Here is a 57,671-nt window from a genome sequence, read left to right as displayed (position 1 = left end):
CGGGCGGCAGGTCGCCGGCGCGCGCATGCAGCGCTTCCTGCATCCGCTGCGCGGCCTTGCCGGTCGGTGCGGCCAGTGCGATGCGCAACCCCGGGTGTGCGTCGAGCAGACAAGCCAGCACGCCGACGACGGTCGTCGTCTTGCCCGTGCCGGGGCCGCCGCTGACGATCGTCACGCGGCCCGTGAGCGCGACGATCGCCGCCACGCGCTGCCAGTCGACTTCGCCGGTGGCCGGCCCGAAGTACCGCGAGAGGCTGTCGCGCAACCGGTCGGGCGACAACCCTTCGTCGGGCGCGGCGACGCCGGCCTGCGCGACGAGCGCATCGGCGAGCCGCCGTTCGTAATCGAAATAGCGCGACAGGTACAGGTGATCGTGCCGATCGACGATCAGCGGCCGCTCGTCGCCGCGCGCGAGCGTGCCGAATGCAACCACGCCGCTTGCGGCGAGCGCCGCGCGCACCTCGTCGAGGGGCGCTTCGTAGCGCTGCGCGAGCGCGGCGAGCGCGACGCATACGTGGCCGCCCGCGGTCGCGCGGCTCGTCGCGAACGCGGCACGCGCCGCCCAGCGTGCCGACGCGGACGGCGCGCCGGCACGCCGCGCGAGGTCGCCGATGCGACGCGCGAAGCCTTCCGCGAGCGCGATGCCGAAATCGGCGGGCTCGGGCAGCCGCGCGACGAGGCCGCCGGTGAATTCGAGCGTGTCGTCGGACGCGTTCATGCTCGGCCCCCTTCCATCATCCGGTCAAGTGCGTCGACGAGCGCGCGCGCGGGCCGCCGCGCATGCACGCCGGCCGGCTCGCCGCCACTGCGCCAGTCGGGCCGCACGCCGCGCACGAACAGGTACAGGTAGCCCGCGATGTGCGTATCGTAGTCGTAGCCGGGCAACCGCCCGCGCAGGTAGCGATGCAGTGCGACCGTATAAAGCAGCGCCTGCAGGTGATACGCGTGATCGGCCATCGCGACGTCGAGCGCGCGCGGGCCATACGCATCCGGCGTCGTGCCGAGATGGTTCGACTTCCAGTCGACGATCCAGAAGCGGCCGTCGTGTTCGACGATCATGTCGATGAAACCCTTGATGAAACCGGCGAGCATGCCCGCCTCCAGTGCCACGTCCGGATAGCCGTTCGCGACCAGCAGCCGGCGCAGCGCCATCAGGTCGAGCGACGGCGCCGGGAACAGGAAACCCATTTCGTCGAGCCGCTTCGCCGGATCGAGATCGACGAGCCGCATGCCCGGCACCAGCTCGGTATGCACGACATCGTCGACCAGCTGCGCCATCATCGTCGGCAGCCGGGTAGCGAGCTCGGGCACGGCCTCGACGGGCCGGTCGTGCAACGCGCCGAGCGCGGCCTTGTGCCACGACTCGGGCTCCGTGAACCGGCTGAGTTCGAACAGGCGGTGCAGGCATTCGCCGGCCGCTGCCCCGCGCGGAAACACGAGGATGTCGTCGTCCGGCGGCTCGGCCACGACCGTATCGACCCATATCAGCTCGCCGTCGGGCGTCACCGCGGCAAGCGCATCGTGATCGGGCCGCAGCTCGTCGTCGGGCACGGCCGCGACGCCCGCCTCCTCGCGCGCCATCGACGCGGTCAGCGAGCTGAAGCTTGCCATCCGCCATGCGTCGCGCAGCACGCGCGTCGCATGGCGCGCCGCGAGCGTCTGCGATGCATCGTGCCCGGCCGCGAGACGCTCGCGGCGCGCCGGCACCGGCAGCGGCGCGACACTCACGGGGCCGGCCGCGAGCGCGTGCCACGCGGTATCGAGCGCGGCTTCGTCGGGCGGCTCGTCGAGCCATGCATCGAACGACTGACCGGCGCCTGCGACGAGCCAGTTGAGCACGCTGCGCCGCGCTTCGCGCGTCGAGCGCGACGACAGGTAGGGCCCGGCGACGACGTAGCAGCGATAGACCGCGCGCGTGAGCGCCACGTAGACGAGCCGCGCGCGCTCCGCGGCCTGCTCGCGCAACGCCTGTCGCGCCGCATGTGCGGCCGCCTCGTCGTCGCATCCGTAATGCAGCACCGCGTCGCCCGCATCGTCGTGATACTCGCGCGCATCGGGCAGCGCGGACGATGGCGGCTCGCGCAACCCGCCGTCGTTCAGGAACGGACAGAACACGATCGCGTATTCGAGACCCTTCGACTTGTGCACCGTGACGATCTGCACGAGGTTGCGATCCGATTCGAGTCGCAACTGCGCTTCCTCGCCGCCGCCGTCGAGCCGTTGCGCGGCGAGCCAGCGCAGCGTCGGCGCAATGCCCGGCTGCGCGGATGCGCGCGCCTGCGTCAGCTCGGCCAGGTGGTTGATGTCCGTCACGCGACGCTCGCCGTCCGCCCCGGCCATCAGCCGCTCGGCGATCCGCAACTCGCGCGTAAACGTGCGCCACATCACCGCGAAACCGCGTTCGCGCCACAGCAGCCGATACCGCGAGAAACGCTCGACCCAGCTCATTGCGTCGGCACTGTCCGCTGCCGGCGCGTCGGGTGGCGCATCGCCGTCGCCCTGCTCCATGTGCCACAGTGCCCCGGCATCGAGGCCGAACCAGTCGGACGCGAGCGCAGCACGCAGGCGCCGCAGGTCCCCCGGCGCATCGATCGCCGCCAGCACGCGTTCGAGCTGCTCGGCGTCGCCTGTCGAGAACACCGAAGCCTGCGCCAGCTCGACGCTGCCGATGCCCCAGGTGGCGAGCACGCGCTTCACCAGGCTGCCCTGCCGGTGCGTCTGCACGAGCACCGCGATATCGCCCGGCGACAACGGCGTATCGCCGAGCCGCACGCGCCCCTCGCGCGCACCGCGCATCAGACGCGCGATTTCGGCCGCGCAGGCCTGGGCCGCTTGCGCCTGGGCGTCGCGCTTGAGCAGCGTGCCTTCGCCGCCAGGCAGCGCCCATACGCGAAAATCGCCGGCCGGGCCCGGATCGGTTTCGTCGAAAAACGGCGCGCGCGCGCGCGTGCCGGCGCGCACCGCGTAGTAGTCGAGCCCGTCGAGCACGAACGCACGCGGGTTCGACATGAAGAAGCGGTTGCACGCGTCGACGATCGCGGGTGTCGAGCGCTGGTTGACCGCGAGCGTATAGCACGCGCTCGCCCGTGCACGCGCGGCAAGATAGGTATGCAGATCGGCTGCGCGGAAACTGTAGATCGCCTGCTTCGGATCGCCGACGAGAAACAGGGGGCCGCCCGGCGCGAAGATCCGGTCGAAGATCGCGAACTGCAGCGGATCGGTATCCTGGAATTCGTCGATCAGTGCGGCCGGATAGCGTGCGCGCAGCGTCTCGGCAAGCCAGGGATGCGCGCGCAGCGCGTGATACAGGTTCGCGAGCAGATCGTCGAACGACACGACGCGCCGCGTGCGTTTGCGCTCGGCCAGTTCGCCCGGCGCCATGTCGAGCCATTCGGCGATCAGCGCGAGCCAGCGCGCGCGCTGCGCGGCCTCGGCAGCGGCCACGGCCGCCTCCAGCGCGTCGGCCACGTCGAAGAACGCGTGTCCGGGTGTCGTGCCGCCTTTTTTCGTCGCCTTGGCCAGCGCGGTTTGCGTGAGCTTCAGCGCGGCCTTCGGCAACGCGGCCGTCGCATCGCCCTGCGCGAAATGCGCGGCCCACGCGGCAAGCGCATCGGCGACCGCGTCGGGCTTGTGCGAGCGCTGGTTGAGCACGGGCTGCGCGGTGCGCAGCAACGCATCGATCGCCTCGCGCTCGGCCGCCCACATCCGCGCCGCCTCGGCAAAGCATTCCGCTGCGGCCGCTTCGGCCGATTCGTCCGGCTCGGTCACGCCGTCCCAGCGCAGCGCGGCGAGCGGCTTCTTCAGCCGGCGCGCGAGCTGTGCATCGAGTGCGGCCGGACCGGCGCCCGATTCGACGAGCCAGATCGCGAAGCCCGGCCAGCGTGCAGCCGCCGGTTCGACGCGCGTGCGCCAGAAATCCGCCGCGAGTTCGAAGCGCAGCGACGCATCGTCGGCCTCCATGTCGAACGCGAACGGCATCGCCGCCGCGAACGGCGCTTCCTGCAACGCGCGCTGGCAGAACGCGTGGATCGTATGGATCGCGGCCTGGTCGAATGCGCGCAGCGCACGGCGGATCCGCTTCGCGGCCGTCTCGGGATCGAGCGCGCCGTCGTCGCCGAGCGTGGTCTCGAGCAGGCGCGCGATGAACGGATCGCCACCGTCGTCACCGGTTTCGAGTGCATGCGCAAGCTGGGCGAGCCGGCTGCGAATCCGCTCGTGCAGCTCGGCCGTCGCCGCCTTCGTGAAGGTCACGACGAGGATTTCGTCCGCACCGAGATCCTTTTCGAGCAGCAGACGCACATACAGCGCGCAGATGTTCCACGTCTTGCCGGTGCCGGCCGACGCCTCGATCTGGTTGACGCCGTCGAGCGGGCACGCGAACACGTCGAGTTCGAGCGCCTGCTGCGGCTGCGACACGGCGCTCATGCGACCTCCTTCAGATGCTCGACGAGCGGCTCGAACACGAGCCGTGCGAGTGTGCCGAACGGCTCGTCGAGCGACGGATGCGCACCGCGCCACGCGATCGCGATGGCAGGATCGTCGGCTTCGCTCACGACGCGCTCGTTGATCCAGACGCTCGCGGCCTTGGCTTCGCCGTCGGACACCCGCGCCCATGCGCTGCGCGGGAAAAACCGCAGCGGCATGCGCCGCCCTGCGCGGAACAGCGCGACCAGCGGCGCGAGCCGCTCGAGCGGCGCCGCGACGGGCGTCAGCTCGAACGCGCCGCCACTGCCGAACCACAGCGTGCGCCGCGGGCCGCCGGGCTCGATCGCGCAGTAGACGAGATGCGCGAGCCACGCGGACAGGTAATCGCGCGCGCTCGGGCGCGCATAGCGGTAGATGATCTGCCCGGCCGGCGTCAGCCGGTTCAGCGTGCCGTGCAGTTCGAGCGGCGTGCTCACCGCGTCGGCCGACAGCATTGCGTCATCGGCGCCGAACAAGGCCTGTTCGGTATCGGGCCACGCCGGCACGACGGTGAGCGAGAACGGCCGCCGCTCCATGCCGTCGGCCAGCGCGCGGCGCACGTTTGACGCAAGCTGCGTCATCGAGCCGAGCGCCTGGTCGCGCCACACCACGCCCGTCGCACCGCCCGGCAGCTCGGGGCTTGCGTCGGCAATGCGCAGCGCGTGATCGTGCACGCCGCCCTCGTCCGATTCGATCAACAGCGGCAACACGCGCTCGGCGAGCGCATCGCTGCCGGCGAAATCGAGCGAGAACGGCTCGGTGTCGAGCAGTTCGGCCTGCGCGTCGGCAAGCACGATGCCGAGCCGGCCGCGCAGCAATGCACGCGCGGGATGCCGCCAGAAGCGCTCGAATTCGCTGAACGCGACGGGTTCGACCGGCTCGGCCGGCAACGGCTGCGCGAAAAACGGCTGCTCGCGCGGCCCGTCGCGCGACGCTTCGGCAGCCAGCAGCGACGCGAGCGCCGCACGCTCGGCGTCGTATGAAGCGAGCGCGCTGCCGGGCTGGAAATACGCGGCGGCGAACGGTTGCAGCGGATGCTCGACGACGAACGCGCGCCGCGCGGCATCGACCGCGTCCGGCGCGGCATCGGGCCCGGCCGTGACGATCGCCAGATGGTCGAGCAGTTCGTCGACGAGTGCCGCGGGCGGCAACGGCGCATTGTCGCGAATGCTGCGCCCCGTATAGGCAATCATCAGCCGGTCGCGCGCGGCCAGCAGCAGGTCGAGAAACAGGTTGCGCTCGTCGTCGCGGCGCTGCCGGTCGCCGAGCTTCGGCAGCACGGCCATCAGGTCGAATTCGTCGGCGCGCGCGAGGCTCGGCAGCACGCCGTCGTCCATCCCGAGCAGGCAGACGACCCGATACGGCAGGCCGCGCAAGCTCGTCAGCGACGAGAACGTGACGCCACCCCACGGCACCCCGCCGCGCGCCGGATCGTCGAGCGCCGCGGCCAGCCCTGCGCGGACGACGGCCGCCGGCAACGCCTCGTCGGGCGCGCCCTCCGTCATCGCGGCCAGCATCGCGTCGAGCGCGTCGCGCACGCCGGCCAGCGCGTCGGCATGCGCGGCGCCCGAATCGAAGAAACGCGCGAGCGTGTCGGCAAACAGTTCGCTCCAGCCGCGCGGCGTGTGCGACTCGGCGAGCCGCCGGGCGAAGCCGTCGAGATCGTCGGTAAAGCGCGCAAGCCGGCCGAGCAGTTCGGCCTCGCTGCCCGTGGCCGCCTCGATCGGCAGCCACGCACCGATCGGCGCCGCGCCTTCGGGCATCGCATAGCCGAGAAAGAGCCGCGCGAGCGCATCGGAGAACGTGTGGCGCGGTGCGGGCACGGCCGCGTCGTCGCTCGCGAGCGGCGACAGGCCGCGCCGCGCACCGGCCGCCGCGAGCCAGGTCTGCACCGTCTCGAGCGCGGCCGCGTCGATGTCGTAGCGCGCGGCCACCGCATCGACGCGCAGCCATTCGACCAGCTCGGGCGCGCCGACCTGCCGCTCCGGCAACGCGAGCCAGTCGAGCAGCACGCGCGCGACCGGGTTCGCCTGCGACGGCGGCAGGCCGGTGATCCGGTAAGGCACGCGCGAGCCGCCTGCGCCGGCCGTGCCGAACACCGCGTCGATCAGCGGCCCGGCCGCGGCGAGATCGGCCACCGCGACGAGCACGTCGGACGGCTGCAGGCTCGCGTCGGCGTCGAACCACGCAAGCAGCCGGTCGTGCAGCACCTCGAGCTGGCGCGCGAGGCTGTGGCACACATGCACCTCGATCCCGCGCTCGGCCGGCGTGCCGCCGGTTTCGGCCTCCGGCTGCAGCTCGAGGATCGCGTTCTGCACGCGCGCGAGCCACGTGGACCCGGGATTCTCGACGAAACGCGACGCATCGCCTGACGCGGCGCTTTCAGTCAGCTCGTGCAGCATGTGCAGTTGCGCCTGCGTCTGCCTGCCCCATTCGGCGAGCAGCGGATGGCCGACCTCCTGGTAGTCGAGCCGCCCGGCCGCATCGAGCGCCTCGGAGTGGGCGGCGGTCACGATGTCGAACCAGAATTCGCGGCACGGGTTCAGCGCATAGACGCGCACGTCGATCCAGCGCGACAGTTCGCGCAGCAGCGCGACGTGCAGCGGCGGCATCGTCGGCAGCGCGAACACGCTGACCGATTCGGGCCAGTCGGCGCGCGCAACCGCATCGGCATCGAGATGGCGCGCTTCGACGAGGAAGCGGTGCGCGGGCGGCGTGCCGCTGTCGCTCAATTCGGCGAGCAGCGCGCGCCACAGCGCGGCCTGCCAGCGCTCGTCGTCGCGCGCGGCGTCGCTGATCCCGCGCGGCGCCCCCTCACCCGCGAGCACGGATTCGCCGGCCTGCCACGCGGCCAGCCATTCGGGGCGATAGGTCAGGTAATGATCGAGCACGGCCGCGACGCGGTGCGCGAGCTCGTAGCGCATCGCATCGTCGGACGCCGACAGATACGCGGCCAGCCGCGGCGACGCGAGCCACGGCGCACCGTCGGCTGCCTGCGCGAACAGCCGGAAGCAGCGCCACACGAGCCGGTCGGGTGCGAACGGCGAGCGCGCGGGCACCGTCAGCACGCGCCCGATCTGCGCCCACAGCCACTGCGCGAGATACGTGAACTCGACGTTCGCGCACACGCCGTTGCGCGCGGCGATGTCGAGCTCGAGGCGACGGCGCAGCGCCGCGCTCGGCACGATGACCTGTTGCGGCGCCCACGGGCCGTTGCGGGCCGGAAACGCGGCCAGATCCTCGAGCAGCGCATCGGCCAGCGTTTCGTGACGGTTCGAATAGAAGAGATGGAGCATGAAGCGGGCGTCGGAACCTCGCACCGGCCGGGCCGGGCGAACAGGATCACCAAGGATAGCAAATGGACCGCCGTCGCGAAGCTCTGCCGGAAAGCCAGGTTTTGCGGACCGCGAAATACGATAGACTCGTCGCCAGTCAATACGCCACCCCCGGGCGTCTTCGTCTGCTATTCAGCCCATCGATGCGCTATTCGGTCGAAATCAGAAAGTTTTTCTACAGCCAGTACTTTTTCGGCGGCCTGCGGATCGCGGTCGGCGTGTCGCTGCCGGCCGTGCTCTGCCTCATCGTGTTTCACAACCGCGAGCTCGGCTTCACGATCTCGACCGGCGCACTGGGCGCCTGCGTCGTCGACATGCCGGGCCCGCTCAAGTACAAGCACAACGAAATGCTCGCGTGCAGCGTGATCGGCTTCCTGGCCGCGCTCGCGACCGGCCTCGCGACGCCGAACATCTTCGCGCTGTGGCTCACGATCGTGCCGCTCACGTTCTTGCTGTCGCTGATCGTCGTCTACGGCAACCGCTGGCCGCAGATCAGCTTCGCGACGCTGTTCATGATGGTGATGACGCTCGAGGAGAAATTCACGCCGCTGGAGGCATTCATCAACGCCGGCTGGATTCTCGCGGGCGGCCTCTGGTACACGTACTGGGCCACGCTCGTGTCGCAATGGCAGGCGCGCCGGATCGAGCAGCAGGCGCTGGCCGAGAGCCTGTTCGCCTGTGCCGACTACCTGCTCGCCCGCGCGCAGTTCTACGATCTCGATGCCGATCTCGACGAGTGCTACCGCAATCTCGTCGCACGGCAGATCACCGCGGTCGAAACGCAGGAAACCGCGCGCGACATCGTGCTGCGCAACCTGCCGAAGCTGCGGCGCGGCAAGCTCGATCCCGGCCGCACGACGATGTACAACCTGTTCATCAACAGTGTCGATCTGCACGAGCTGTTCGTCGGCGCGCACACCGACTACCCGCTCGTGCGCAACACGTTCGGCGGCTCGGACCTGATCATTTTCTACCGCGACCTGATCCGCAAGGCGGCCGCCGATCTCGAGGAGATCGGCCTCGCGGTGCTCGAGAACCGCGCGCCGCATTCGCGGGTCAGCGTGAAGGCCGAGCTGCGCGCGATCGAGTACGAGATCGAGCTGATGCGCAAGAAGAACTTCGCGGCCACCAACGCGGAAGCATATGCGGCCGTGCTCGCGACGTTCCGGCGCATCTGGAGCGCGACGCGCCTGATCGACCGGATGCGCCGCAACCTGTCGGGCCATGCCGATCCGCAGCAAACCGAACTGAAGATCGACAAGGCGCTCACGCGCTTCCTGCAGCGCCGCCGGATGTCGCCGCTGCTGATCTTCTCGAACCTGAACATGCGCTCGCCGAGCTTCCGTCACGCGCTGCGCGTGACGATCGCCGTGGCGGTCGGCTTCTGGATCGGTCGGCTGCTGCCGCTCACGAACGCGTACTGGATCGTGATGACGACCATCATCATCCTGAAGCCCGGCTACTCGCTGACCAAGCAGCGCAACGCGCAGCGGATCATCGGTACGCTGATCGGCTGTGCGGCCAGCATCGCGCTGATCTACACGGTGAAGGAGCCGCACCTGCTGATCGCGATCATGTTCGGGTCGATGGTGATGAGCTACAGCCTGCTGCTGTTCAACTATGCGGCGAGCGTCGTGTTCACGTCGTCGTACGTGCTGCTGATGTTCCACCTGCTCGCGCCGGGCAGCATGCGGATCATCGGCGAACGCGCGATCGACACCGTGGTCGGCTGCATGATCGCGATCGCCGCGAGCCGGCTGTTCCCGTACTGGGAATACCGGCTGATGGGCAAGCTCGTCACCGACATGCTGACATCCACCCGCAAGTATTTCGAAGCCGTGTGGCGCGCCGGGCGCGGCATGTCGCCGCCGCCGGTGCCGGCCGCCGACGGTGCGGCCGTCGTCGCGGGTGTGGCCGCCGTGGTCGAAGCGCCGGCGGCCAGCCTCGACGACGACTACCGCTACCGCCTGGCACGCAAGGACGTGCACATCGCGTTCGCGAACCTCGGGCAGGCATTCCAGCGGATGATGATCGAACCGAAGGCCCACCAGCGCTTCGTGCCCGAGCTGAACGACCTGCTCGTGCAGACACACGTGCTCGGCGCGCAGATCACGGCCGCCGCGCCGCTGATCCGCAACGCATGCGCGGCCGACGGCGGCCTCGAGCACGACGACGCGCTGCATCGCGGCCTCGCCGCCGTGCTCGACAATCTCGAGAAAGCCGAGGCCGGCGAGCCGCCGCCCGCCGACCAGCTCGAAGCATCGAAGCAGATCACGCGCGACCTCGATGCGATGGTCGTGTCCGCGGAAAAGTCCGATGCGGTCGGCGCCGAACTCACGCACGACCTGAAGGTGCTCGCGCACCAGTGCAAGCAGATGCTCGCGTCGTCGCTGCTGATCCGCAAGGATGCGAGCGTGATCCGCCTGCCGGCCTGACCCCGAATGTCCGCGCCGGTGGGCCGGCCCGCGCACGCCGCGGATCGACCCACCGGCGCTCCCGATTCAGCGATCCCCGAAGCATGACCCGCCCGCTCCACGCGGCCCGCGCATCCATCGCGCGACCGCCCCACGCCCTATTCCGCCCGTCGCGCCAGTCAGGGAATACCCGATTCCGGTCACCGGGCCCGGCTTGTTATCATTCGTTCACATTCAAGTTGTATAGACAACTTGAGCCAATCGGGCCGGCTCCGCTCGCCCGGTTCGTCGCATAACGATATCGGAGACTCGATGAAAAACTTGCAGCGCCACCTGAGTGCGCGGCACATCCGCTTTCTCGCACTCGGCTCGGCGATCGGCACGGGCCTGTTCTACGGTTCAGCGACCGCGATCCAGCTCGCGGGCCCCGCCGTGATCCTCGCGTACATCCTGGGCGGTGCGGCCGTCTACATGGTGATGCGCGCGCTCGGCGAGATGGCCGTGCGCGAACCCGTCGCCGGTTCGTTCGGCCACTACGCGACCGAGAATCTCGGTCCGTTCGCGGGATTCGTCACCGGCTGGACCTACACGCTCGAAATGGTGATCGTCGCGATCGCCGACATCACCGCATTCGGCATCTACATGGGCTTCTGGTTTCCGGATGTCCCGCAATGGATCTGGGTGCTCGGCGTCGTCGCGATCATCTGCGGGCTGAATCTGTGTCACGTGAAAGTGTTCGGCGAGCTCGAATTCTGGCTGTCGATCATCAAGGTCGGCGCGATCGTCGCGATGATCGGCGGCGGCGTCGCGATCCTGCTGACCGGCATGCACTTCGGCCATTCGGCGGACGTACCGACGTTCGCGAACCTGTGGAATCACGGCGGTTTCCTGCCGAACGGCGTCGGCGGGCTGATTGCGTCGCTGTCGGTCGTGATCTTCGCGTACGGCGGAATCGAGGTGATCGGGATGAGTGCCGGCGAGGCGAAGGATCCGGAGCGGGTCATTCCGCGCGCGATCAATGCGGTGCCCGCGCGCATCCTGCTGTTCTACGTGCTGACGATGGTCGTGCTGATGTCGATCAGCCCGTGGACGAGCGTCGGCAGCGGCGGCAGCCCGTTCGTGCAGATCTTCTCGGCGCTCGGCGTGAAATCGGCCGCGACGATCCTCAACCTCGTCGTGATCAGCGCGGCGATCTCGGCGATCAACAGCGATATCTTCGGCGCTGGCCGGATGATGTTCGGGATGGCCCGGCAAGGCCAGGCGCCGCGCGTGCTGATGACGACGTCGCGGCATGGCGTGCCGTGGGTCACGGTGCTCGTGATGGCCGGTGCGCTGCTCGTCGGCGTGCTGCTCAACTACCTGATGCCGAAGGACGTGTTCCTGATGGTCGCCGCGATCGCGACGTTCGCGACCGTGTGGGTCTGGCTGATGATCCTGCTGTCGCAGGTCGCGATGCGCCGCCGCCTGTCGGGCGCCGAAGTCGCGGCCTTGAAGTTCAAGGTGCCGCTGTGGCCGGTCGCACCGGCGCTGACGATCGCGTTCATGGGCTTCGTGATCGTGATGCTCGGCTGGTTCGAGGATACGCGCGTCGCGCTGTATGTCGGCGCGGCGTGGCTCGCGCTGCTGGCGGTCGTGTTCTACGCACGGATCCGCCCGAAATTCGCCGCTGCGTCACGTTGACGCACGGCTGACCTGCCTGCGCGGTGCGCCCCGTTTCGGCGCCCGCTGCTGTCCCGGCTCCGCGCGACGCCTGTCGCGCCGGAAGCCGCGGATTCTCCCCCTGCACCTGCCCCGCAAGCGCGGCCCGACCAGGCCGCGCACCGGCACGTCAGTGCGATGCCGCGCTCGCGGCCTCGGCCGGATGGGCCTCGTCGTACGCGTGCTTCTGCGAAATCGCGTTGTACAGGATCGTCCCGATCACCAGCAGCACGGCCACGACGATCAGGATGCTCACGTTGCGGACAGGGTTCTTCTTGCGCTGATCGTTCATGGTCGGTGCGTCTCGTCAAATTCGTCGAAGCGGGCATTCTACGCGCTTGCGCCCGCACTGCGACGCCCCGTTTCCGATCTCGCCCCATCTTCCCCCGCTTCTTTCCGCAAGCTTTCATTTGATAATCGTTCCCATTTCGATCTAGAATCCGGAGTCTTTCGTTTTGTAATGTTCCGGATTGCCCGGGCGGCAGGCGTGCCCCGGAACGCCCCCTTCGTTCACCTGCCCCACCGGAGTCTTCATGTCGAATCCGCGCACCCGCCTGTTGCCGCTCGCCGGCGCCCTCGCCCTTGCGGCAGCCGCCTTCGCGCCGCTTGCCCACGCGGCCGAGGAAGTGAGCCTGTACACCACCCGCGAGCCGAAGCTGATCCAGCCGCTCATCGACGCGTTCACGAAGCAGAGCGGCGTCAAGGTCAACACGGTGTTCGTGAAGGACGGCCTGCTCGAGCGCGTGAAGGCGGAAGGCGCGCAGTCGCCGGCCGACGTGCTGATGACGGTCGACGTCGGCAACCTGCTCGACCTCGTCGACGGCGGCGTCACGCAGCCGGTGCGCTCGAAGGCGCTCGACGATGCGATTCCCGCGAACCTGCGCGGCGCGAATGGCGACTGGTACGCGCTGTCGCTGCGCGACCGCGTGCTGTACGTCGAAAAGGACCTGAAGGTCGACGCATTCCGCTACGAGGATCTCGCCGATCCGAAATGGAAGGGCAAGGTCTGCATCCGCTCGGGACAGCACCCGTACAACACGGCGTTCGTCGCGGCGATGATCGCGCACGACGGTGAAGCCGCGACCGAGAAATGGCTGCGCGGCGTGAAGGCGAACCTCGCACGCAAGGCGACGGGCGGCGACCGCGACGTCGCGCGCGACATCCTCGGCGGCATCTGCGACGTCGGCCTCGCGAACGCCTACTACGTCGGCCACATGAAGAACGCCGAGCCGGGCAGCGACGCCCGCAAATGGGGTGACGCGATCAAGGTCGTGCGCCCGACGTTCGCCAACGCGAAGAGCGGCGGCACGCACGTGAACATCAGCGGCGCGACGGTCGCGAAGCACGCGCCGCACAAGGCCAACGCGGTGAAGCTGCTCGAATACCTCGTGTCGCCGGAGGCGCAGGCGCTGTATGCGCAGGCGAACTACGAATACCCGGTGCGCGCGAACGTGAAGCTCGATCCGGTGATCGCGAGCTTCGGCACGCTGAAGGTCGATCCGCTGCCGCTGACCGACATCGCGAAACACCGCAAGCAGGCAAGCCAGCTCGTCGACAAGGTCGGCTTTGACAACTGACGCATCGTCCGCCGGCACGCACCGCACACCGTACCGGCCGCGCACGGGCAGCCTGTGGCTGCTCGCGGCGCTGGTGATCGCCGCGGCGGTCGCGACGCCGCTCGCGGTGCTCGTGGCCGCCGCGTTCGGTGCCGATCTCGCACACTGGCGGCATCTCGCCGAATTCGTGCTGCCGCAGGCGCTCGTCAATACGTTGCTGCTGCTCGCGGGAGTCGGCGCGATCGTGTCGATCATCGGCACCGGCTGCGCATGGCTCGTGACCGCCTACGATTTTCCCGGCCGCCGGATGCTCACGTGGGCGCTGCTGCTGCCGCTCGCCGTCCCCACCTACATCGTCGCGTTCGCATATCTCGACCTGCTGCACCCGATCGGCCCGGTGCAGGGCGCGATCCGCTGGCTGCTCGGCTTCGACAGCCCGCGCCAGTTCCGCCTGCCCGACCTGCGCTCGCTGCCCGGCGCGATCTTCGTGCTCGGCTTCGTGCTGTATCCGTATGTCTACCTGAGCACGCGCGCGATGTTCGTCATGCAGTCGGCGAGCCTGCTCGAAGCCGCACGCACGCTCGGCGCCGGGCGCATCGCAACGTTCTGGCGCATCGTCGTGCCGCTGGCACGGCCCGCGATCGCGGTCGGCATGAGCCTCGCGCTGCTCGAAACGCTGAACGACATCGGCGCATCGGAATTCCTCGGCGTGCAGACGCTGACCGTGTCCGTCTACACGACGTGGGTCACGCGCTCCGATCTCGCCGGCGCCGCGCAGATCGCGCTCGCGATGCTCGCGATCGTCGTCGGCATGATCGTGCTCGAACGCTACGGGCGCCGCCGCCAGCGTTACGCCCATGGCCGGCGCATGCGGCCGATCGCGCCGCGCCGCCTGACGGGCGCGGCCGCGCTAGGCGCCGCCGTGCTCGGCTGGCTGCCAGTCCTGCTCGGCTTCGGCGCACCGGCCGCGTACCTCGCGGTCGAAACCGGCAAGCGGCTGCATCTCGTCGGCGGCGTGTCCGCGCAACTGACGACGGGGCTCGCGAACACGCTGACGATCGCGACCGCCGCCACGGCCGCGACGCTCGCGTGCGGGCTCGTCGTCGCATGGGCCGCGCGTGCGCAACGCGACAGCGCCCGTGCAGGCCCTGCCCGCCTGTGCGCGCGGATCGCGAGCCTCGGCTACGCGGTGCCGGGCACCGTCCTCGCGATCGGCCTGCTGATTCCGTTCGCGGCGGCCGACCGACTGTTCGGTGCGGCGCTCGGCCGCGACGGGCTGCTGCTGATGGGCTCGGCAACCGCGCTCGTGATCGCCTATACCGTGCGTTTTCTCGCGATCCCGGCCGGCGGCATCGAGGCCGGCCTCGCACGCATTCCGCCGTCGCTCGAACATGCGGCACGCTCGCTCGGCGAAACGGCCGGCGGCACGCTGCGCCGCGTGCACCTGCCGCTGCTGCGGCCCGCGCTCACGACGAGCGCGCTGCTGGTGTTCGTCGACGCGATGAAGGAGCTGCCGGCCACGCTGCTGCTGCGTCCGCTGAATTTCGACACGCTCGCGACCTGGCTGTATGCGGAAGCCGCACGCGGTACCTATGAAGAAGGCGCGGTCGCCGCGCTGGCAATCGTGCTGGCCGGGCTCGTGCCCGTGATCCTGCTCGCGCGCACCCGCCACAAGATCGGAGCCTGAACCCGTGAACCTGCTCGAACTCGACGACCTCTGCGTCGCCTACGACACCCCGCACGGCCGCCGCGCGGTGGTCGACGGCCTGAGCCTCGCGCTGCCGCGCGGCGACATCGGCTGCCTGCTCGGCGCGTCCGGCTGCGGCAAGACCACCGTGCTGCGCGCGATTGCCGGCTTCGAACCCATGCGCATGGGCCGCATCGTACTGGACGGCGTGCCCGTCGCGGCACCGTCGCTCGACGTGCCGCCCGAGCGGCGGCGCATCGGCATGATGTTCCAGGATTACGCGCTGTTTCCGCACCTGAGCGCGGCCGACAACGTCGCGTTCGGCCTGCGGCGCATCGCGAAGGCCGAACGGCGCATGCGCGTCGCGGAAATGCTCGAGCTCGTCGGCCTCGCCGATGCCCATGACGCATATCCGCACGAACTGTCGGGCGGACAGCAGCAGCGCGTCGCCCTTGCACGCGCGCTCGCACCGTCGCCGGAATTGCTGCTGCTCGACGAACCGTTCTCGAATCTCGACGTCGATACGCGCGAGCGGCTCGCGTTCGAGTTGCGCGACATCCTGAAACACACGGGTCACACCGCGATCCTCGTCACGCACAATCAGGCGGAAGCATTCGCGATCGCCGACCGGATCGGCGTGATGCAGGACGGCCTGCTCGCGCAATGGGATACGCCGTATGCGCTGCATCACCATCCGGCAAGCCCGTTCGTCGCGGATTTCGTGCGCCGCGACGCGCTGGCCAACGAGCGCACGCGCGCACTGGCGCGCGGCCGCTGAAGCCGCGCCGCCAGCACGGCCCCATACCGTGCCGCGTCCGTCGCGCGTCAGGTCGGCTCGGCCAGATCGCGCACGGGTAGCGCGGTCGAATATTTGATCTGCTCCATCGCGAACGACGAGCTGACGTCGAACAGCGGCACCGTGCGAATCAGCTGCTTGTACACCCGGTCGTAATCGTCGATGCCAGCCACCACGACACGCAGCAGGTAATCGGTCTCGCCGCTCATCCGGTAGACCTCGACCACTTCCGGCATGTCGCGCACGGCCTGCGTGAAACGCTGCGCCCACTCCTCGGTGTGCTGGTTCGTGCGGATCGCGACGAACACGGTCGTGCCGACCCCGAGCTTGCGCGGATCGCACAGCGCCACCTGCGCGCGAATCGCGCCGGTTTCCTTCAGCCGCTGCACGCGCTTCCAGCACGGCGTCTGCGACAGGTTCACGCGCTGCGCGAGCTCCGCGATCGGCAGCGTGGCATCCGCCTGCAGCAGCTCCAGCAGCTTGCGATCGATGGCGTCCATTTCCCTATTCCCTCGTCGATAGAAATTTATTCTATTCATCCTGCACAACGGGGAACAATATGAAAACGGCTTCGCCGCGTCGACCGGTATAAATACCAATCCGGATCATCCCGACGGCCGTCCCTCACCCTCAAACGAAACAGGCGACTCCCCCCGTCAAGGAGGAATCGCCTGGAGTGACTGCGGGCCGGGGCCGGGCAAGCGCTCACGCGCCCCCGGCCATCGCGCCGCTCAATACGCGGCCGTTGCGATCTCGCGCACAAAGCTGTCCTCCTCGAGCGCATCGACGAACGCGACTGCGTAGTCTTCCGCCGAGATCTTGCTGTTGCCTTCCGCGTCCACGATCAGCTTGCCGACGCCCGTGCGGAACGTGCCCGTGCGCTCGCCCGGCGCGATCAGCGCGGCCGGCGCGAAGAAGGTCCAGTCGAGATCGGCGACCGTCTTCAGGTAGCCGAGCGCGTCGCGGTGCGCGAGCGCCTGCGCCTTGTATGCGTCCGGGAAACCTTCGCTGTCGACCAGCTGCTTGCCCGGTGCGATTTCGAGCGAACCGGCGCCGCCCACCACGACGAGCCGCTTCAGGCCCGCCTGGCGCGTGCCGGCGACCAGCGCCTTCGCAGCCGCGACGACCTGCGCCGCATCTTCCTGCTTCGGACCGTACGCGCTCGCGACAACGTCATGGCCCGGCAGGGCGGCCGCGATGCTGGCCGCGTCGAGCAGGTTGGCCGCCTTCGCGGTAATGCCGTCACCGGATGCGCCCGGGTGGCGCGACAGCGCGGTCACGCGATGGCCGCGTCGCACGGCTTCCGCCGCAATGCGCGAGCCGATCATGCCGGTGGCGCCGAACAGTGCGATATTCAGGGAACGTTGCGTCATGTCGATTCTCCAGAAAGAAATATATGTAACACAATTAATTACATTTAAGACCGAAAAAAACGGGGCAAAGCCCCCGTTTTGCCGGTCGCCGCGCCTGCGCGTCGTCCGGTTTCCTGCCCCTGCCTGCGCCAGCTACCCGCCGGCGCGTGCCGCCTGCTGCGTGCGCCGCTCGAGATCCAGCATGTCGGCCGTCACGTCGACGAGCGTGCGCGTGGCGAGCGATGCCTCCATCGCGCGCTGCGCGTCGCCGATATAGTCGGTCAGCGCGCTCTGGATATGCCGCCCGACGAGGCATGCGGGATTCGGCGCCTCACGGTGCAGCGCGAACAGTTGCGCATCGTCGACCGCGCGATACACGTCGAGCAGCGTGATCTCGCCGGGCTCGCGCGCCAGCAGCGCACCGCCGCCCGCGCCGAGCTGCGACGTGGTGAGCCCCGCGGCCGCCAGCATCGACAGCAACCGGCGAATCAGTGCCGGATTCGTATTCACGCTGCCCGCGATGATGTCGGACGACAACGGCACGCCTTCCTGCATCGACAGCAAGGCGAGCACGTGAACGGCAAACGCGAACCGGCTGCTGGTATTCATTCCTGACTCACTCGGCGACGCCGGCCCGAACTGCAGCCGGCGACATGTGTAACCATGATAATTACATTTTGCGGATTGCGCAAGCCCGCGTCATTCCCCGCTCGCAGGCTTGGCACCCACGGCGTTCTGCTGGCTCCACTGTTGCAGCTTCTTGCCGGCTTCCGCGATCTTCGCGCCCGCTTCGGAGGCCGCATGCGCAACGACCGCGGATGCGGCCGCATCGATCTGCGCCTGTGCGGCCGATGCGAGGCCGCTTGCGGACAGCGGCGGCACGGCCGACGCCGCGGACGCGATGCCGGCCTTCGCCGCGTTGATCTGTTGATTGACGGTGCTCGCCACCTGGTCGAGCGCCTTGGCCGCATTGTTTGCGGCATCGGCGGCCGCGCTCGCGGCCGTATCGGGTTGCGCGACCGGCGTGGCGGACTTCTCGCAGCCCGCGAGCAGCAGCAGCGCACCGGCGGCCACGGCCGCCAGCACGGACCCGGGCACGCGGCGCGCCCGTGATGTCTTCATGTTCATCAGCAATCTCCGGCCGCGCATCGCGCGGCCTCGTGGTTGGACCGGTGTCGATGATACCGCCTGTGGAACAGCCCAAATAACGACCCGTCATTAAAAATACCTTTCAATTTCGGATTCGTCTGATTCAATCGCAGGCGCCACATCACTAAAGTAGGCACGCTTCAATTCGCTTCGGACGTGTCCCCTTTTCCATATGGCTTTCCTCGTCGACTGGCTCATCGCCCTGGCCGCGCTGCTCGCCGCCACCCTGTTCCTGTGCCTGCGCGCGCCGTCGGCACGCCGCCTCGCCGAATCCGGGCGGCCGCGCCGCATTGCATGCGCACGCCTGCTCACGCAAGCCGTGATCGGCTTCTGGACGGCCGCACTGATCGTCACGGAAGGCATCGTCGGCCCCGACGGCGACGGCCAGTCGCTCGCGGGCTTCGCGGCACTCGCGTTCGCCGCACTGGGGCTGTCGACCGTCGCCGCTTACTGGTCGGCATGCGCGATGCGGCTGCGCCGGCCGCCCGCGCTGTTCCCCCGCCACTGACGCGCCAGATCGGTGCGTGACCACGCACCACCGCGCACCACGCCGCACCACCTCACCCGCCGCACGCACCAGTTCAGCACGCACCGCACCACGCACGTGCACCAGGCACCATCGTCGGCCGCCGCCGGCCGCGCCCCCATCCCGTGCATGATTCACCGGAATGCCGCACCGCGCGGTGCACAAGCACCAACTCCACGCAGTCGTTCACCAAGTTGGCTCGATACTTGCGTTCCTTGCCCGTTTTTTGCGCAAGGAAGCCACGGCATGGATGGTCTGAAATCGGGCGTCGACACACTGTTCCTGTTGATCGGCGCCGTCATGGTGCTCGCGATGCACGCGGGCTTCGCCTTTCTCGAACTCGGCACGGTCCGCAAAAAGAACCAGGTCAACGCGCTCGTGAAGATCCTGGTCGACTTCTCGGTGTCGACACTCGCGTATTTCTTCATCGGCTACACGATCGCGTACGGCGTCGAGTTCTTCGACGACATCGGCACGCTGTCGCAGCACAACGGCTACGCACTCGTGCGCTTCTTCTTCCTGCTGACCTTCGCGGCGGCGATTCCCGCGATCGTGTCCGGCGGCATCGCCGAGCGCGCGAAGTTCAACCCGCAGCTCATCGCGACGCTGATCATCGTCGGCTTCATCTATCCGTTCTTCGAAGGGATGGCCTGGAACGAACGCTTCGGCGTGCAGGCATGGCTCACGCACGCGTTCGGTGCGCCGTTCCACGATTTCGCCGGCTCGGTCGTCGTGCATGCGTTCGGCGGCTGGGTCGCGCTGCCGGCCGTGCTGTTGCTCGGCGCGCGCCACGGCCGCTATGCGAAGGACGGCCGGATCGCCGCGCACCCGCCGTCGAACATCCCGTTCCTCGCACTCGGCGCGTGGGTGCTCGCGGTCGGCTGGTTCGGCTTCAACGTGATGAGCGCGCAGACGCTCGACAAGATCAGCGGCCTCGTCGCGGTGAATTCGCTGATGGCGATGGTCGGCGGCACGCTCGCCGCGTGGATGGCCGGCCGCAACGACCCGGGCTTCACGTACAACGGGCCGCTCGCGGGACTCGTCGCGGTATGCGCGGGCTCCGACGTGATGCACCCGATCGGCGCGCTCGTCACGGGTGCCGTGGCCGGTGCGCTGTTCGTCGCGATGTTCACCTGCGTGCAGAACCGGTGGCGCATCGACGACGTGCTCGGCGTGTGGCCGCTGCACGGAATGTGCGGTGCACTCGGCGGCCTCGCGGCCGGCGTGTTCGGGCAACCCGCGCTCGGCGGTCTCGGCGGCGTGTCGTTCCTGTCGCAACTCGTCGGCACGCTCGGCGGCATCGCGATCGCGACCGCGGGCGGCACGCTCGTCTACGGCGCGCTGAAGGCGACCGTCGGGCTGCGCCTCGACCGCGAAGCCGAATTCGACGGGGCCGACCTGTCGATCCACCGCATCTCGGCAACGCCCGAGCGCGATTGACCGTCTGACGAGCACCCGACGCATCATTACGTTTTCAATTCAAAAAACTTTCATCTAGCATCCTTACACTTCCGTCCAGTTTTCAATAAGCCTTCGCGACGCTTGCCGAACGCATGCATCGCGAAGGCCATTCTTCCAACAACTGAAACTGGACTCCACATGCCCGCGTTGCCCAATGCTGCCCGTCGTCAGGCCCTGAAGATCCTCGCCGGCGCGCCGATGCTTCCCCTTTCCGGTCTCGCGCTGCCGGCCCTGCTGACGGGTTGCGGTGGTGACGACAATCCCGCTTCGACGCCGGCCCCGGTCGCCGCCGCATACACGTCGGCGACGTTCTCGGCGATGGCCGCCCCGTCGCTCGACAACGCGGCCGCGATGGCCACGACGACGGTCGGCTCGACGCTGTCGGTGTCGTTCTCGGACGGCTCGTCGCGCAACTTCAAGCTCGCGTACCGGCCGTTCTTCGTGACGGGCGACATGGTGCCGGACGGCAAGGGCGGCACGACGCTCGCGGGCGGCTACTACGACATCAACAACCAGCCGATCATCGATCGCTCGGTTGCCGGCAAGGAGCGCCAGTTCTATTCCGACTGCCCGGACGGCAGCTCGCTGCTGACGCTGAAGAACGCGAACGTGCCCGGCGTGAAGGGCAACACGGTGTTCGCGGTCGTACAGTTCGAATACACGACGCGCGACCAGGCGAGCGCATCGCAATACGGCCAGCTGCCGTCGCCGATCGCGGTGCTCTCGCTCGACCAGGATCCGGCCACCGGCGCGCTGAAGGTCGTGAAGTACCACAACGTCGACACGTCGAAGGCGCACGGCCTGTGGATCACCTGCGGCGCGAGCCTGTCGCCGTGGGGCACGCACCTGTCGAGCGAAGAGTACGAGCCGGACGCGACGAAGGTCGCGACCGACGCGCAGTTCAAGGCGTTCAGCAAGAACACGTTCGGCGACGAGACGAAGGCGAACCCCTATCACTACGGCCACCTGCCCGAGATCACCGTGAATCCGGACGGCACCGGCACCGTGAAGAAGCACTACTGCCTCGGCCGCATCTCGCACGAGCTGATCCAGGTGATGCCGGACCAGCGCACCGTGATGATGGGTGACGACGCCACCAACGGCGGCCTGTTCATGTTCGTCGCCGACAAGGCGGCCGACCTGTCGGCCGGCACGCTGTACGTCGCGAAGTGGACGCAGGCGTCGTCCGCCGGCGCCGGCACCGCGACGCTCACGTGGATCAAGATCGGCCACGCGACCAGCAGCGAGATCGAAGCGCTCGCGAACACGCTGAAGGCGTCGGACATCATGGACCTGACGACCACCGACCCGAACGATGCGAGCTACGCGAAGATCCACTTCGGCGGCAAGTTCAACTGGATGCGCGTGAAGCCGGGGATGGAAAAGGCCGCCGCGTTCCTCGAGACGCACCGCTACGCGGCGCTGCTTGGTGGCAGCATGGGCTTCACGAAGCTCGAAGGCACGACCGTGAACGCGAAGGACAAGATCGTGTACACGGCGATGTCGCGGATCGAAACGTCGATGGTCAAGGGCAACGCGGTGTCGCGCGACGTCGCGGTCGACAAGAAGATCGCCGCGGGCGCCGTCTACGCACTGAACCTGAAGGGCAGCCAGCGCGACACGACGGGCGGTGCGATCGACAGCGAATGGGTGCCGGTCGACATGGGCGCGCCGGCCGCGCTCGTCGGCGAGGATCTCGCCGCGGCCGACGGGCTCGGCAACCTCGCGAACCCGGACAAGATCGCGAACCCCGACAACCTGAAGTTCTCCGAGAAGCTGCGCACGCTGTTCATCGGCGAAGACTCGGGCATGCACGTGAACAACTTCCTGTGGGCGTACAACGTCGACACGAAGTCGCTCGTACGCGTGCTGTCGTGCCCGGCCGGCGCCGAATCGACGGGCCTGCACGCGGTCGACGAGATCAACGGCTGGACGTACATCATGAGCAACTTCCAGCACGCGGGCGACTGGGAATCGCCGCTGCACGACAAGGTCAAGCCGACGCTCGATCCGCTCGTGCACGCGAACTTCAAGGATCGCTTCGGCGCCAGCGTCGGCTACCTGACGGCCGAGCAGACCGGCATCAAGCTCGCGAAGGCCTGACCGGGTCGCGCGAGGGGGCGTGCTCCCTCGCCCTTTCTTCATCACCGTTCATTCGTCGGCGCTCCACGCCGTTTCATGCGCGATACCCAGTGCGGGTATCGCGCTTTTTTTTGCATGTGCAAATCGCGTGACCGACTTCGTGCGAACGGGGCAAAACGCGCGCGCACGCATACGTCGAACGGGCCGGGATGGGCGTTGGACGGGCGTTTCCGGGGATCGGGGGATAATACGGGCCTGACGCGTCCGGGCGGGCGGTCAAAAAGACAGGCAAAAAAAAGCGCCACGGAGACCGTGGCGCTAAAAAAGTTCTAGCCATTCCGAGGGCCGTGCTAGAACCTGAGAGACTGCGCGAAACACCGTTGCCGGTTAAACTCCTGAAACGATGTTTCGAAAACGTGAGACATTCTTTCCGTTTCCGCCCGACAAGTCAAGCGGTATTTGCACCGGTTCATGTACTTTCCGGCAACGCCCATTTGAGCGTTTTCCTAATAAACCAAGGGTGAACCCGTAAAATCTCATCCGATGACCGGTTTGCCGACAGAACATGCATCCTTTGACAATAGTCCTACAATACCAACAAAATTGAAATCGAGTTTCGGAATTAGAGAGAATCCCTCGTGTCGACAACTGTAACCTCTCCCGCGTCGCGGGACCGTGAATCGTCCCCCGACGAGATCACCGCCCTCGCCCGCGGCCTCGCCGTGCTGCGCCGCATCGCGGCTGCCGACGCCCCCGTCAGCAACCGCGAACTGACCGAATTGACCGGCATCCCGAAGCCGACCGTCTCGCGCATCACCGCGACGCTTGTCAGCGCCGGCTTCCTGTTCCAGCTGCCCGACAGCGAGCGCTTCGTGCTCACCGCGTCCGTGCTCGAGCTGAGCCACGGCTTCCTGCGCAACTTCGACATCCGCGCGCGTTCGCGGCCGTTCATGATCGAGCTGGCCGAACGCACGTCGCTGTCGGTGCACCTCGCGGTGCGCGACCGGCTCGACATGGTCGCGATCGACGTGATCCGTCCGCGCTCGGCCGTGCTCGTCACGCGCCTCGAGATCGGCTCGCGGATGGACATCGCGCGCACGGCCGTGGGTCGTGCCTATCTCGCCGCACTCGAGGACGACGAGCGCCGCCTGCTGCTCGAATCGCTGCGCACCACGGCCGGCGACGACTGGCCGCACGTGTCCGCACGCCTGACCCCCCGCTCGACGAAGCGATGCGCGACGGCCACGCGATCGCGATCGGCGAATGGCGCGAGGGCCTGAATGCGGTCGCGGCCGGTTTCGTCGGCCCGTCGGGCCAGCGCTATTCGGTCAATTGCGGCGGCGCGTCGCACCAGTGCCCGCCCGAATGGCTCCAGGAGCACGTCGTGCCCGCGTTGCACGAATGCATCGCGAAAATCACCCGCGAGATCGGCGGCGCGCCGGCCCGGCGCGTCAGCGTGTAAGCGTTCCGTCATCGTTTTGTCGTGTTCTGTAACGACCGTAACCCGATGAAAGATAGACCACTGGACTCTAACGGGGACGGGACGTAGGATCATGCCGATCGTCGCGCCGCATTCGCGGTGCGCACCGCTCTTTTCCCGCGCGGATCGGCGGGGCCCCGGACCGAGCCGGGCCGCCCCTTCCGGCACCGCTTGCCCACGCGCAGCCCAGCAGTCCGATTTCCGGCACGCCGCGCCGTCTTCCTGACAGAACACGATGGATAACGAACAAAAGCCCACGCCCCCTTCGAAAGATCCCGCGACCTCCGCACGGCGTCCTCGCCGCACGCTGATGATCGGGACGCTCGCGGTCGTCGTCATCGGCGGCCTGCTGTGGTGGCATCCGTGGAGCCGTACGCCGGCGGCGGGCAGCAACGCAGCAAAAAGCGCGGGTGCGAGCGCCGGCGGCGGTACGGGCGGCCATCGCGGCCGCGGCGGCCCCGCCGCGATGGCGAACGTTCCGCAGCCGGTGCAGGTGGCGACCGCGACGCAGGGCGAAATGCCGATCGTGCTGTCCGCGCTCGGCACCGTCACGCCGCTCGCGAACGTGACCGTCAAGACGCAACTGTCGGGCTACCTGCAGTCGGTCGCGTTCCAGGAAGGCCAGATCGTCAAGAAGGGCGACGTACTCGCGCAGATCGACCCGCGCCCGTACCAGGTGTCGCTCGAGAACGCCGAGGGCACGCATGCGCGCGACTCGGCCCTGCTCGCGACGGCGCGCCTCGACCTGAAGCGCTACCAGACGCTGCTGTCGCAGGACTCGATCGCATCGCAAACCGTCGATACACAGGCGTCGCTCGTCAAGCAGTACGAAGGCGCGGTGAAAACCGACCAGGCCGCGATCGATTCCGCGCAGCTGAACCTCACGTATGCGCGCATCACGGCGCCCGTATCGGGCCGCGTCGGCCTGCGCCAGGTCGACCCGGGCAACTACGTGACACCGGGCGACGCCAACGGCATCGTCGTGATCACGCAATTGCAGCCGATGAGCGTGATCTTCACGACGTCGGAAGACAACCTGCCGCAGATCCTCAAGCAGGTGAACGCGGGCCAGAAGCTGTCGGTCACCGCGTACAACCGCAACAACACGGTGCCGCTCGAGACGGGCTCGCTCGCGACGCTCGACAACCAGATCGACACGAGCACCGGCACGGTCAAGCTGCGCGCGAACTTCGATAACAAGGGCGGCATGCTGTTCCCGAATCAGTTCGTGAACACGCGGCTGCTCGTCGACGTGTTGCGCGATGCGACGATCGTGCCGACGTCCGCCGTGCTGACGGGCTCGATCGGCCAGTTCGTCTATGTCGTGAAGCCCGACGACACGGTGACGGTACGCAAGGTCACGCCCGGCCCGGTCGACGGCGAACGCACGAGCATCGTCAGCGGCGTCGCAGTCGGCGAGCGCGTGGTGACGGACGGCTCCGACCGCCTGCGCGAAGGTTCGAAGATCTCGATTCCCGCCGACAAGCCGAAAGGCGCGTCGGGCGCCTCGGGTGCCGGCGGCCATCGCGGCGGACACAAGCACGGTGCGTCGCAAGCAGCGGCCCAATAACGCGCGGGCCGCTCGATGAATCCATCCCGCCTCTTCATTCTCCGGCCGGTCGGCACCGCCCTCCTGATGGCGGCGATCATGCTGGCCGGCCTCGTTGCGCTGCGTTTCCTGCCACTCGCCGCGCTGCCCGAAGTCGATTACCCGACGATCCAGGTCCAGACCTTCTACCCGGGCGCGAGCCCGGAAGTGATGACCTCGTCGGTCACCGCACCGCTCGAACGCCAGTTCGGGCAGATGCCGTCGCTGAACCAGATGTCGTCGCAAAGCTCGGCCGGCGCGTCGGTGATCACGCTGCAGTTCTCGCTCGAGCTGCCGCTCGACATCGCCGAACAGGAAGTGCAGGCCGCAATCAACGCGGCCGGCAACCTGCTGCCGTCCGACCTCCCCGCCCCGCCGATCTATGCGAAGGTCAACCCGGCCGACGCGCCGGTGCTGACGCTCGCGGTCAAGTCCAAGACGCTGCCGCTCACGCAGGTGCAGGACCTCGCCGACACGCGCCTCGCGATGAAGATCTCGCAGATCGCGGGCGTCGGCCTCGTCAGCCTGTCGGGCGGCAACCGCCCGGCCGTGCGGATCCAGGCGAACCCGACCGCGCTCGCGCAGTACGGGATGAACCTCGACGACCTGCGCACGACGATCTCGAACCTGAACGTCAACACGCCGAAGGGCAACTTCGACGGCCCGACGCGCGCGTACACGATCAACGCGAACGACCAGCTGACGAGCGCCGACCAGTACAACAGCGCCGTGGTCGCATACAAGAACGGCCGCCCGGTGATGCTGACCGACGTCGCGACGGTCATCGCCGGCTCGGAGAACACCAAGCTCGGCGCGTGGGTGAATTCCGACCCCGCGATCATCCTGAACGTGCAGCGCCAGCCGGGCGCGAACGTGATCCAGACCGTCGACGCGATCAAGGCGCAACTGCCGAAACTGCAGGAAACGCTGCCGGCCGCGCTCGACGTCGAAATCGTCACCGACCGCACGACGATGATCCGCGCCGCCGTGCGCGACGTGCAGTTCGAGCTGCTGCTCGCGGTCGGGCTGGTCGTGCTGGTGATGTACCTGTTCCTCGCGAACATCTACGCGACGATCATCCCGAGCCTGTCGGTGCCGCTGTCGCTGATCGGCACGCTCGCGGTGATGTACCTGGCCGGCTTCTCGCTGAACAACCTGTCGCTGATGGCGCTCACCATCGCGACCGGCTTCGTCGTCGACGATGCGATCGTGATGATCGAGAACATCGCGCGCTACGTCGAGGAAGGCGAATCGGGGCTCGAGGCCGCGCTGAAAGGCTCGAGGCAGATCGGCTTCACGATCATCTCGCTGACGGTGTCGCTGATCGCGGTGCTGATTCCGCTGCTGTTCATGGGCGACGTGGTCGGGCGCCTGTTCCACGAGTTCGCGATCACGCTCGCGGTGACGATCGTGATCTCGGCGATCGTCTCGCTCACGCTCGTGCCGATGATGTGCGCGAAGCTGCTGCGTCATTCGCCGCCGCCCGAAAGCCACCGCTTCGAGGCGCGCGTGCACCGGGCGATCGACTGGGTGATCGCGCGCTATGCGGTCGCGCTCGAATGGGTGCTGAACCGCCGGCGCTCGACGCTCGTCGTCGCGCTGCTGACGCTCGGGTTGACCGCCCTGCTCTATATCTACGTGCCGAAGGGCTTCTTCCCCGCGCAGGACACCGGCGTGATCCAGGCGATCACGCAGGCGCCCCAGTCGATCTCGTACGCGGCGATGGCCGAGCGCCAGCAGGCGCTCGCGGCCGAGATCCTGAAGGATCCGAACGTCGACAGCCTCACGTCGTTCATCGGCGTGGACGGCAGCAACATCACGCTGAACAGCGGCCGGATGCTGATCAACCTGAAGGCGCGTGACGACCGCTCCGAAACCGCCGCGCAGATCATCCGCGACCTGCAGCACCGCGTGTCGAACATCACCGGCATCTCGCTGTTCATGCAGTCGGTGCAGGATCTGACGATCGACTCGACGGTCAGCCCGACGCAGTACCAGTTCATGCTGACGAGCCCGAACGCCGACGAATTCGCGACCTGGGTGCCGAAGCTCGTCGCGCGGCTGCAGCAGGAGTCGTCGCTCGCCGACGTCGCGACCGACCTGCAGAGCAACGGCCAGTCGGTGTACATCGAGATCGACCGCGCGAGCGCCGCGCGCTTCGGCATCACGCCGGCGACCGTCGACAACGCGCTGTACGACGCGTTCGGCCAGCGCATCGTGTCGACGATCTTCACGCAGTCGAACCAGTACCGCGTGATTCTCGAGTCGGAGCCGAAGGAGCAGCACTACGCGCAATCGCTGAACGACATCTACCTGCCGTCGGCCGGCGGCGGCCAGGTGCCGCTGTCGTCGATCGCGTCGTTCCACGAGCGGCCGTCGCCGCTGCTGGTCGCGCACCTGTCGCAGTTCCCGTCGACGACGATCTCGTTCAACCTCGCGGCCGGCGCGTCGCTCGGCGAGGCCGTCAAGGCGATCGACGCCGCCGAGAAGGACATTGCGCTGCCCGCGTCGTTCCAGACGCGCTTCCAGGGCGCGGCGCTCGCGTTCCAGGCATCGCTGTCGAACCAGCTGTTCCTGATCCTCGCGGCCGTCATCACGATGTACATCGTGCTCGGCGTGCTGTACGAGAGCTACATCCACCCGATCACGATCCTGTCGACGCTGCCGTCGGCCGGCGTCGGCGCGCTGCTCGCGCTGATGATCACCGGGCACGACCTCGACATCATCGGGATCATCGGGATCGTGCTGCTGATCGGCATCGTGAAGAAGAACGCGATCATGATGATCGACTTCGCGCTCGAAGCCGAACGCGTCGAAGGCAAGCCGCCGCGCGAGGCGATCTACCAGGCCTGCCTGCTGCGCTTCCGGCCGATCCTGATGACGACGCTCGCCGCGCTGCTCGGCGCGGTGCCGCTGATCGTCGGCTCCGGCGCGGGCTCCGAGCTGCGCCAGCCGCTCGGGATCGCGATCGCGGGCGGCCTGATCGTGTCGCAGGTGCTGACGCTGTTTACGACGCCCGTGATCTATCTCGGCTTCGACTCGCTCGCGCGCCGCGTGCGCGGCTGGTTCGAACGCCACGGCCCCGACGCCGGCAAGCGCACGGATGCGTAAGCAATGAACCTGTCGCGCCCCTTCATCACCCGCCCCGTCGCGACGACGCTGCTCGCGCTCGGCGTCGCGCTCGCGGGCCTGTTCGCGTTCATCCAGCTGCCGGTGTCGCCGCTGCCGCAGGTCGACTTCCCGACGATCTCGGTGCAGGCGTCGCTGCCGGGCGCGAGCCCGGAAACGGTCGCGACCAGCGTGACGAGCCCGCTCGAGCGGCACCTCGGCTCGATCGCCGACGTCACCGAGATGACGTCGACGAGCACGGTCGGCAATGCGCGGATCATCCTGCAGTTCGGCCTGAACCGCGACATCGACGGCGCCGCGCGCGACGTGCAGGCCGCAATCAACGCGGCGCGCGCCGACCTGCCCGCCGCGCTGAAGAGCAACCCGACCTACCGCAAGGTCAACCCGGCCGATTCGCCGATCATGATCGTGTCGCTGACGTCGGAAACGTCGTCGGCCGCGAAACTGTACGACGCCGCGTCGACGGTGCTGCAGCAGTCGCTGTCGCAAATCGACGGGATCGGCCAGGTCACGGTCAGCGGTTCCGCGAACCCGGCCGTGCGCGTCGAGCTCGAACCGCAGGCGCTGTTCCACTACGGGATCGGCCTCGAGGACGTGCGCGCGGCGCTGGCTTCCGCGAACGCCAACGCGCCGAAGGGCGCGATCGAATTCGGCCCGCAGCACTACCAGCTCTATACGAACGACCAGGCGTCCGAGGCGTCGCAATACCGAGACCTCGTCGTCGCCTATCGCAACGGCTCGGCCGTGCGGCTGTCCGACCTGTCCGACGTCGTCGATTCGGTCGAGGATCTACGCAACCTCGGCCTGTCGAACGGCAAGCGCGCGGTGCTCGTGATCCTCTACCGCTCGCCCGGCGCGAACATCATCGATACGATCGACCGCGTACGCGAGGCGCTGCCGCAGCTCACCGCGTCGCTGCCCGCCGACGTCACGGTCACGCCGGTACTCGACCGCTCGACCACCATCCGCGCGTCGCTGAAGGACACCGAGCACACGCTGCTGATCGCGGTCAGCCTCGTCGTGATGGTCGTGTTCCTGTTCCTGCGCAACTGGCGCGCGACGCTGATCCCGAGCGTCGCCGTGCCGATCTCGATCATCGGTACGTTCGGCGCGATGTACCTGCTCGGCTTCTCGATCGACAACCTGTCGTTGATGGCGCTGATCGTCGCGACCGGCTTCGTCGTCGACGATGCGATCGTCGTGCTCGAGAACATCTCGCGGCACATCGAGAACGGCAAGTCGCGTATGCAGGCCGCGTTCGACGGCGCACGCGAGGTCGGCTTCACGGTGCTGTCGATGAGCATCTCGCTCGTCGCGGTGTTCCTGCCGATCCTGCTGATGGGCGGCATCGTCGGGCGGCTGTTCCGCGAATTCGCGCTGACGCTGTCGCTCGCGATCGCGGTGTCGCTCGCGGTGTCGCTCACCGTCACGCCGATGATGTGCGCGCGCCTGCTGCCCGAGGCGCACGATCCGCAAACCGAAGGCCGCTTCGCGCGCTTCCTCGAGCGCTGCTTCTCACGCATGCAGCGCGGCTACGAGCGCTCGCTGTCGTGGGCGCTGCGCCGGCCGCTGCTGATCCTGCTGACGCTGTTCGCGACGATCGGGCTGAACGTGTACCTGTACATCGTCGTGCCGAAGGGCTTCTTCCCGCAGCAGGACACCGGGCTGATGATCGGCGGCATTCGGGCCGACCAGTCGACGTCGTTCCAGGCGATGAAGCTGAAGTTCACCGAGATGATGCGGATCGTGCAGGCCAACCCGAACGTGGCGAGCGTCGCGGGCTTCACCGGCGGCACGCAGACCAACTCGGGCTTCATGTTCGTCATGCTGAAGGATCGCACCCAACGCAAGCTGTCGGCCGACCAGGTGATCCAGCAGCTGCGCAGCCCGTTGTCGGACGTCGCGGGCGCGAGCACGTTCCTGCAGGCCGCGCAGGACATCCGCGTCGGCGGCCGGCAGAGCAACGCGCAGTACCAGTTCACGCTGCTCGGCGATTCGAGCGCCGACCTGTACAAATGGGGGCCGATCCTGACCGAGGCGCTGCAAAAGCGCACCGAGCTGACCGACGTGAATTCCGACCAGCAGCAAGGCGGCATGGAGGCCATGGTGACGATCGACCGCGCGACCGCCGCGCGGTTCGGCATCAAGCCCGCGCAGATCGACAACACGCTGTACGACGCGTTCGGCCAGCGCCAGGTCTCGACGATCTACAACCCGCTGAACCAGTACCACGTCGTGATGGAAGTCGCGCCGAAGTACTGGCAGAGCCCCGAGATGCTGAACCAGGTGTGGATCAGCACGTCGGGCGGCAGCGCGAACGGCTCGCAAACCACCAACGCGGCCGCCGGCACCTTTGTCGCGACATCGGCCGGCACGTCGAGCGCCGGCACGGCCACGCAGAGCGCCGCGGCGATCGCGTCCGACTCCGCGCGCAACCAGGCGCTCAACTCGATTGCCGCCAGCGGCAAGTCGAGCGCGTCGTCGGGCGCGTCCGTGTCGACGTCGCAGTCGACGATGATCCCGCTGTCGGCGATCGCGACGTTCGGGCCGAGCACGACGCCGCTGTCGGTCAACCACCAGGGGCTGTTCGTCGCGACGACGATCTCGTTCAACCTGCCGCCGGGCGTGTCGCTGTCGCAGGCCACACAGGTGATCTATCAGACGATGGCGCAGATCGGGGTCCCGCCGACGATCGTCGGCAGCTTCCAGGGCACCGCGCAGGCGTTCCAGCAGTCGATGAACGACCAGCCGATCCTGATCCTCGCCGCGCTGCTGGCCGTCTACATCGTGCTCGGGATCCTGTACGAGAGCTACATCCACCCGATCACGATCCTGTCGACGCTGCCGTCGGCCGGCGTCGGCGCGCTGCTCGCGCTGCTGCTGTTCAAGACCGAGTTCAGCATCATCGCGCTGATCGGCGTGATCCTGCTGATCGGTATCGTGAAGAAGAACGCGATCATGATGGTCGACTTCGCGATCGACCAGACGCGCAACAACCAGAAATCGTCGTTCGACGCGATCCACGAGGCGTGCCTGCTGCGCTTCCGCCCGATCATGATGACGACGATGGCGGCGCTCCTCGGCGCGCTGCCGCTCGCGTTCGGCAACGGCGACGGCGCCGAGCTGCGTGCGCCGCTCGGGATCGCGATTGCCGGCGGCCTGATCGTGTCGCAGGTCCTGACGCTCTATACGACGCCGGTCGTCTACCTGTACATGGACCGGCTGCGCGTGTGGGGCGAGAAGCGCCGCAACCGCCGCGGCAATACCGGCGGGCCGGCCGTCGCCGGCGAGTAACGGAAAGCGGCCGCCGGACAGGCGGCCGTTTTTTCGTGCCCGTCGTGCTCACCGTGCTTGAAGAGCGGCGGCGATCGGCTATCGTGAGTCCATGCCCACCGCGATACCCGTCACGGGAACCCGCCATGAACGTCCAGCTCAACCATACGATCGTCTGGTGCCGCGACAAGCGTGCGTCGAGCCGCTTTCTCACCGAACTCCTGGAATTGCCGCCGCCGACGCCGTTCGGCGCGATGCTGGTCGTCGCGCTCGACAACGGCGTGTCGCTCGATTTTTATGAACAGGCGGGGGAAATCAGGTCGCAGCATTACGCGTTCCTGACCGACGAAGCCGGTTTCGATCGCGTGCTCGCGCGCATCCGCGAACGCGGGTTGGCGCACTGGGCCGATCCGGCGAAGCGGCAGCCCGATGACATCTACCGCCACAACGGCGGACGCGGCGTGTACTTCGACGATCCGGACGGCCACTTCCTCGAAGTGATGACGCGGCCGTATGTGCTGAACGGCTAATCCGGCAGGCCGGCGTTGCGCCGGCCTGGATCGCGCGGCACGGGTGCCGGCCTGTTGCGGACGACACCCGGCCGGCGGCCGTTACTCGGCGGTGGCCGCCGCCGTCTTGCGCGGACGACGCGCGCGCGGGGCCGCCTTGCGGGCCGGCTTCTTCGGCTTGGCTGCGGCCGGCGCTTCCGCGGCCGCTTCGGCATTCACGTCCGCCGGCACCGCATCGTGCGACGGCTGCGCAGCGGCCGCCTGGCCGCCGACATCGCCGGCCGCCGGCCCGGCGTGCGTCACCGCCGCGTGCCGCTCGTCACCCGGCTCCGCGCCATGGGACGCGGCGTCCGAATGCTGGCCGTGCGCGTGCGGGTCGCCGCCGTGCTTCGCCGCACCACCGGCGTCGTCGACCTTCCCGGGCGCGTGACGGCCGGTGCTTTTCGCAGCGGCGCCCTTCTTCGCACCGGTCTTCTTCGCCGTGCTCTTGCGCGCGCGCTTGCGGCCATCCTTCACATCGCCATGCGCTTCGGACGCTTCAGCCGCTTCGGTCGCTTCAGCCGGCGGCGTCACCGCCACGGCCTCGACCACGTCGGCCACCTCCGCGTCTTCCGCTTCGACCTGCATGCTGTCGTGCGCGGCGGCTTCCGCCCGCTGCCCGCGACGTTGCGTGTCGCGCCCGGCCCGCGCCGGCTCGGCTGCACGCGTGCCGTGGTGCATGCCTTCCCCCTCACCGCCCGCCGCGACGTGCTCCCCGGCCGCCAACTGGCGTGCCCGCGACACGAACGCGCCCGACTTGTCGTCGCGCCCCACTTCGAGCAGGCCGCGCGCCTGCGCCTCGTCGAGCAGGTTGCCGAACGCGCGGAACCCGTAGTACGACTCGTTGAAATCCGGCTTGCGGCGCTTGATCGCGCTCTTGAGCACCGACGCCCAGATCTTGCCGACGTCGTCACGCTCCGACGCAAGCGCGTCGAACGTCTCGACCGCCAGCGCGATCGCCTCAGCCTTGCGCGCGTCCATGTCATGCTTGCGCGACGGTTCGCCGGGCCGCTTCGCGCCGCCGTTGCCCGCGCGCTGCTGTTCGCGCTTCGCGAGCGCACGCTGCTGCTCGCGCACCAGATCGTCGTAGAAGATGAACTCGTCACAGTTCGCGACCAGCAGGTCCGACGTCGACTGCTTCACGCCGACGCCGATCACCTTCTTCGCGTTCTCGCGCAGCTTCGACACGAGCGGCGAAAAATCCGAGTCGCCGCTGATGATCACGAACGTATCGACGTGCGACTTCGTGTAGCAGAGGTCGAGCGCGTCGACGACGAGCCGGATGTCGGCCGAATTCTTGCCCGACTGGCGCACGTGCGGAATCTCGATCAGCTCGAAGCTGGCCTCGTGCATCGACGCCTTGAAGCCCTTGTAGCGATCCCAGTCGCAATAGGCCTTCTTCACGACGATGCTGCCCTTCAGCAGCAGGCGCTCCAGCACGGGCTTGATGTCGAATTTCTCGTACTTCGCGTCGCGCACGCCGAGCGCGACGTTCTCGAAGTCGCAGAACACGGCCATGCTGACGTTGTCCAGGGGTATTGCCATGTGTACTCCAACCGGTGGGCCGGCGCGTTATAACGCGTAACGGCGAAAAATCCATCGCGCACATGATAGCCGGTCAGCGCGTCATTCCCGCATCCGTGTGAATGAATGACGGCCCGAACGCCAGCCGCGACGCCGCAGATTGCGTGCCCATGCCGGTACGCCCGAAGTCGATAGGCCCGATGCCGGTACGCCCCTTATTACGCAAGCGCGGCCGGGCCGAATCGACATTACACTTGAGATATCGGTCGTCCGTCCCTATCTGGACGGATGACGCATCGAGCAAGGAGCGGTTTCATGACGACGAAGGTACTGCTGATTGGCGCGACCGGCCGAACGGGCCAGGCCTGCGCGGATCTGCTGCTCAAGCAGCCGGAGTTCGAGGTCACGGCGCTCGTGCGCCGCCAGGGCTATGCGCTGGCGGGTGCGCGGGTCGTCGAGGCCGATCTGACGAACGATTTCTCTCACGCTTACCAGGGCATCACGCACGTGATCTACGCGGCCGGCTCGGCCGAATCGGAGGGTGCGGCCGAAGAGGAACAGGTCGACCGCGACGCGGTGGCCCGCGCGGCCGAATACGCGCTCGCGTACAACGCGCAGAAGCTCGTGGTGATCAGTTCGCTGTCCGCATACCGGCCCGAGCAGGCGCCGGATGCGCTGCGCCACTATTCGCAGATGAAACGCGAAGGCGACGATCGCGTGATCGCGTCGGGCGTCGACTACGTGATCCTGCGCCCCGGCCCGCTCACGGACGATCCGGGCGTCGGCAAGATCGCACTGACGGATGCGTGGCTCGATCCCGCTCCGCCCGTGTCGCGCCAGGACGTGGCATGGGCCGCGATCGAGGCGATCAAGCTCGGCATCTCGCGCAAGATCGTCGGCTTCGTCGGCGGCAGCGTGCCGATCGAGCAGGCCCTGCGCGCGTAACCGCCCGCTGCGCGCCGCCGCCCGGCGGCGCGCGTTCCCGTGCCCGCGGCCCGCACGACGGGCCGCTTTGACGTCCGGGGCGCCCGCTTACTGCTTCGGATGCGCGTCGGCCCACGCCTTCACGGCGGCGAGCGTGTTCTCCACATGCTTGTCGGGCGACAGGCTCGTGTATTCGTAGAGAACCTTCCCTTCCGGCGAAATCACGTAGGACACGCGGTTCGCCTTGTCGATCGCCGGCAGCTTCGCGTCGTATTCACGGATGATCTTCGCGTCCGGGTCGGCCGCGACCGGGAACTTGCTCCGGCACTCGCTCACCGAGAACTTCGTCAGCGTATCGATATTGTCAGCCGAGACGCCGATCACCGTCGCGCCGTAAGCCTTGTAACGGTCGACCGCATCCGCGAACGCATGCGCCTCGATCGTGCAGCCCTTCGTGAACGCGGCCGGGTAGAAATACAGCACGACCGGCCCCTTCTTCAGCGCGTCCGCGAGCGAGTACGTGTAAGTCTTGCCGCCCAGCGACGCCTGCGTCGTGAAATCGGGCGCCGCGGCACCCGGTTTCAGTTCCGCCTGCGCCATCAACGCATGGCCGGCCACCAGCGCCGCGACGGCGCCCAGCAACAGTTTTCGCTTCATCTGCGTCCTCATTTCTTATAAAGTCAGCCTCGATGCAGGCCACGTAGGCGTTCGCCTGCCGAACACCTACGCATACGATCCGGACCCGCGGCAGCGCCATCCGCAACCGATCCGTTAAAGATTCCGCACAGTTTGCCGTTATTCCTTGCGGACAACCGGTTCCAGCCCTTCACGTCAGCGAGAAACATGGAAGCCAACAGGAAACAGACGTCACGCAAGGGCTCCTGGCGCAGCGCCTTGCATACGCTGCGCCGCTTCGCCTGGTCGGGCGGCGCGCTGATGCCCGCGCGCGCCGGCGCGCCGCGCCGCGACGATTCCGTGCGCAACTGGCTGGAACAGACGGTCGGCACGGTGGACTTCCTCGCCCATGTCGACCGCGAGCTGCGCTTTCTGTACGTCTCCGACGCGAGCCTGCGCTTCATCGGCTATCACCGCGACTATCTGCACACGCTGACGCTGCGCGACCTCATCGCGGAACAGGATACCTCGGCACTCGAAGGCCTGCTTGCGCGCGCCGCACGTTCCGGCCAGGTCGAGAAGGCGACGATGTGCATCGTCAAGTCGCTCACCTACCCGCTGGACGTCGAGGTCCGCGCGTTCAAGAGCCGCCACCACGGCGTCGACGGCTTCGCGATCGCCGCGTTCGACGTGTCGTCGTGGCGCGCGCTCGAGGCAAAGCTGACGTATGAAATGCACCATGACCCGATGACGGGGCTCGACAACCTGTCCGCGCTCGTGCCGGCGCTGATGCGCGCGCAGCAGGCCGCCGACGAGGACGGCACCTGCGCGGCGCTGCTGCTGCTCGACCTCGACGACTACCAGCGGATCAACCGCGCGCTCGGCTACGACGCGGGCGACACGCTGCTGCGCGAGACCGCGCAGCGGCTGAAAGCGCTCGTCACGTCGAACGAGCGGCTCGCGCGCGTCGCGAGCGACAAGTTCGCGGTCGTGCTGAGCGCGTCGGGCCGCACGCAGGCGAGCAACGCCGCCGACGCGCTCGCGCGCCGGCTGCAGGTCGCGGTGCGCGAGCCGTACGTGTACCAGGGGCAGACCGTCCACCTGTCGGCGAGCATCGGCATCGCGCTCTACCCCGACGAACGTGCCGCGCCGCATCGGGCACAGCATCACAGCCCGCTGCTGCGCCGCGCCGATCACGCGCTCGCGCAGGCAAAGGCATCGGGCGGCAACGCACTCGCCTTCCATGCGCCCGTCGACGATCCGGCCGACGCCGAACGGCTCAAGCTCGAAGCCGACCTGTACGACGGCGTGCGCAACGGCGAGTTTTCGCTCCATTTCCAGCCGATCACGCGCAGCCAGTCGGGCGCGGTGGTCGGCGTCGAGGCGCTGATCCGCTGGCGCCATCCGGTGCACGGCCTCGTGCCGCCGGCGACCTTCATCCCGCTCGCCGAATCGATCGGCCTGATCAACTACCTCGGCAACTGGGTGCTCAAGGCCGCGTGCATGCAGCTCGTCGCGTGGGACAGCCAGGGGCTCGCGCTGCAATACGTGGCGGTCAACGTGTCGCCGCAGCAGTTTCGCGACCCGCGCTTCACGCAGAGCGTGCGCGAGGCGATCGCGCTGACGGGCATCGATCCGCGCCGCATCGTGCTCGAGATCACCGAAAGCCTGCTGATGCACGATCCCGCGCATGCGAAGGTGCTGCTCGAGGAACTGACCGATCTCGGCATCCGCTTCGCGATCGACGATTTCGGCACCGGCTACTCGAGCCTCGCCTACCTGCAGCGCTTCCCGCTCGCGAAGCTGAAGATCGACCGCAGCTTCGTCGAGAACCTGCTGACCTCGCGCAACGACCGCGCGATCGTGTCGGCGGTGGTCGGCCTCGCTCAGACCCTGGATCTCGAGCTCGTCGCCGAAGGCGTCGAGACCGAGGCACAGCGCGAGCTGCTGACAGAGATGGGCTGCAATCACATCCAGGGCTGGCTCGTCTGCCAGGCGCTGCCGTCCGAGGAGCTCGCGCGGCGCTTCGAGGCGCAGCAGCTGCACCTGCACGCCGCCGCCTGACGCGCGCGGCGAACCGGACAGATCCGTATGTCAATCACCGAACACCTGCCCCGCACCACGCTGCTCGACAAGCTGTGGGCCCGGATGAACGAACGGGGCGATTTCCCGCTGCTGTCGGAATCGCTGCGCGCGACAATGGCCGCGATGAAGAACGACGACTTAGACTTCACCGCGCTCGTGCGCGTCGTGCTGTCGGACTTCGCACTCACGCAGAAGGTGCTGCGGCTCGCGAACTCCGCGATGTACATGGCGTTCGGCGGCAACATCACGACCGTGACCCGTGCCCTGATGGTGCTCGGCATGGACGCCGTCGGCCATCTCGTCGTCGGGCTGAAGCTCGTCGACCATTTCCATCACAGCACGCCGCGGCGCATCGACGCGAAGCTGGAACTGAACCGCGCGCTGCTGTCCGGCTGCGTCGCGCGCAAGCTCACCGAGCGCGCCGACTTGCGCGCGGGCGAGGAAGCCGTCGTCTGCACGCTGATGCGCCAGGTCGGCAAGCTGCTCGTGGTCTGCTATCTCGACAGCGAATGGGACAAGATCCGCCGCCGCGCAGCCGAGATGCACGGCGACGAAGCGGCCGCCTGCGTCGACGTGCTCGGCGTCGGCTTCGACGAGATCGGGCTCGAGGCGGCCACGCGCTGGCGGCTGCCCGACACGATCCGGGACGGCATCGCCGACGATCACCGACATCTGAACCGCGTCGACGCGTTCGGCCGCGAACTCCCCGCCGACGAGGAAATGATCGAGCGCGTGAACTGGCTGCGCGCGGTGAGCCGCTGCTCGACCGACGTCGCGAGCGCGCTCGCGATGCCCGACAGCCCGCAGCGCGATGCGCACATCGACGCGCTTGCGGAGCACTATGCGCTGGTGCTCGACACGGAGCCCGATGCGCTCGTCGAGATCGCGAACCGGCTCGCGCACGAGGAAGCGAGCGACACGGTGATGCGCGAGATCGTCGAACTGCGCGCGAACGCCGATGCAATCGCGCGTGCGCAGGCCGAACCCGAAGCCTGCCTCGAAGCCGGCCTCGCCGACCTGCGTGCGCTGCCGTCCGAGCACGTGCTGACGCCGGTGCTCGCGCTCGCGTCGGAAAGCCTGCTTGGCAGCCTCGCATTCACGCGCACCGTGACGTTCGTCCGGCACGACGACGGCACGTTCGCCGCGCGCCTGGGCTTCGGTCCCGGCGTCGACGCGGCGCTCTACCGGCTGCGTTTCGACGAGCGCTTCGAGCCGGACGTGTTCCACCTCGCGATCACCAATTCGGTCGGCATCTTCATCGAGCAGGCGCAGGAACCGAAGATGCTCAAGCGCCTGCCCGCGTGGTACCTCGACGTGTTCGACGACACACGCGCGTTCGTGCTGCTGCCGGTGCGCGTCGATGCGACAACCGTCGCGCTGCTGTACGGCGACTGGGCCGGCGCGCAACCGGCGCGCAAGATATCGCAACAGGAAATGAGCATCCTCAACGAGCTTGCACACGAGCTGGGGCGGTTCTTCCCCGCCCGGCACGGCTGAGCGCCGGCCCGCCCCGGCCGTTTCCGTGCCCCCAAAGCAAACCGGCCGCATCAGCGGCCGGTTTTTTTACATCGTGCGTCCGAACGACGCGCTTACTTGAGCGTCACGGGCACGCTGAAGTACTTCTTCGCGAGGGTGTCGATCGTGCCGTCCGCCTTCAGTTCCTTCAGCGCCTGATCGAGCGCGGTCTTCAGCGCCGCGTCGTTCTTGCGCAGGCCGAAGCCGACGCCCGAGCCGAGGATCTCGGTGTCGCTGACGGTGCCGCCCGCGAACGCGAAGCCCTGGCCTTGCGGCTTCGTCAGGAAGCCCTTCGAGCCGGCTTCCGAATCCTGGAACGTCGCGTCGAGACGGCCCGACTTCAGGTCGGCATACGCCAGATCCTGCGTCTGGTACGGCACGACTTCAACGCCGGCCGGCGCCCACTTCTTCTTCGCGTACGCTTCCTGGATCGTGCCCTGCAGCACGCCGACGCGCTTGCCCTTCAGCGACTGCGGGGTCGGCAGCAGGCCGCTGCCCTGCTTCGCGATCAGCTGGTTCGGAATCGTGTAGATCGGATCGGTGAACGCGATCGCGTGCTTGCGCTGGTCGGTGATCGTCATGTCCGAGTTGATCGCGTCGAACTTGCGCGCCTGCAGTGCGGGGATCAGGCCGTCGAAGTCGTTCTCGACCCACACGCACTTCGTCTTCAGCTTCGCGCACACCGCGTTGCCGATGTCGATGTCGAAGCCGGTCAGCTTGCCGTCGGGCGTCTTGTATTCGAACGGTGCGTACGAAGCCTCGACGCCGAACCGGATCTCCTTCAGATCCGCGGCAACCGCGCTGCCTGCCGCCACCGCCGATGCCGCCACTACCGCATGCGCGGCCACTTTACGCCAATCCAACTTCATCAGGTGTTCTCCTCGATACTCGAATGTTCCGGAACTACGGGCGCATGCATCATTGCAGGGTCAGATGACCACGACAATGCGGCTGCCGCGCCGTGATGCGGCGCAACAGCCGCAAGGCCGCGATTGTACCAATCCGCGCGGCCCGGTATGGCAAAGCGGCTGCCGGCGCACGATGTTGCGGTGCGCTTGCAACACCGGCCGGGACGGCCGCCTAACTTGCAAGACGATGTCGCAAATACGCAAGGCGGGAGGCCGCACGCCGGGTGCGGCCGCGTCGATGGGTCAGACGAGCGCCGCGAGCGTCTCGCGCGTCGTGTCGATCACAAGCAGGCCCGCGCGCAGGCCCGGCTTCACGGTCGGGTTCGGAAACACGATGCGCTCTTCGTCGTGCGTTACCGTGTAGCGGTAGTCGCCGTCCTGCGCGAGTACCGTCCCGCGCGAAAACGCGGTGAAGTTCGCGACGTCGGACGCGACGAACAGCTCGAGCGCATCGCTCTGCTTCGTGATCTGGTCGATCACCGTGAAGACGCGCGGCAGCGGAGCATCCGGATCCGTCGCCATCCCCGACACGAGCTTGCGCACCGCGCGGTCGGCAGGCGCGAAGCGCGCCAGGTCGTTCTGGCCGAACGGCCGCACCTTGCCGAGCTCCAGCGTGCACGCGAGCGCGCCGCAGTGCTCGGCCGTGAAATGCGAATACGTGTTGCCCTTCGCGGTATGCAGCAATACGGCCGCGATGCGCGCGTCGCCAAGCCATTCGACCATCGTGCGGGTCGGCGGCGTGCCGGTATGCGGCAGCAGTGCGAACTGCTCGAACACCGATGCGCGGATTGCCGTGTGCATGTCGACATGCCAGCGTGCGCTGCCCGCCGGCGCGGCTGCGAAGAACGCGGCAGCGGCGGCTTCGAGTTGCGCGGCGCGCGGTGCTTCGCGGCTCGCGGGCACCTGCGCGTGACGGCCGCTGAACAGGCGATTCAGGTCGTCGTCGAGATAGCGTTCGCCCGCGCGCATCGCCGGCACGTTGCCGAGCACGACGAGCAGCCGGCACGCGAGCGGCAGCGCGCCCGACGCGAGATCGCGCACGAGCATCGACAGCAGCTCGATCGGCGCGGTCTCGTCGCCGTGCACGCCGGCCGACACGAGCACGCTCGTGCGCGCCACGGCGTCGGCCGCCGGTTCGAGCGCGAGCAGCCCGTCGCCGAGCCATTGCCAGCGCACGGCCCCGCCCGCGCAGTTGCCGTCCTGTTCGGCCGACGTGCTGCCGTCCAGCGTGAACGCGAGAAAATCGTCGAGCAGCGCGGCAGCCGGCATCCGTGCCTCAGCGCTGGAAGTCATACAGCGAACCGACGCGCAGGATCTGCGTGAGCTCGTCGAGCGCCGTGCGTGATTCGTCGAGCAGCGTCGGATCGGCGAGATCGTCCGGTGCGAGGCGATCGCGATAGTGCTTCTCGATCCACGCGTCGAGCGAAGCGAACAGCGTGTCGTTCATCCACACGTTCGAGGTGACGGCCGCACGCTCCGCTTCGTTCAGCACGACGCGCAGGCGCAGGCAGGCCGGGCCGCCGCCGTTCTTCATGCTTTCGCGCAGGTCGAACACCAGCACGTCGTGAATCGGGCCGTTGCCGGCCGCGAGGTGGTCGAGATAGGCCGCGACCTTCGCGTTCTCGCGGCACTCCTGCGGCACGACGAGCACTTGCGAGCCGTCGGCGCGCGACAGCAGCTGGCTGTTGAACAGGTACGACGTCACCGCGTCGTTCACGCTCACGGCGGCATCGGGAACTTCGATCACGTTCAGGCGTGCGCCGCGTGCGTCGAGCGCGGCGGTCAGCGTGTCGTAGATCGCCTGCCTGTTGACGAACGCGCGCTCGTGCGTGAACAGCGTGTCGCGATTGCCGACCGAGATCACGTCGTTGTGGAACACGCCCGCGTCGATCACGTCCGGATCCTGCTGTGCGTAGACCGTCGCTTCTTCGGCAAGGCCGTGGCGATGCGCGACCGCGCGGCTCGCCTCGAAGGTCTGGCGCGCCGGGAAGCGCTTCGGCTCGGGCCCGCGGCGATATTCCGCACGGCCGTACACGAAGAACTCGATGCCCGGCTTGCCGTATTCGGCGCAGAAGCGCGTATGGTTCGCCGCGCCTTCGTCGCCGAGCGCCGGCGTGCCCGTCAGCGCTTCATGCACCGCGAAGTGGGCGGGATCGGCGAACAGCGTCGACAGCGTGCGGCGCGTTGCTTCGTGCTCGATCGCACGATGCAGCTTGCTGCACAGGTTCGCCGGCGTGAAGTGCACGCGGCCGTCGCTCGTGTCGGCCGACGGGCTGACGGTGGCCGCGTTCGCGGTCCACATCGCCGACGCCGAGCTCGCCGCGGCGAGCAGTTCGGGCGCCTGCTTCGCGGCCTTTGCGATCACGTCGGCGTCCTTGCCCGAGAAGCCGAGCTCGCGCAACAGGCGCAGCGACGGCCGCTCCTGCGGCGGCAGCACGCCCTGCGCGAAGCCGAGATCCGCGAGCTGCTTCATCTTGCGCAGCCCCTGCTTCGCGGCGGCCTTCGGATTCGCGGCCGACTTCTCGTTGTTGAGCGACGCCACGTTGCCGAACGACAGCCCGGCGTAGTTGTGGGTCGGGCCGACGAGCCCGTCGAAATTGGCTTCTTGTGCGTTCATCGTCGCTCCCTCGATCAGAAATGCAGGCCCGGCGACAGGCTCGCGGGCAAAGTCAGTTGCGTGCTTTCCACCGACGCCATCGGGTACGCGCAATAGTCGGCAGCGTAGTACGCGCTCGGACGATGGTTGCCCGAGCGGCCCGTGCCGCCGAACGGCGCGGCGGACGATGCGCCGTTGGTCGGCCGGTTCCGGTTGACGATCCCGGCGCGGATCGTGCGGCGGAAATGCTCCCATGCCTTCTCGTCGTCGGCCAGCAGGCCGGCGGACAGGCCGAACGCCGTGTCGTTCGCGCGCTCGATCGCTTCGTCGAACGTCGCGTAGCGGACGATCTGCGCGAGCGGGCCGAAGTGTTCTTCGTCGGGCAGGTTCGCGACGTTCGTCACGTCGACGATGGCGGCATTCACGAAGCCGAGGCGCGGATCGCGCTGCGTCATCGCGATGATCGGCTGCGCACCCTGCTCGATCAGGCGGGCCTGCGCGTCGACCAGCTTCGCGGCTGCGCGTGCCGAGATCACCGCCCCCATGAACGGTTGCGGATCGGCATCGAACACGTCGGCCGTGATCTTCGACGTGACGTCGGCGAAGCGCGCGAGGAAGCGGTCGCCGAACGCACCCTGCGGCACGAAGATGCGGCGCGCGCACGTACAGCGCTGGCCGGCCGACAGGAACGCCGACTGGATCGTGTGATGCACGGCCGCGTCGATATCCTCGACTTCGCCGATCACGAGCGGGTTGTTGCCGCCCATCTCCAGCGCGAGCACGATTTCCGGACGGCCGCCGAACTGCTTGTGCAGCAGCGTGCCCGTATCGGAGCTACCCGTGAAGAACAGCCCGTCGATCTGCCGATGGTTCGCGAGCGCGATGCCCGTGTCCTTCTCACCCTGCACGAGGTTCAGCACGCCGGCCGGCAGCCCGGCTTCCTTCCACACCTCGACCGTCGCACGCGCGACGCCCGGCGCGAGCTCCGACGGCTTGAACACGACCGTGTTGCCGGCAATCAGCGCGGGCACGATATGGCCGTTCGGCAAGTGGCCGGGGAAGTTGTACGGACCGAACACCGCAACGACGCCGTGCGGGCGATGGCGCAGCACCGCGACGCCGTCGGCCATGTCCTGGCGCTTCTCGCCGGTGCGCTCGTGATATGCCTGAATCGAGATGCCGACCTTCGCGGCCATCGACGCGACTTCGGTACGTGCTTCCCACAGCGGCTTGCCCGTCTCGCGGCCGATCGCGGTCGCGATCGCTTCCTTGCGCTCGTTGAGCAATGCGGCGAAACGCTTGACGATCGAGCAGCGCGATTCGAAGTCGAGCGCGGACCAGCCGGCGAATGCGCGGCGGGCGCTCGCGACCGCACGGTCGACGTCGGCCGCCGACGCGCTATCGCCCTGCCATGCGATCTCGTCGGTGCCCGGGTTGCGCGAAGCGAAGGCGGGGCCCGAGCCTGCGACCCAGGCGCCGTCGATGAAGAGTTCCGTCATGATTCGTTTATCCCTGTTTGACTTTGAGCGGCAGCACGCGGACCGGATCGCCGGCCTTCACGTCGAGCGCGGCGGCATCGTCGGCCGACAGCACGAACGAGCCGTTGGCCACGACGCCCGGCGCGACGCCGACGCGGAAATCGCCGAGCGACGTGTTCGACACGAGCGACTTCGGCGGATGGCCGCCCTGCGCGTCGTCCTGGCCGTCGGGCACGCCGATCGCGACCGGCACGACGACGCTCTCGCGCACCGTACGCAGGTCGTTGACGTGGCATTCGAGCACGGGGCCCGCGTCGAAGATGTCGACGTGATTCTGGTAGCGCAGCCCTTCCGCTTCGAGCATCTTGCGGGCCGGCAGCGTGTCGCGGTGCGTGAGGCCGACCGCGTCCTGCGCGTCCTGCGGCAGCAGGTCGACGTACACCGGGTAGCGCGGCATCAGCTCCGCGAGGAACGACTTGCGGCCGTGCGAGCTCAGGTAATCGGCCGCATTGAAATCGATCTGGTAGAAGTGCGAACCGACTGCGCGCCAGAACGGCGACGTGCCGTCCTCGTCGAAGTGGCCGCGCAGTTCCGCGCAGATGCGTTCCGGGAAGCGCTCGCGAAACTGCGCGATGAACATGAAGCGCGAGCGCGACAGCAGGCCGCCGACGCCGCCCGTGCGATAGCGCGGGCTCAGGAACAGCGAGCACACTTCCGCGTAGCCCGTCAGGTCGTGCGAGATGTTCAGCGCGGACATCCGCGTCCACACGCCGAGTTCCTGGCTCGCGTGCACGACCGTGCTCACGCGATAGTTGTAGAACGGTTGTTCGAGGCCGACCTGCGTTTCGATCCCGCACACGCCCGCGATGTCGCCCGTCTTCGACTCTTCCATCACGAAGAAGTAGCCGGCCTCGCCCGGCGCGGCCTGTCCGTCCAGCGTGCGGCGCGAGCGCTCGATGCGCGCGGCGAGCGCATCGCGGTCGGGCTTGAACGTGGTCAGGCCCGGCCCGGTTTCCTTCGCGAGCGACACGAGCGCGTCGACGTCGCCCGTTTGTACGACCCGAACGACGATCATGCTGCGTCTCCCTTCAATTCTTCATCGTCGCGACGGTGCAACGGCACGCAGCGCACGACATCGCCATCCGTCACATCGAGCGCCGCGCGCACGTCGCCGGCGAGCGGTGCATGGGCGCCCCGTGCATCCGCCGTGTCGCCCGGCAGGTCGGCCAGCACGCAGCGGAACGATTCGCCGCTGCCCGTCGACACCATGTATGCGACGTCGCCCTGCTGGTGCGCGGCCTCGCGCACGACGCGCTCCGAGCCGTGCTTCACGCATGCGGTGCGGTCGACCTGTGCGGTCAGCACCGGGCCTGCGTCGAAGATGTCGACGAAGCGGTCGGGCTCGAAACCTTCCTCGAGATGGATGTCGTAGGCGAGCAGCGCCGTTTCGTTCGGCTCGCCGAGCACGCGCTGCGCGGCTTCCGGCAGCAGCGGCACGTAGAGCGGATAGGCCGGCATCACTTCCGCGATGAACGTGCGGCTGCGGCCGCCCGAAGCGATGTCGACGTCGGTGAAGTCGCGGCCGAAGAACTTGCGCCCCACCGCTTCCCAGAACGGCGATGCGCCGTTGCCGTCGCTCACGCCGAGCAGCAGCGTGAACACTTCCGGCGTGAAGCGGCGGCGGTTCGCGGCGATGTACATCATCCGGGCGCGCGAGATCAGGTGCGCGGCCGCATCGCCGCGCAGCGACGGATCGACGTAGAAGCCCGCGAGCCGGCTCTTGCCGGTCAGCTCGTGCGACATCGTGAGCGCGTGGATCTTGCGGTTCACGTGCAGCTCGCGCGACGCGTGGATCAACGCGTCGTTACGGAACGCGTAGAACGGTTCCGAGTAGCCGGCGGCGGCCACGATGCTCGCCGTGCCGAGCAGCTTGCCCGTCGACGACTCCTCGAGCACGAAGAGGTAGAACTCTTCGCCCGCGAAGTCGACGTCCGCGCGAAACGAATCCTCGGAGAGCGCCACGCGCGCTTCGAGCGCCGCGCGGTCGTGCGGCAGCGAGTGCAGGACCGGCTGCGCGGTGCGCGCCATGTGCGCGAGCGCATCGAGATCCGTGAGTTTGCCGGGGCGAACAAATAGCATCGTCGTTCCTGTCTGCGATGGGCGCGCCGATCAGCGCGCGGTGGCTTCCTGCGCGGCGAGCACTTGTTCGACCGCTTTTTCGAAGCGCTTCACGCCTTCGTCGAGCAGGTCGAACGGGATCACCAGCGACGGGACGAAGCGCAGCACGTTCGGGCCGGCGATCAGCATGATCAGGCCGTTCTCGGCGGCGGCGTTGACGAAGTCCTTCGCACGGCCGTCGAATGCGGCGGTGAGTTCGGCGCCGACCAGCAGGCCTTTGCCGCGCACGTCCTTGAAGATGCCGAAGCGTGCGTTGATGCGTTCGAGCGCGCCCTTCAGGCGCACGCTGCGTTCGCGCACGCCTTCGAGCAGTGCCGGATCGCCGATCAGCTCGACGACCTTGTCCGCGATGGCCGATGCGAGCGGGTTGCCGCCGTACGTCGTGCCGTGCACGCCGACCTTGAAGTGCGCGGCGAGTTCGTTGGTCGTCAGCATCGCGCCGATCGGGAAGCCGTTGCCGAGCGCCTTTGCGGTCGTCAGGATGTCCGGCGTGACGCCCGTATCCATGTAAGCGTAGAACTGGCCGGTGCGGCCGACGCCCGTTTGCACTTCGTCGAAAATCAGCAGTGCGCCGTGTGCGTCGCACGCTTCGCGCAGTGCTTTCAGGAAGGCCGGATCGGCCGGGATCACGCCGCCTTCGCCCTGCACCGGTTCGACGATCACGGCACAGGTTTGCGGGCCGATCGCGGCTTTCGCGGCTTCGATGTCGTTGTACGGCAGGTGCTTGATGCCGGCCGGCACGGGGCCGAAGCCTTCCGAGTATTTCGGCTGGCCGCCGACGCTGACCGTGAAGAACGTGCGGCCGTGGAACGACTGCACGAACGAGATGATTTCCGCCTTGTCGGCGCCGTGGCGGTCGAACGCGACGCGGCGCGCGAGCTTCAGGGCGGCTTCGTTCGCTTCCGCGCCCGAGTTCGCGAAGAAGGCGCGGTCGGCGAAGGTCAGCGATTCGAGGCGTTTCGCGAGGCGCAGCACCGGCTCGTTCGTGTAGCCGTTGCCGATGTGCCAGAGCTTGCGGCTTTGTTCGTCCAGGACTTTCAGCAGTTCCGGGTGGCCGTGGCCGAGCGACGTCACGGCGATGCCGCACGCGAAATCGAGGTACTCGCGGCCGGCCGTGTCCCACACGCGGGAGCCCTCTGCGCGATCCGGCACGAACGGGGCGGGGGAAAATACCGGCACCATCACTTCGTCGAATGTCTGGCGGTTCACGGTCGAGGTCGTCATGGTCGTTCCTTTCGGTTTCGTAAGAGGGTTCAACAGGATCAAGTTTAGGTAAGGGCGACGCAAGCGTCTTGCGGATTTGCGACGGGTTCTATCGGAAGGTTTTGGTTTTGCCCTCTCGGGCGGGTCAGTGGCGGTATTTTGAGGCTTTTTGGGCGGCTCGCCTGGGTTGGGTGTGAAGCACCTGTGAGCGTGTCGGTCTATTGGCGTCGCCCCTGCGCGGGGCAGCGGTCACTTTTCTTTGTCTTGCCAAAGAAAAGTAACCAAAAGAAAGGCGCTCGGAGAACGCATGACCTGCCGGTGCCGTGGCCCACAGAGTGGCCCTCGTCTAAGTGTCCGCGCCAGCCAGGAACCCGGAGTGGTTCGAGCAATGGTTCTGACACCCACCCCTACCCAACAGAGAGGTATACCGCCCGCCAGCTCCGCCCTCGCTCCGCTCGGCCGACAGGTACACCCCCTCAATATCGCCATCGATCAACAAGCGCCCACACATGAGACAGACCGTCATTTTCGATGCGCACGAGATCCGCTGCACTGCCAAGAAAAATGGAGCACAGCCAATGCACCGTCGAGCAATTATCGACCCTCAAACGGCGTAGTCACACGAATGATGTGAATGGAGAAAATGCCTGGCAGGCGACACGTCGGAATAGAAGAGCACCGAACTCAACGGCACGACCTGAAGTACCTTGCAGCCGAGCGAAGCGAGGATGGAGCTAGCGGGCGGTATACCGGTCTGTTGGGTGTTAAGTGGTGTCGGAACCATTGCTCGAACCACTCCGGATTCCTGGCTGGCGCGGACACTTAGACGAGGGCCACTCTGGAGACCATGGCACCGGAAAGTCTTGCGTTCTCCGAGCGCCTTTCTTTTGGTTACTTTTCTTTGGCAAGACAAAGAAAAGTAACCGCTGCCCCGCGCAGGGGCGACGCTAATAGACCGACACGCTCACAGGTGCTTCACGAAACCGCAAGCACCCCGCAAGACCCTGCATTAATCCTTCCCCCGTTCGACGAGCGCCCCACCCCGTGGCTCACTGCCACCCCCTGTCTGCTTCTCGAGCCAGGCTCGCCGATCTTCCCGAGGCGTGACCCCGAACCTTTCGCGGTAAGCGTTAGAGAAATGCGCAGCAGAAGAAAACCCGCAGGCGAGACTGACCTGCACAACAGACTTGCTGGTCCGCTGCAACTGCGTCCGAGCCTTGAGCAATCGAAGATTGAGGTAATACTTGGAGGGCATCGCCCCGAGATACTGTCGAAAGAGCCGCTCCAGCTGCCGGCGCGAAACGCCAACCAACTCGGCAATTTCATCGGTCGTCAGCGGATCCTCGACATTGGCTTCCATCAACTGCAGCGCATCGTTCAACCGAGGATGCCGCTCGCCCGGCGCAGTCACAAAAGGAATCCGCTGGCGCTCCTCGCCACTCCGCAAAGTCCCGACCCCGAGCGCATCGGCAATCCGCTCCGCGAGGTCCGCTCCATGTTCCCGGCCGATCATGGCCAGCATGAAATCGACGGTCGCCTGCCCGCCGGCACAGGTCGCCCGATCGCGATCGATCTCGAAGATCTGCTGCGTGACGATCGACCGCTCGAACTGCTCGGCGAACTGCTGATACGTCTCCCAGTTCACGCTCACGCGATACCCGGAAAGCTGCCCGGCCATCGCGAGCCACCACACGCCATGGTGAATGCCGGTCACGACCGGCGTCCGCTGCCCGACCCGCGCGAGACTCGCGAGAAACAGCCGGTAATCGGCAAACTGCTGAAACCGCTCGGACACGACGATCAACCAGTCGCACACGATCGCATCGTTGAACGCCGCATCGGCATGCCACTGCGCACCGCCCGCGAGCGGCACGGGCCGCCCGTCCCACGAACACACCTGCCAGCGGTACAGCAACCGCCCGTCGATCTCGTTCGCCAGGTTCAGCGCATCGACGATCGGACCCACGCCCGACATCGACACGGGCGGCAAAGCAACGATCGCCACCTGCGTCGTGCGGGTGGCGCTTGCTGGACGAGACACCGGTACCACGTTGAAACCTGCCCTGTCGCGTTACTTGAGGCTACCCGACAGGAACTGCTTGAGCCGCTCGCTCTGCGGACGCACCAGCACCTCTTTCGGATCGCCCTCTTCCTCGGTCCGCCCCTGATGCAGGAACATCACGTGGTTCGACACGTTGCGCGCGAAACCCATCTCGTGCGTCACGACGATCATCGTGCGGCCTTCCTCGGCGAGCTTCTGCATCACCTTCAGCACTTCGCCCACCAGCTCCGGGTCGAGCGCCGACGTCGGCTCGTCGAACAGCATCACGTCCGGATGCATCGCGAGCGCGCGCGCAATCGCCACGCGCTGCTGCTGGCCGCCCGACAGGTGCGACGGATACTGCTTCTCGACGCGCGGCGGCAGGCCGACCTTCTCCAGGTATTCGCGCGCACGGTCCTCGGCCTCCTTCTTCGAAATGCCGAGCACGTGCACGGGTGCTTCCATCACGTTCTCGAGCACGTTCATGTGCGCCCACAGATTGAAGTGCTGGAACACCATCGCGAGCTTCGTGCGGATGCGCTGCAGCTGCTTGTGATCGGCAACTTCGAGCGCGCCGGCACGGTCGGCCTTCGTACGCACGGCCTCGCCGTCGACGACGATCTGCCCCGCGTTCGGCCGCTCGAGGAAATTGATGCAGCGCAGGAACGTACTCTTGCCCGAGCCGCTCGCACCGATGATGCTGATGACGTCGCCGGCCTTCGCGTTCAGCGACACGCCCTTGAGCACCTCGTTGTCGCCATAGCGCTTGTGGATATCGAGCGCCGCAAGCTTGGTGGCTGCGCTCGTTTGAGTGATCTCGGCCAACTGGCTCTCCTCGATGTGAATCAATGACGGGCGGCCGCGAGATACGCGAGCCAGTGGCGCTCCGCGCGGCGAAACGCCGCGACGAGTGCGAACGATACCGCAAGATAGATCAGCGCGGCGATTCCGAACGACTGGAACGCCATGTAGGTCGCGGAATTCGCGTCGCGCGCGACCTTCAGGATGTCCGGTACGGTCGCCGTGAACGCGACGGTCGTCGCATGCAGCATCAGGATCACCTCGTTGCTGTACAGCGGCAACGCACGACGCAGCGCCGACGGCAGGATCACGCGGCAGTACATCGTGAACGGCGACATCCCGTACGCACGCGCCGCCTCGACCTCGCCGTGCGGAATCGCACGGATCGCACCGGCGAAGATCTCGGTCGTGTACGCGCAGGTGTTCAGCGCGAACGCGAGAATCGCGCAGTTGAAGCCGCTGCGGAAGAACGCGTCGAGCAGCGAGTGCGAGCGCACGAACTCGAGGCTGTACATGCCCGTGTACATCAGCAACAACTGCACGTAGAGCGGCGTGCCGCGGAACACGTAGGTATAGAACCGCACGGGCATCGACACCCACTTCTTCTTCGACACGCGCGCGACCGCAAGCGGCACCGCACACACGAAGCCGACCGAGATCGACGCAACGAGCAGCCACAGCGTCACCGCGAGGCCGGACAGGCGCTGGCCGTCCCAGAAAAGGAACGCCTTGCCGAATTCCTGGAGGATCTCGATCATAGTTCTGCGTGCCGCACGCCCATGGAATAACGCTTCTCGAGCTGGATCAGCACGAGGTTGGAAACGGTCGTGATCGCGAGATAAATCAGCGCCGCGACGAGGATGAAGAAGAACATGTTGAACGTGCTCTTGCCGGCGTCCTGCGCGGCCTTCACGACGTCGGCCAGGCCGATGATCGACACCAGCGCGGTGGCCTTCACGAGCACCTGCCAGTTGTTGCCGATGCCCGGCAGCGCGAAGCGCATCATCTGCGGAAACATGATCCGTGCGAACACGCGCGCGCCGCTCATCCCGTACGCCGCGCCGGCCTCGAGCTGGCCGCGCGGCACCGACAGGAACGCGCCGCGGAAGGTCTCGGTGAAGTACGCGCCGTAGATGAAGCCGAGCGTCAGCACGCCGGCCACGAACGGGTCGATGTCGATCTGGTCCCAGCCGACGAGGTCGGTGAACTGGTTCAGCCAGATCTGGATGCTGTAGAACAACAGCAGCATCAGCACAAGATCGGGCACCGAGCGGATCAGCGTCGTATAACCGGTCGCGATCGCTCGCAGCACCCGGTTGGGCGACAGCTTCGCCACCGCGCCGATCAGCCCCAGCGCCACCGCAGTGGCGAGCGACAGCACCGACAGCTCGATGGTCTGCACGGTGCCGGCCCAGAGGACAGGACCAAAGCCGTAAAGGAACACGCGCGTCTCCAGAGTTGGAATGAATGCCGACGCATGTGCCTGTCCCGCGCCGGGCTGACGCGGATAGTCGCAAGCGAAATTGATTGCCTCAAATCACCTTGCAAGCGATTGCTGCGCTGCAACAATCCGTCCCATCATTTGCAACCGCAACCTACAGCGCTGTTTCAAAAGGGAAAAAGCCGCTCCCTGACAGTCGGATGACACGCAGGGAAGCGGACTTTTTGCAATTTTCCGGTCGCTTTTTCGATATAGCGCCGGACCGGCCATCGGGCCGAGTAGGCACGCCCCGACCTACGCCACACAATCGCTCGCTCATGCCCGCGATGCGATACGCACATATTCAATGCCCCCGCGGCGGCTCTTCATTTTTGCATCCACAAAAAATCCTTGCTACCTCATTTTTTTGCATCCACAATTAGTCGAAGTTCCGTTCGTTTTCGACGATGCCAAGGATCTGTCGAACCGGCTGAAGCACGGCATATCGTTGCGAATGGCCGAATTCGCCGAGTGGGAAGCGGCGTGCGTGTGGCCGGACACCCGCTGCAATTACGGCGAGACACGGTGGATCTGCCTGGTGCCGATCGGTGCCCGCCTGCACACGGCGATCGTCGTCCCGCGCGGCCGCACGCTACGCGTCGTCAGCCTGCGAAAAGCCAACAACCGAGAGATGATTCGATATGAAGAAGGCGGTTAAATTCATACGCAACACGCCCGAGGAAGAAGCGGCGATCGCGCGCGGCATCGCCGCCGATCCGGACGCTCATGAACTCAGCGACGAAGAAATCGATGCGATGGCGCCATTCGCCGAAGTCGTCGCGAAAAAGTTCGGGCGTCCGAAGCTCGAGCACCCGAAGGAACAGGTCAGCATCCGCTACGACGCCGATATCCTCGCCGCGTTTCGGGCAGGTGGCCCCGGCTGGCAAACGCGCATGAACGACGCGCTGCGCGAATGGCTGAAGAAGCACCGCGCGTGAACGTCAGCGCCCCTTGAGGATGTCGGAGCGCGAAGTCGTATAGACAAGCCCGTCCGGGCCGAAATGGACATTGAAGAACGCGTCGGTGTTGACGCCGTCCTCGAGCCAACGCCAGCTCCAGACCGTCTCCGGCTTCAGCGGAAACTGCGCGATGTCGCCGGGCTTGCCCAGCAGGCGCCGCACCTCGTCCTCGTTCATCCCCGGGCGCACCTTCGCGAAATTCTCCGCGGTCAGCACCTGCGTCGCGCCCGTGTAGCGCCCGTTCGCATCGAGATCGACGAACCAGGTCTGGTTGCCCATCGGGCCGCGCGGATATTCGAGACGCTTCGAGCCGTCGGTGAAATCGCGCTCGGTTTCGGGCTTGCCCATCGTGCCGCGCACGTCGGCCTCGGTCGATTCGCCGACCTTCAGCCCCTTCAGCAGCAGCGGCGCGGGCTTGATCGCGTTGAAGAAGTCCCTGATACGTTGCACGTTGAACTCGCCTTGCTTGTCGTCGCAGCCAGTCAGCGCCAGCGCGGCAGCCAGCATCGTCACGGGAAGCAGCCGGAAACGGAAAGTCATCGGAAGAAATACGCGTCGAGAAAACACGCGGCAAGGATACCCGTGCGACGCCAAAAGCGCGAGACGGGCGCGTGGCCCGTCTCGTGTTCAATGCGTCGTTTCGGTCTCGGTTTCAGACACGCGGCTCGCCGGCTGCGAGGTATGGGGCACGGCCGGCGGCACGCCGATGCGGCGGCGCGTACGCACGAGTTCGGCAAGCTGCCACGAACCGAGCGCCAGGCAGCCGAACAGCACTTCGCGGCCGCGCTTGACCAGTGCGAGCGACAGCGCCGTCTCGCGGTCGACGCCGAACATCTGCGCGAGCAGCACGACGGTCGCCTCCTGCACGCCGAGCCCGCCCGGCACCATGAACGCCGCATGCCGCACGGCCTGCGTCATCGCCTCGATCGCGATCGCGCCGCCGATCGACACCGGATGGCCGAGCAGCGTGAGCGCCCAGTAGATTTCGAGTGCGCCGAGCACATAGCCGGCCAGTTGCCAGAAGAATGCGCTGAACAGCAGCCCGGTGCGCGACATCAGCGAATCGATGTCGGCGTCGAGCCGGCGGCCGTCGACGCCCTGCAGCAGCCGGTGCGAATCGCCGAGCAGGCGGCCCGCGAAACGCTCGATCGCATGGAAGATGCCGCCGCGCCGCATCAGCACGACGCCGAGCACCGGCAGCGGCAGCGTCAGCAGCAGCGCGAGGCCGATCGTGCCGCCGCCCATGTTGTCCGTCGACGCGAGCAGCAGCACGAGGCCAAGCGCCGCGAACGCATACTGCACGACGATCGTCACGAGCACCTCGACGATCACCGACGCGGTCACACGGCTCGCATCGGGCACCTGCCAGCGCGCGAGCCGGATGCCGACGATCTCGCCGCCGATCCCGACCACGGGCAACAACCGGTTCACGGCCTCGCGCACGGTCGCGATCCACCACAGGAACGACAGCGAACTGCGCCGGTCGAGCAGCAGGTGCCACGCGTAGGCATCGAGCAGCAGCGGCAGCGCGTGGAACGGCACGAGCCACAGCAGCGCAAAGCCGGCGCGCGCGAGCATCTGCGACACGTCGCCGACACCGTCGTGCAGCCCCAGCGCGAGCAGGATGCCGATGCCGATCGGCCAGCCGAGCCACTTGATCCACTTGCTCATGACGGCTGCGCTCCCGGTGCGCGCGACGCGTGCGCACCGCCTCGTGCCGCGGGCTGGCCGAACACGTCGGCAAAGCCGCCGGTCGCGACACCCGCCGCCTTCAGCGCGGCCGCGACGCGCGGCGACAGCAGCGCATCGAGCTCGTCCACCGGACGGTAGCCAGCCATCGTCGGCGTGATCGGGCCGTCGCCGGCCTCGGCCGGATGGCAGTAGATCTCGCCGACGCCCGGCGGCAGCTTCGTGAGCGCGTCGAGCAGCACGGCCTCGTCCATCGCGCCCGTGTGCTCGATCCCGACCACGTAATCGTTGTGCGCGAGCCCGGCACGATCGAGCCGCGCGCGCACGAGCGCGATCCACGGCTTGAGCAGCGCGGGCGCGCTCGTCTCGTACGGCAACCGCACCGCGCGCAGCCCGTAGTCGCGGCCGATCTCGATGATCATCGACAGCACGGTCGGATGCAGGTGGAAATGCTTGTGCGCGTTCACGTGGTCGAGCGGCAGGCCGCTCGCCGCGAACGCGTCGAACTGCGCACGGATCTCGCGGCGCAGTTGCGCGCGCACGTGCGGCAGGAAGAAGAAGCGACAGCCGTCCTTCGCCATCGCGTCGCCGAACCGCCCGTCGGAACCGACGAGTGCGGGAATTTCATGCGCGGGCAGCGTGGCCGGCCCGTCCGCGAGCACCAGATGCAGGCCGACCGCGAGCGACGGCAGCCGTCGCGCGCGGTCGATCGCGTCCTGCGCGGCGGGCGCGCCGACCATCAGGCTGGCGGCATTCAGCACGCCGTCGCGGTGCGCACGCTCGACCGCCGCGTTAACGCGCGGATGCAGCCCGAAGTCGTCCGCGGTAAAAATCAGCGCCCGCGCCGCCCGCTGCGTCGCCACGAATTACGCCTCGTGTGCGCGCAGGAAGCGGAAGAACTCGACGCCTTCGCGCAGACGGCGCTTCATCATGTCCCAGCTCGTCAGCATCTCGCGGACGATTTCCCAGATCTTCGACGGACGGAAGTAGAACTGGCGATAGAACTGCTCGAGATGGTGATAGATCTCGTCGCGCGACAGGTGCGCATAGCCGATCGCCGCGAGCTGCACGCCTTCCTTGCTGACCAGGTTGATGGTCTTGTTCTCTTCCATCCAGCCGTTTTCGACGGCCTGCTTGTAGAGCGTCGTGCCCGGGTACGGCGCGGCGAGCGACACCTGGATCGTGTGCGGATTGATTTCCTTCGCGTACTCGATCGTCTTCTTGATGGTGTCCTGCGTCTCGCCCGGCAGGCCGAGGATGAAGGTGCCGTGGATCTTGATGCCGAGCTTCTTGCAGTCCGCGCTGAAGCGGCGCGCGAAATCGGTGCGCACGCCCTTCTTGATGTTCACGAGGATCTGGTCGTCGCCGGATTCGAAGCCGACCAGCAACAGGCGCAGGCCGTTTTCCTTCATGACCTTCAGCGTCTTGTACGGCACGTTCGCCTTCGCGTTGCACGACCACGTCATGCCGAGCTTGCCCAGGCCGATGGCGATGGCTTCGGCGCGCGGCAGGTCGTCGGTGAAGGTGTCGTCGTCGAACATCAGTTCCTTCACTTCCGGCATGTTGTCGCGGATCCACTTCGCTTCCGCGATCACGTTCTCGACCGAGCGCGTACGGTAGCGATGGCCGCTGACCGTCTGCGGCCACAGGCAGAACGTGCAGCGCGACTTGCAGCCGCGACCCGTGTAGATCGAGACGTACGGATAGTTCAGGTAGCCGATGAAGTAGTTGTCGATCTTCAGGTCGCGCTTGTAGACGGGCGCGACGAACGGCAGTTCGTCCATGTTCTCGAGGATCGGACGCGCTTCGTTATGCTCGATCGAGCCGTCCTTCGCGCGCCAGCTCAAGCCCTTGATCTGCGGGAACGGAATGCCTTCGGCGATTTCCTTGCAGGTGAAGTCGAATTCCTCGCGGCACACGAAGTCGATGGCCTCGCTCGCCGTGAGCGAGTTGTGCGGATCGACCATCACCTTCGCGCCCACCATGCCGACCAGCATCGACGGCTTCATCTTCTTCAGATCCTGCGCGAACATCGCGTCGGTCGGGAACGACGGCGTGCTCGTGTGGATGATCACGAGGTCGTAGTCGTTGGCGATCTTCAGCGTTTCCTCGACCGACAGGCCGTCGGCCGGCGCGTCGACGACGCGGCTGCCCGGCACGAGTGCGGCCGGCTGCGCAAGCCACGTCGGATACCAGAAGGAACGGATTTCGCGCTTCGCCTGATAGCGCGAGCCGGCTCCGCCGTCGAAGCCGTCATACGAAGGGGCCTGCAAGAACAGCGTTTTCATGAATGCTCCGGTAGCCTGCATAGTTCGATTCGTCACAACAATTCAGTCAAAAAACCGCGGGCCGCCATACCGGCGCCCGCCTCTCTGTCATGTCGCGCCGCGCGGCTTCGCCGTGCAGCGCGTCTCGGCCCTCGGGCCGGGTTCGATCGACGGCCCCTAGCGGCCGTCCACTGCTTCCACTGCGGCTGTCGCGCGTTCACCGCCGACGACCGTCATCCTGGCGCCGCGCCACACGACGTGCGTGCCGAACGCGGCCGCGAGCCACTCGAGCGCGAGCAGCGTGTCGCGCACCGCGACGAGCGGCAGGTCACGCCAGAACGCACGCCAGCCGTCCTCGCCGCGCGCGTGCAGCACGAGCCGGCCGAACGCGCCGACCGCAGCCGCCCCGCCCGCCAGCGTGCCGGCGAAGGTGCCGTCCAGACGCAGCGCGAGCGCCGCGCCGATCGCGAGCCACGGCACGGTGAACGTAATGAACAGGAACGCGAAACCGGCTGGATTCAGCGAACGGATCGTGCGCAGCCAGCGTGTCTCGCGGTGCCAGAGCGGCCCGAACGACGGCTCGATCACGTCGGTCGCGACCTCGACCTCCGACAGCACGGTGCGCCGCCCGAGGCGGCGCGGCAGCTCGGCCAGCCAGAAATCGTCGGCCAGCTCGTCCTTCAGCGCGAAAAAGCCGCCGATCCGGTCGAGCGTGTCACGCGTCAGCGCAAGCGTCGCGCCGAAACCGAAGCGGCTCGAGCGGCCGAGGTGCGTGATCCGCACCGACGGCGCGAACCACGCGTCGACGAACTGCGCGCCGATCCGCGTCCAGAACCCGCCGACGCTGCGCGCATGATACAGGCACGTGAC

General features: G+C 67.4%; 43 protein-coding genes and 1 pseudogene (2 of these 44 running past the window's edge). 18 read left to right on the top strand and 26 right to left on the bottom strand.

The genetic code is table 11. From position 1 onward, the window contains the following. The 3 genes in view from AC5LXK_RS06130 to recC are tightly spaced (each overlapping or abutting the next) and all read right to left on the bottom strand, a layout consistent with a single transcriptional unit that may run on beyond the window. Positions 1-718: the 5' end (the start) of an AAA family ATPase gene (locus AC5LXK_RS06130; protein WP_493390767.1), read on the bottom strand. The gene continues 1,592 nt to the left of window position 1, outside the view; 718 of the gene's 2,310 nt are visible here — the first part of the coding sequence; it begins with the start codon at positions 716-718; the stop codon falls past the left edge of the window. Then, the gene (recB, locus tag AC5LXK_RS06125) at positions 715-4,425 is read right to left on the bottom strand and encodes an exodeoxyribonuclease V subunit beta (RefSeq protein WP_493390766.1); all 3,711 of its coding nucleotides are present in this window, start codon (positions 4,423-4,425) and stop codon (positions 715-717) included. The genes AC5LXK_RS06130 and recB overlap by 4 nt, the downstream gene beginning before the upstream one ends. Beyond that, a complete protein-coding gene (gene recC, locus AC5LXK_RS06120) occupies positions 4,422-7,760 on the bottom strand; it encodes an exodeoxyribonuclease V subunit gamma (RefSeq protein ID WP_493390765.1) in 3,339 nt (1,112 codons plus the stop codon). The genes recB and recC overlap by 4 nt, the downstream gene beginning before the upstream one ends. 182 nt (positions 7,761-7,942) lie before the next feature. On the opposite strand from recC, the gene AC5LXK_RS06115 reads away from it, so the two are divergent. Further along, positions 7,943-10,234, top strand: coding sequence for an FUSC family protein (locus AC5LXK_RS06115; protein ID WP_493390764.1), 2,292 nt, complete (start codon positions 7,943-7,945; stop codon positions 10,232-10,234). Positions 10,235-10,525: 291 nt separating this feature from the next. Then, positions 10,526-11,893: an amino acid permease gene (locus tag AC5LXK_RS06110; protein ID WP_493390763.1), complete on the top strand. Its 1,368-nt coding sequence runs from the start codon at positions 10,526-10,528 to the stop codon at positions 11,891-11,893. A gap of 148 nt (positions 11,894-12,041) precedes the next feature. Here the strand turns inward: AC5LXK_RS06110 and AC5LXK_RS06105 are convergent, their stop codons facing one another. Continuing rightward, the gene (locus AC5LXK_RS06105; protein WP_006476417.1) at positions 12,042-12,203 is read right to left on the bottom strand and encodes a hypothetical protein; all 162 of its coding nucleotides are present in this window, start codon (positions 12,201-12,203) and stop codon (positions 12,042-12,044) included. A 241-nt stretch (positions 12,204-12,444) separates the two neighbouring features. Here AC5LXK_RS06105 and AC5LXK_RS06100 point away from each other — a divergent pair, with 241 nt between their 5' ends. The 3 genes from AC5LXK_RS06100 to AC5LXK_RS06090 are packed head-to-tail and all read left to right on the top strand — an operon-like array spanning position 12,445 to position 15,932. Beyond that, positions 12,445-13,488 carry a Fe(3+) ABC transporter substrate-binding protein gene (locus tag AC5LXK_RS06100; RefSeq protein ID WP_493390762.1) on the top strand — a complete coding sequence of 348 codons (1,044 nt, stop codon included), beginning with the start codon at positions 12,445-12,447 and terminating at the stop codon, positions 13,486-13,488. After that, positions 13,478-15,154 (top strand): ABC transporter permease, encoded by a 1,677-nt coding sequence (locus AC5LXK_RS06095; protein ID WP_493390761.1) that lies wholly within the window; start codon positions 13,478-13,480, stop codon positions 15,152-15,154. Before AC5LXK_RS06100 ends, AC5LXK_RS06095 begins: the two co-directional genes overlap by 11 nt. A 4-nt stretch (positions 15,155-15,158) precedes the next feature. Continuing rightward, a complete protein-coding gene (locus AC5LXK_RS06090; RefSeq protein ID WP_493390760.1) occupies positions 15,159-15,932 on the top strand; it encodes an ABC transporter ATP-binding protein in 774 nt (257 codons plus the stop codon). 47 nt (positions 15,933-15,979) lie between these two features. On the opposite strand, the gene AC5LXK_RS06085 is transcribed toward AC5LXK_RS06090, so the two are convergent. The 4 genes from AC5LXK_RS06085 to AC5LXK_RS06070 all read right to left on the bottom strand — a co-directional run bounded on the left by AC5LXK_RS06085 (position 15,980) and on the right by AC5LXK_RS06070 (position 18,430). Continuing rightward, entirely contained in the window at positions 15,980-16,450 is a 471-nt protein-coding gene (locus tag AC5LXK_RS06085; protein WP_175842933.1) for an Lrp/AsnC family transcriptional regulator, read from the bottom strand. A 231-nt stretch (positions 16,451-16,681) separates the two neighbouring features. Then, positions 16,682-17,323 carry an NAD(P)-dependent oxidoreductase gene (locus AC5LXK_RS06080; RefSeq protein ID WP_493390759.1) on the bottom strand — a complete coding sequence of 214 codons (642 nt, stop codon included), beginning with the start codon at positions 17,321-17,323 and terminating at the stop codon, positions 16,682-16,684. A 132-nt stretch (positions 17,324-17,455) separates the two neighbouring features. Continuing rightward, a complete protein-coding gene (locus AC5LXK_RS06075; protein WP_493390758.1) occupies positions 17,456-17,911 on the bottom strand; it encodes an Rrf2 family transcriptional regulator in 456 nt (151 codons plus the stop codon). A gap of 90 nt (positions 17,912-18,001) precedes the next feature. Further along, on the bottom strand, positions 18,002-18,430 hold the full coding sequence (locus AC5LXK_RS06070) for a BCAL1086 family glycoprotein (RefSeq protein WP_493390757.1): 429 nt from the start codon (positions 18,428-18,430) through the stop codon (positions 18,002-18,004). A 193-nt stretch (positions 18,431-18,623) separates the two neighbouring features. Here AC5LXK_RS06070 and AC5LXK_RS06065 point away from each other — a divergent pair, with 193 nt between their 5' ends. The 8 genes and pseudogenes from AC5LXK_RS06065 to AC5LXK_RS06030 all read left to right on the top strand — a co-directional run bounded on the left by AC5LXK_RS06065 (position 18,624) and on the right by AC5LXK_RS06030 (position 32,520). Further along, positions 18,624-18,959, top strand: a complete 336-nt coding sequence (locus AC5LXK_RS06065; RefSeq protein ID WP_493390756.1) for a hypothetical protein — start codon at positions 18,624-18,626, stop codon at positions 18,957-18,959. Between the two features lie 264 nt (positions 18,960-19,223). Beyond that, a complete protein-coding gene (locus AC5LXK_RS06060; protein ID WP_493390755.1) occupies positions 19,224-20,417 on the top strand; it encodes an ammonium transporter in 1,194 nt (397 codons plus the stop codon). 159 nt (positions 20,418-20,576) lie between these two features. Then, positions 20,577-22,541: a PhoX family protein gene (locus tag AC5LXK_RS06055; protein ID WP_493390754.1), complete on the top strand. Its 1,965-nt coding sequence runs from the start codon at positions 20,577-20,579 to the stop codon at positions 22,539-22,541. 617 nt (positions 22,542-23,158) lie between these two features. Continuing rightward, a pseudogene (locus AC5LXK_RS06050) lies at positions 23,159-23,982 on the top strand (IclR family transcriptional regulator). Positions 23,983-24,235: 253 nt separating this feature from the next. Next, on the top strand, positions 24,236-25,570 hold the full coding sequence (locus AC5LXK_RS06045; RefSeq protein ID WP_493390753.1) for an MdtA/MuxA family multidrug efflux RND transporter periplasmic adaptor subunit: 1,335 nt from the start codon (positions 24,236-24,238) through the stop codon (positions 25,568-25,570). A gap of 15 nt (positions 25,571-25,585) precedes the next feature. Next, positions 25,586-28,699 (top strand): MdtB/MuxB family multidrug efflux RND transporter permease subunit, encoded by a 3,114-nt coding sequence (locus AC5LXK_RS06040; protein ID WP_493390752.1) that lies wholly within the window; start codon positions 25,586-25,588, stop codon positions 28,697-28,699. A 3-nt stretch (positions 28,700-28,702) separates the two neighbouring features. Then, positions 28,703-32,011 carry an efflux RND transporter permease subunit gene (locus tag AC5LXK_RS06035; protein ID WP_493390751.1) on the top strand — a complete coding sequence of 1,103 codons (3,309 nt, stop codon included), beginning with the start codon at positions 28,703-28,705 and terminating at the stop codon, positions 32,009-32,011. 125 nt (positions 32,012-32,136) lie between these two features. Then, positions 32,137-32,520: a VOC family protein gene (locus AC5LXK_RS06030; RefSeq protein ID WP_493390750.1), complete on the top strand. Its 384-nt coding sequence runs from the start codon at positions 32,137-32,139 to the stop codon at positions 32,518-32,520. Positions 32,521-32,601: 81 nt separating this feature from the next. On the opposite strand, the gene AC5LXK_RS06025 is transcribed toward AC5LXK_RS06030, so the two are convergent. Beyond that, positions 32,602-34,083, bottom strand: coding sequence for an NYN domain-containing protein (locus tag AC5LXK_RS06025; protein ID WP_493390749.1), 1,482 nt, complete (start codon positions 34,081-34,083; stop codon positions 32,602-32,604). A gap of 294 nt (positions 34,084-34,377) precedes the next feature. Between AC5LXK_RS06025 and AC5LXK_RS06020 the strand changes: the two genes are divergently transcribed. After that, positions 34,378-35,007, top strand: a complete 630-nt coding sequence (locus tag AC5LXK_RS06020) for an NAD(P)H-binding protein (RefSeq protein WP_493390748.1) — start codon at positions 34,378-34,380, stop codon at positions 35,005-35,007. A gap of 87 nt (positions 35,008-35,094) precedes the next feature. Here AC5LXK_RS06020 and AC5LXK_RS06015 read toward each other — a convergent pair whose 3' ends face one another. Continuing rightward, positions 35,095-35,643 (bottom strand): peroxiredoxin, encoded by a 549-nt coding sequence (locus tag AC5LXK_RS06015; RefSeq protein WP_493390747.1) that lies wholly within the window; start codon positions 35,641-35,643, stop codon positions 35,095-35,097. 279 nt (positions 35,644-35,922) lie between these two features. On the opposite strand from AC5LXK_RS06015, the gene cdpA reads away from it, so the two are divergent. Both cdpA and AC5LXK_RS06005 read left to right on the top strand, forming a co-directional pair. Further along, positions 35,923-37,665, top strand: a complete 1,743-nt coding sequence (gene cdpA / locus AC5LXK_RS06010; RefSeq protein ID WP_493391190.1) for a cyclic di-GMP phosphodiesterase CdpA — start codon at positions 35,923-35,925, stop codon at positions 37,663-37,665. A gap of 27 nt (positions 37,666-37,692) precedes the next feature. After that, entirely contained in the window at positions 37,693-39,183 is a 1,491-nt protein-coding gene (locus AC5LXK_RS06005) for an HDOD domain-containing protein (protein WP_493390746.1), read from the top strand. A 92-nt stretch (positions 39,184-39,275) separates the two neighbouring features. On the opposite strand, the gene AC5LXK_RS06000 is transcribed toward AC5LXK_RS06005, so the two are convergent. The 11 genes from AC5LXK_RS06000 to AC5LXK_RS05950 all read right to left on the bottom strand — a co-directional run bounded on the left by AC5LXK_RS06000 (position 39,276) and on the right by AC5LXK_RS05950 (position 51,850). Continuing rightward, entirely contained in the window at positions 39,276-40,070 is a 795-nt protein-coding gene (locus tag AC5LXK_RS06000; RefSeq protein ID WP_493390745.1) for an ABC transporter substrate-binding protein, read from the bottom strand. A gap of 282 nt (positions 40,071-40,352) precedes the next feature. Further along, positions 40,353-41,378 carry a succinylglutamate desuccinylase gene (gene astE, locus AC5LXK_RS05995; protein WP_493391189.1) on the bottom strand — a complete coding sequence of 342 codons (1,026 nt, stop codon included), beginning with the start codon at positions 41,376-41,378 and terminating at the stop codon, positions 40,353-40,355. Positions 41,379-41,385: 7 nt separating this feature from the next. Beyond that, positions 41,386-42,726: an N-succinylarginine dihydrolase gene (gene astB, locus AC5LXK_RS05990; RefSeq protein WP_493390744.1), complete on the bottom strand. Its 1,341-nt coding sequence runs from the start codon at positions 42,724-42,726 to the stop codon at positions 41,386-41,388. A gap of 14 nt (positions 42,727-42,740) precedes the next feature. Beyond that, complete coding sequence (astD, locus tag AC5LXK_RS05985; RefSeq protein WP_493390743.1) at positions 42,741-44,204, bottom strand: succinylglutamate-semialdehyde dehydrogenase; 1,464 nt, start codon at positions 44,202-44,204, stop codon at positions 42,741-42,743. A 7-nt stretch (positions 44,205-44,211) separates the two neighbouring features. After that, a complete protein-coding gene (astA, locus tag AC5LXK_RS05980) occupies positions 44,212-45,258 on the bottom strand; it encodes an arginine N-succinyltransferase (protein ID WP_493390742.1) in 1,047 nt (348 codons plus the stop codon). After that, positions 45,255-46,322: an arginine/ornithine succinyltransferase subunit alpha gene (gene aruF, locus AC5LXK_RS05975; protein ID WP_493390741.1), complete on the bottom strand. Its 1,068-nt coding sequence runs from the start codon at positions 46,320-46,322 to the stop codon at positions 45,255-45,257. The genes astA and aruF overlap by 4 nt, the downstream gene beginning before the upstream one ends. 30 nt (positions 46,323-46,352) lie before the next feature. Then, the gene (locus AC5LXK_RS05970) at positions 46,353-47,585 is read right to left on the bottom strand and encodes an aspartate aminotransferase family protein (protein ID WP_493390740.1); all 1,233 of its coding nucleotides are present in this window, start codon (positions 47,583-47,585) and stop codon (positions 46,353-46,355) included. 988 nt (positions 47,586-48,573) lie between these two features. After that, positions 48,574-49,614, bottom strand: a complete 1,041-nt coding sequence (locus AC5LXK_RS05965; RefSeq protein ID WP_493390739.1) for a GlxA family transcriptional regulator — start codon at positions 49,612-49,614, stop codon at positions 48,574-48,576. A gap of 21 nt (positions 49,615-49,635) precedes the next feature. Continuing rightward, on the bottom strand, positions 49,636-50,430 hold the full coding sequence (locus AC5LXK_RS05960; RefSeq protein ID WP_059235287.1) for an ABC transporter ATP-binding protein: 795 nt from the start codon (positions 50,428-50,430) through the stop codon (positions 49,636-49,638). 20 nt (positions 50,431-50,450) lie between these two features. Continuing rightward, the gene (locus AC5LXK_RS05955; protein WP_493390738.1) at positions 50,451-51,164 is read right to left on the bottom strand and encodes an ABC transporter permease; all 714 of its coding nucleotides are present in this window, start codon (positions 51,162-51,164) and stop codon (positions 50,451-50,453) included. Next, entirely contained in the window at positions 51,161-51,850 is a 690-nt protein-coding gene (locus AC5LXK_RS05950) for an ABC transporter permease (RefSeq protein ID WP_213265306.1), read from the bottom strand. Before AC5LXK_RS05950 ends, AC5LXK_RS05955 begins: the two co-directional genes overlap by 4 nt. A 397-nt stretch (positions 51,851-52,247) precedes the next feature. Between AC5LXK_RS05950 and AC5LXK_RS05945 the strand changes: the two genes are divergently transcribed. Continuing rightward, positions 52,248-52,544: a BrnT family toxin gene (locus tag AC5LXK_RS05945; protein WP_493391188.1), complete on the top strand. Its 297-nt coding sequence runs from the start codon at positions 52,248-52,250 to the stop codon at positions 52,542-52,544. Then, positions 52,528-52,824, top strand: a complete 297-nt coding sequence (locus AC5LXK_RS05940; protein ID WP_493390737.1) for a BrnA antitoxin family protein — start codon at positions 52,528-52,530, stop codon at positions 52,822-52,824. Before AC5LXK_RS05945 ends, AC5LXK_RS05940 begins: the two co-directional genes overlap by 17 nt. Positions 52,825-52,827: 3 nt before the next feature. On the opposite strand, the gene AC5LXK_RS05935 is transcribed toward AC5LXK_RS05940, so the two are convergent. From AC5LXK_RS05935 to hpnI, 5 genes are all read right to left on the bottom strand, one after another. After that, entirely contained in the window at positions 52,828-53,385 is a 558-nt protein-coding gene (locus tag AC5LXK_RS05935) for a hypothetical protein (RefSeq protein ID WP_493390736.1), read from the bottom strand. A gap of 87 nt (positions 53,386-53,472) precedes the next feature. Then, a complete protein-coding gene (locus AC5LXK_RS05930) occupies positions 53,473-54,516 on the bottom strand; it encodes an HpnL family protein (RefSeq protein ID WP_493390735.1) in 1,044 nt (347 codons plus the stop codon). Continuing rightward, a complete protein-coding gene (hpnK, locus tag AC5LXK_RS05925) occupies positions 54,513-55,397 on the bottom strand; it encodes a hopanoid biosynthesis-associated protein HpnK (protein ID WP_493390734.1) in 885 nt (294 codons plus the stop codon). Before hpnK ends, AC5LXK_RS05930 begins: the two co-directional genes overlap by 4 nt. 3 nt (positions 55,398-55,400) lie before the next feature. Further along, the gene (gene hpnJ, locus AC5LXK_RS05920; RefSeq protein ID WP_493390733.1) at positions 55,401-56,822 is read right to left on the bottom strand and encodes a hopanoid biosynthesis associated radical SAM protein HpnJ; all 1,422 of its coding nucleotides are present in this window, start codon (positions 56,820-56,822) and stop codon (positions 55,401-55,403) included. Positions 56,823-56,978: 156 nt separating this feature from the next. Beyond that, positions 56,979-57,671: the 3' portion of a bacteriohopanetetrol glucosamine biosynthesis glycosyltransferase HpnI gene (gene hpnI, locus AC5LXK_RS05915; RefSeq protein ID WP_493390732.1), read on the bottom strand. The gene runs 483 nt beyond the window's last position; only the last 693 of its 1,176 coding nucleotides appear in the window; its start codon lies beyond the right edge, outside the window; it ends in the stop codon at positions 56,979-56,981.

The organism is Burkholderia pulmonis (assembly GCF_984667975.1).
The sequence above is the reverse complement of the archived record's forward strand: the minus strand, read 5'-3'. Positions and strand labels throughout refer to the sequence as shown.

Excerpts from the sequence above, each read along its gene's own strand:
- recB (WP_493390766.1), bottom strand. The coding sequence starts at position 4,425 with ATGAGCGCCGTGTCGCAGCCGCAGCAGGCGCTCGAACTCGACGTGTTC.
- recC (WP_493390765.1), bottom strand. The coding sequence starts at position 7,760 with ATGCTCCATCTCTTCTATTCGAACCGTCACGAAACGCTGGCCGATGCG.
- AC5LXK_RS06115 (WP_493390764.1), top strand. The coding sequence starts at position 7,943 with ATGCGCTATTCGGTCGAAATCAGAAAGTTTTTCTACAGCCAGTACTTT.
- AC5LXK_RS06110 (WP_493390763.1), top strand. The coding sequence starts at position 10,526 with ATGAAAAACTTGCAGCGCCACCTGAGTGCGCGGCACATCCGCTTTCTC.
- AC5LXK_RS06105 (WP_006476417.1), bottom strand. The coding sequence starts at position 12,203 with ATGAACGATCAGCGCAAGAAGAACCCTGTCCGCAACGTGAGCATCCTG.
- AC5LXK_RS06100 (WP_493390762.1), top strand. The coding sequence starts at position 12,445 with ATGTCGAATCCGCGCACCCGCCTGTTGCCGCTCGCCGGCGCCCTCGCC.
- AC5LXK_RS06085 (WP_175842933.1), bottom strand. The coding sequence starts at position 16,450 with ATGGACGCCATCGATCGCAAGCTGCTGGAGCTGCTGCAGGCGGATGCC.
- AC5LXK_RS06080 (WP_493390759.1), bottom strand. The coding sequence starts at position 17,323 with ATGACGCAACGTTCCCTGAATATCGCACTGTTCGGCGCCACCGGCATG.
- AC5LXK_RS06075 (WP_493390758.1), bottom strand. The coding sequence starts at position 17,911 with ATGAATACCAGCAGCCGGTTCGCGTTTGCCGTTCACGTGCTCGCCTTG.
- AC5LXK_RS06070 (WP_493390757.1), bottom strand. The coding sequence starts at position 18,430 with ATGAACATGAAGACATCACGGGCGCGCCGCGTGCCCGGGTCCGTGCTG.
- AC5LXK_RS06065 (WP_493390756.1), top strand. The coding sequence starts at position 18,624 with ATGGCTTTCCTCGTCGACTGGCTCATCGCCCTGGCCGCGCTGCTCGCC.
- AC5LXK_RS06060 (WP_493390755.1), top strand. The coding sequence starts at position 19,224 with ATGGATGGTCTGAAATCGGGCGTCGACACACTGTTCCTGTTGATCGGC.
- AC5LXK_RS06055 (WP_493390754.1), top strand. The coding sequence starts at position 20,577 with ATGCCCGCGTTGCCCAATGCTGCCCGTCGTCAGGCCCTGAAGATCCTC.
- AC5LXK_RS06045 (WP_493390753.1), top strand. The coding sequence starts at position 24,236 with ATGGATAACGAACAAAAGCCCACGCCCCCTTCGAAAGATCCCGCGACC.
- AC5LXK_RS06040 (WP_493390752.1), top strand. The coding sequence starts at position 25,586 with ATGAATCCATCCCGCCTCTTCATTCTCCGGCCGGTCGGCACCGCCCTC.
- AC5LXK_RS06035 (WP_493390751.1), top strand. The coding sequence starts at position 28,703 with ATGAACCTGTCGCGCCCCTTCATCACCCGCCCCGTCGCGACGACGCTG.
- AC5LXK_RS06030 (WP_493390750.1), top strand. The coding sequence starts at position 32,137 with ATGAACGTCCAGCTCAACCATACGATCGTCTGGTGCCGCGACAAGCGT.
- AC5LXK_RS06025 (WP_493390749.1), bottom strand. The coding sequence starts at position 34,083 with ATGGCAATACCCCTGGACAACGTCAGCATGGCCGTGTTCTGCGACTTC.
- AC5LXK_RS06020 (WP_493390748.1), top strand. The coding sequence starts at position 34,378 with ATGACGACGAAGGTACTGCTGATTGGCGCGACCGGCCGAACGGGCCAG.
- AC5LXK_RS06015 (WP_493390747.1), bottom strand. The coding sequence starts at position 35,643 with ATGAAGCGAAAACTGTTGCTGGGCGCCGTCGCGGCGCTGGTGGCCGGC.
- cdpA (WP_493391190.1), top strand. The coding sequence starts at position 35,923 with ATGCCCGCGCGCGCCGGCGCGCCGCGCCGCGACGATTCCGTGCGCAAC.
- AC5LXK_RS06005 (WP_493390746.1), top strand. The coding sequence starts at position 37,693 with ATGTCAATCACCGAACACCTGCCCCGCACCACGCTGCTCGACAAGCTG.
- AC5LXK_RS06000 (WP_493390745.1), bottom strand. The coding sequence starts at position 40,070 with ATGAAGTTGGATTGGCGTAAAGTGGCCGCGCATGCGGTAGTGGCGGCA.
- astE (WP_493391189.1), bottom strand. The coding sequence starts at position 41,378 with ATGCCGGCTGCCGCGCTGCTCGACGATTTTCTCGCGTTCACGCTGGAC.
- astB (WP_493390744.1), bottom strand. The coding sequence starts at position 42,726 with ATGAACGCACAAGAAGCCAATTTCGACGGGCTCGTCGGCCCGACCCAC.
- astD (WP_493390743.1), bottom strand. The coding sequence starts at position 44,204 with ATGACGGAACTCTTCATCGACGGCGCCTGGGTCGCAGGCTCGGGCCCC.
- astA (WP_493390742.1), bottom strand. The coding sequence starts at position 45,258 with ATGATCGTCGTTCGGGTCGTACAAACGGGCGACGTCGACGCGCTCGTG.
- aruF (WP_493390741.1), bottom strand. The coding sequence starts at position 46,322 with ATGCTATTTGTTCGCCCCGGCAAACTCACGGATCTCGATGCGCTCGCG.
- AC5LXK_RS05970 (WP_493390740.1), bottom strand. The coding sequence starts at position 47,585 with ATGACGACCTCGACCGTGAACCGCCAGACATTCGACGAAGTGATGGTG.
- AC5LXK_RS05955 (WP_493390738.1), bottom strand. The coding sequence starts at position 51,164 with ATGATCGAGATCCTCCAGGAATTCGGCAAGGCGTTCCTTTTCTGGGAC.
- AC5LXK_RS05940 (WP_493390737.1), top strand. The coding sequence starts at position 52,528 with ATGAAGAAGGCGGTTAAATTCATACGCAACACGCCCGAGGAAGAAGCG.
- AC5LXK_RS05935 (WP_493390736.1), bottom strand. The coding sequence starts at position 53,385 with ATGACTTTCCGTTTCCGGCTGCTTCCCGTGACGATGCTGGCTGCCGCG.
- AC5LXK_RS05930 (WP_493390735.1), bottom strand. The coding sequence starts at position 54,516 with ATGAGCAAGTGGATCAAGTGGCTCGGCTGGCCGATCGGCATCGGCATC.
- hpnJ (WP_493390733.1), bottom strand. The coding sequence starts at position 56,822 with ATGAAAACGCTGTTCTTGCAGGCCCCTTCGTATGACGGCTTCGACGGC.